Origin of the sequence: Microbacterium sp. NC79, from assembly GCF_019061125.1 — a bacterium.
Lineage (GTDB): Bacteria > Actinomycetota > Actinomycetes > Actinomycetales > Microbacteriaceae > Microbacterium.
The window spans coordinates 1,439,241-1,496,488 of sequence record NZ_JAHQYI010000001.1; the positions used below are offsets into that span (position 1 = coordinate 1,439,241).

General features: G+C 62.0%; 52 protein-coding genes and 8 tRNA genes (2 of these 60 cut by a window edge). 15 read left to right on the forward strand and 45 right to left on the reverse strand.

Going from position 1 to position 57,248, the window contains the following annotated elements:
- The 25 genes from KTJ77_RS06465 to KTJ77_RS06585 all read right to left on the reverse strand — a co-directional run.
- Window positions 1-971, reverse strand: partial view of a primosomal protein N' gene (locus KTJ77_RS06465; RefSeq protein ID WP_217337623.1) — the beginning only. 1,015 nt of this gene lie to the left of the window's left edge; the window shows 971 of its 1,986 coding nt (coding positions 1-971); it begins with the start codon at window positions 969-971; its stop codon lies beyond the left edge, outside the window.
- Between the two features lies 1 nt (window position 972).
- Entirely contained in the window at window positions 973-2,163 is a 1,191-nt protein-coding gene (gene metK / locus KTJ77_RS06470; protein WP_217337624.1) for a methionine adenosyltransferase, read from the reverse strand.
- An 83-nt stretch (window positions 2,164-2,246) separates the two neighbouring features.
- Window positions 2,247-2,501, reverse strand: a complete 255-nt coding sequence (rpoZ, locus tag KTJ77_RS06475; RefSeq protein WP_147824348.1) for a DNA-directed RNA polymerase subunit omega — start codon at window positions 2,499-2,501, stop codon at window positions 2,247-2,249.
- A 131-nt stretch (window positions 2,502-2,632) separates the two neighbouring features.
- Entirely contained in the window at window positions 2,633-3,535 is a 903-nt protein-coding gene (gene gmk / locus KTJ77_RS06480) for a guanylate kinase (RefSeq protein ID WP_217337625.1), read from the reverse strand.
- A complete protein-coding gene (gene pyrF, locus KTJ77_RS06485) occupies window positions 3,528-4,382 on the reverse strand; it encodes an orotidine-5'-phosphate decarboxylase (RefSeq protein WP_217337626.1) in 855 nt (284 codons plus the stop codon). Before pyrF ends, gmk begins: the two co-directional genes overlap by 8 nt.
- Complete coding sequence (gene carB / locus KTJ77_RS06490; RefSeq protein ID WP_217337627.1) at window positions 4,379-7,669, reverse strand: carbamoyl-phosphate synthase large subunit; 3,291 nt, start codon at window positions 7,667-7,669, stop codon at window positions 4,379-4,381. Before carB ends, pyrF begins: the two co-directional genes overlap by 4 nt.
- Entirely contained in the window at window positions 7,669-8,823 is a 1,155-nt protein-coding gene (gene carA / locus KTJ77_RS06495) for a glutamine-hydrolyzing carbamoyl-phosphate synthase small subunit (protein WP_217337628.1), read from the reverse strand. The genes carB and carA overlap by 1 nt, the downstream gene beginning before the upstream one ends.
- A 4-nt stretch (window positions 8,824-8,827) precedes the next feature.
- Window positions 8,828-9,328 carry a hypothetical protein gene (locus tag KTJ77_RS06500; protein ID WP_217337629.1) on the reverse strand — a complete coding sequence of 167 codons (501 nt, stop codon included), beginning with the start codon at window positions 9,326-9,328 and terminating at the stop codon, window positions 8,828-8,830.
- Window positions 9,325-10,626, reverse strand: a complete 1,302-nt coding sequence (locus KTJ77_RS06505) for a dihydroorotase (protein ID WP_217337630.1) — start codon at window positions 10,624-10,626, stop codon at window positions 9,325-9,327. Before KTJ77_RS06505 ends, KTJ77_RS06500 begins: the two co-directional genes overlap by 4 nt.
- Entirely contained in the window at window positions 10,623-11,591 is a 969-nt protein-coding gene (locus tag KTJ77_RS06510) for an aspartate carbamoyltransferase catalytic subunit (protein WP_217337631.1), read from the reverse strand. The genes KTJ77_RS06505 and KTJ77_RS06510 overlap by 4 nt, the downstream gene beginning before the upstream one ends.
- Window positions 11,588-12,118: a bifunctional pyr operon transcriptional regulator/uracil phosphoribosyltransferase PyrR gene (gene pyrR / locus KTJ77_RS06515; RefSeq protein WP_217337632.1), complete on the reverse strand. Its 531-nt coding sequence runs from the start codon at window positions 12,116-12,118 to the stop codon at window positions 11,588-11,590. The genes KTJ77_RS06510 and pyrR overlap by 4 nt, the downstream gene beginning before the upstream one ends.
- A 117-nt stretch (window positions 12,119-12,235) precedes the next feature.
- A complete protein-coding gene (locus KTJ77_RS06520; protein WP_217337633.1) occupies window positions 12,236-13,822 on the reverse strand; it encodes a Rieske 2Fe-2S domain-containing protein in 1,587 nt (528 codons plus the stop codon).
- Between the two features lie 123 nt (window positions 13,823-13,945).
- Window positions 13,946-14,356, reverse strand: coding sequence for a transcription antitermination factor NusB (nusB, locus tag KTJ77_RS06525; RefSeq protein WP_217337634.1), 411 nt, complete (start codon window positions 14,354-14,356; stop codon window positions 13,946-13,948).
- Between the two features lies 1 nt (window position 14,357).
- Entirely contained in the window at window positions 14,358-14,918 is a 561-nt protein-coding gene (efp, locus tag KTJ77_RS06530; RefSeq protein WP_217337635.1) for an elongation factor P, read from the reverse strand.
- Between the two features lie 89 nt (window positions 14,919-15,007).
- A complete protein-coding gene (gene aroQ, locus KTJ77_RS06535; protein WP_217337636.1) occupies window positions 15,008-15,454 on the reverse strand; it encodes a type II 3-dehydroquinate dehydratase in 447 nt (148 codons plus the stop codon).
- Between the two features lie 19 nt (window positions 15,455-15,473).
- Complete coding sequence (gene aroB / locus KTJ77_RS06540) at window positions 15,474-16,550, reverse strand: 3-dehydroquinate synthase (RefSeq protein ID WP_217337637.1); 1,077 nt, start codon at window positions 16,548-16,550, stop codon at window positions 15,474-15,476.
- Window positions 16,547-17,059 carry a shikimate kinase gene (locus KTJ77_RS06545; RefSeq protein WP_217337638.1) on the reverse strand — a complete coding sequence of 171 codons (513 nt, stop codon included), beginning with the start codon at window positions 17,057-17,059 and terminating at the stop codon, window positions 16,547-16,549. The genes aroB and KTJ77_RS06545 overlap by 4 nt, the downstream gene beginning before the upstream one ends.
- The gene (gene aroC / locus KTJ77_RS06550) at window positions 17,056-18,267 is read right to left on the reverse strand and encodes a chorismate synthase (protein WP_217337639.1); all 1,212 of its coding nucleotides are present in this window, start codon (window positions 18,265-18,267) and stop codon (window positions 17,056-17,058) included. The genes KTJ77_RS06545 and aroC overlap by 4 nt, the downstream gene beginning before the upstream one ends.
- A gap of 4 nt (window positions 18,268-18,271) precedes the next feature.
- Window positions 18,272-19,102, reverse strand: a complete 831-nt coding sequence (locus KTJ77_RS06555; RefSeq protein WP_254367384.1) for a shikimate dehydrogenase — start codon at window positions 19,100-19,102, stop codon at window positions 18,272-18,274.
- Complete coding sequence (gene mltG, locus KTJ77_RS06560; protein WP_217337641.1) at window positions 19,102-20,559, reverse strand: endolytic transglycosylase MltG; 1,458 nt, start codon at window positions 20,557-20,559, stop codon at window positions 19,102-19,104. The genes KTJ77_RS06555 and mltG overlap by 1 nt, the downstream gene beginning before the upstream one ends.
- Window positions 20,556-21,032, reverse strand: coding sequence for a Holliday junction resolvase RuvX (gene ruvX, locus KTJ77_RS06565; protein ID WP_217337642.1), 477 nt, complete (start codon window positions 21,030-21,032; stop codon window positions 20,556-20,558). Before ruvX ends, mltG begins: the two co-directional genes overlap by 4 nt.
- Window positions 21,029-23,689 (reverse strand): alanine--tRNA ligase, encoded by a 2,661-nt coding sequence (gene alaS, locus KTJ77_RS06570; RefSeq protein ID WP_217337643.1) that lies wholly within the window; start codon window positions 23,687-23,689, stop codon window positions 21,029-21,031. Before alaS ends, ruvX begins: the two co-directional genes overlap by 4 nt.
- A gap of 43 nt (window positions 23,690-23,732) precedes the next feature.
- Window positions 23,733-23,969: an ATPase gene (locus KTJ77_RS06575; RefSeq protein WP_217337644.1), complete on the reverse strand. Its 237-nt coding sequence runs from the start codon at window positions 23,967-23,969 to the stop codon at window positions 23,733-23,735.
- 99 nt (window positions 23,970-24,068) lie between these two features.
- Window positions 24,069-24,698, reverse strand: coding sequence for a 30S ribosomal protein S4 (rpsD, locus tag KTJ77_RS06580; protein ID WP_217337645.1), 630 nt, complete (start codon window positions 24,696-24,698; stop codon window positions 24,069-24,071).
- Window positions 24,699-24,928: 230 nt separating this feature from the next.
- Window positions 24,929-26,245 (reverse strand): replication-associated recombination protein A, encoded by a 1,317-nt coding sequence (locus KTJ77_RS06585; RefSeq protein WP_217337646.1) that lies wholly within the window; start codon window positions 26,243-26,245, stop codon window positions 24,929-24,931.
- 418 nt (window positions 26,246-26,663) lie between these two features.
- On the opposite strand from KTJ77_RS06585, the gene KTJ77_RS06590 reads away from it, so the two are divergent.
- Both KTJ77_RS06590 and KTJ77_RS06595 read left to right on the forward strand, forming a co-directional pair.
- Window positions 26,664-27,938: a DUF349 domain-containing protein gene (locus KTJ77_RS06590; protein WP_217338371.1), complete on the forward strand. Its 1,275-nt coding sequence runs from the start codon at window positions 26,664-26,666 to the stop codon at window positions 27,936-27,938.
- 139 nt (window positions 27,939-28,077) lie between these two features.
- Window positions 28,078-28,626, forward strand: coding sequence for a hypothetical protein (locus KTJ77_RS06595; RefSeq protein WP_217337647.1), 549 nt, complete (start codon window positions 28,078-28,080; stop codon window positions 28,624-28,626).
- Here the strand turns inward: KTJ77_RS06595 and KTJ77_RS06600 are convergent.
- The 10 genes from KTJ77_RS06600 to pdxS all read right to left on the reverse strand — a co-directional run bounded on the left by KTJ77_RS06600 (window position 28,613) and on the right by pdxS (window position 38,741).
- Window positions 28,613-30,868: a bifunctional (p)ppGpp synthetase/guanosine-3',5'-bis(diphosphate) 3'-pyrophosphohydrolase gene (locus KTJ77_RS06600; RefSeq protein ID WP_217337648.1), complete on the reverse strand. Its 2,256-nt coding sequence runs from the start codon at window positions 30,866-30,868 to the stop codon at window positions 28,613-28,615. The two genes, KTJ77_RS06595 and KTJ77_RS06600, sit on opposite strands and share 14 nt — an antisense overlap.
- Window positions 30,869-30,932: 64 nt before the next feature.
- Complete coding sequence (gene secF / locus KTJ77_RS06605; protein WP_217337649.1) at window positions 30,933-31,928, reverse strand: protein translocase subunit SecF; 996 nt, start codon at window positions 31,926-31,928, stop codon at window positions 30,933-30,935.
- Window positions 31,928-33,655: a protein translocase subunit SecD gene (secD, locus tag KTJ77_RS06610; RefSeq protein WP_217337650.1), complete on the reverse strand. Its 1,728-nt coding sequence runs from the start codon at window positions 33,653-33,655 to the stop codon at window positions 31,928-31,930. Before secD ends, secF begins: the two co-directional genes overlap by 1 nt.
- A 56-nt stretch (window positions 33,656-33,711) precedes the next feature.
- Window positions 33,712-34,095: a preprotein translocase subunit YajC gene (yajC, locus tag KTJ77_RS06615; RefSeq protein WP_217337651.1), complete on the reverse strand. Its 384-nt coding sequence runs from the start codon at window positions 34,093-34,095 to the stop codon at window positions 33,712-33,714.
- Between the two features lie 49 nt (window positions 34,096-34,144).
- A complete protein-coding gene (gene ruvB, locus KTJ77_RS06620; RefSeq protein WP_217337652.1) occupies window positions 34,145-35,173 on the reverse strand; it encodes a Holliday junction branch migration DNA helicase RuvB in 1,029 nt (342 codons plus the stop codon).
- Window positions 35,170-35,778 (reverse strand): Holliday junction branch migration protein RuvA, encoded by a 609-nt coding sequence (gene ruvA / locus KTJ77_RS06625; RefSeq protein WP_217337653.1) that lies wholly within the window; start codon window positions 35,776-35,778, stop codon window positions 35,170-35,172. Before ruvA ends, ruvB begins: the two co-directional genes overlap by 4 nt.
- Window positions 35,779-35,842: 64 nt before the next feature.
- Window positions 35,843-36,406, reverse strand: a complete 564-nt coding sequence (ruvC, locus tag KTJ77_RS06630; RefSeq protein ID WP_217337654.1) for a crossover junction endodeoxyribonuclease RuvC — start codon at window positions 36,404-36,406, stop codon at window positions 35,843-35,845.
- A 50-nt stretch (window positions 36,407-36,456) separates the two neighbouring features.
- Window positions 36,457-37,218 carry a YebC/PmpR family DNA-binding transcriptional regulator gene (locus KTJ77_RS06635; RefSeq protein ID WP_217337655.1) on the reverse strand — a complete coding sequence of 254 codons (762 nt, stop codon included), beginning with the start codon at window positions 37,216-37,218 and terminating at the stop codon, window positions 36,457-36,459.
- 45 nt (window positions 37,219-37,263) lie between these two features.
- Entirely contained in the window at window positions 37,264-37,857 is a 594-nt protein-coding gene (gene pdxT / locus KTJ77_RS06640) for a pyridoxal 5'-phosphate synthase glutaminase subunit PdxT (RefSeq protein WP_217337656.1), read from the reverse strand.
- Window positions 37,851-38,741, reverse strand: coding sequence for a pyridoxal 5'-phosphate synthase lyase subunit PdxS (gene pdxS, locus KTJ77_RS06645; RefSeq protein ID WP_217337657.1), 891 nt, complete (start codon window positions 38,739-38,741; stop codon window positions 37,851-37,853). The genes pdxT and pdxS overlap by 7 nt, the downstream gene beginning before the upstream one ends.
- Before the next feature lie 93 nt (window positions 38,742-38,834).
- Between pdxS and KTJ77_RS06650 the strand changes: the two genes are divergently transcribed.
- On the forward strand, window positions 38,835-40,148 hold the full coding sequence (locus KTJ77_RS06650) for an aminotransferase class I/II-fold pyridoxal phosphate-dependent enzyme (protein WP_217337658.1): 1,314 nt from the start codon (window positions 38,835-38,837) through the stop codon (window positions 40,146-40,148).
- On the opposite strand, the gene KTJ77_RS06655 is transcribed toward KTJ77_RS06650, so the two are convergent.
- From KTJ77_RS06655 to thrS, 3 genes are read right to left on the reverse strand one after another with little or no spacing between them, the layout of a single operon-like run.
- The gene (locus KTJ77_RS06655) at window positions 40,142-41,182 is read right to left on the reverse strand and encodes a hypothetical protein (RefSeq protein WP_217337659.1); all 1,041 of its coding nucleotides are present in this window, start codon (window positions 41,180-41,182) and stop codon (window positions 40,142-40,144) included. The genes KTJ77_RS06650 and KTJ77_RS06655 overlap by 7 nt on opposite strands.
- Window positions 41,183-41,191: 9 nt before the next feature.
- Window positions 41,192-41,740 (reverse strand): HIT domain-containing protein, encoded by a 549-nt coding sequence (locus KTJ77_RS06660; protein WP_217337660.1) that lies wholly within the window; start codon window positions 41,738-41,740, stop codon window positions 41,192-41,194.
- On the reverse strand, window positions 41,737-43,665 hold the full coding sequence (gene thrS / locus KTJ77_RS06665; RefSeq protein WP_254367648.1) for a threonine--tRNA ligase: 1,929 nt from the start codon (window positions 43,663-43,665) through the stop codon (window positions 41,737-41,739). The genes KTJ77_RS06660 and thrS overlap by 4 nt, the downstream gene beginning before the upstream one ends.
- 230 nt (window positions 43,666-43,895) lie before the next feature.
- Between thrS and KTJ77_RS06670 the strand changes: the two genes are divergently transcribed.
- The 7 genes from KTJ77_RS06670 to KTJ77_RS06700 are packed head-to-tail and all read left to right on the forward strand — an operon-like array spanning window position 43,896 to window position 50,182.
- Window positions 43,896-44,903, forward strand: coding sequence for a MoxR family ATPase (locus tag KTJ77_RS06670; RefSeq protein WP_217337662.1), 1,008 nt, complete (start codon window positions 43,896-43,898; stop codon window positions 44,901-44,903).
- A 5-nt stretch (window positions 44,904-44,908) separates the two neighbouring features.
- Window positions 44,909-45,796, forward strand: coding sequence for a DUF58 domain-containing protein (locus KTJ77_RS06675; RefSeq protein ID WP_217337663.1), 888 nt, complete (start codon window positions 44,909-44,911; stop codon window positions 45,794-45,796).
- The gene (locus tag KTJ77_RS06680) at window positions 45,783-46,268 is read left to right on the forward strand and encodes a hypothetical protein (protein WP_217337664.1); all 486 of its coding nucleotides are present in this window, start codon (window positions 45,783-45,785) and stop codon (window positions 46,266-46,268) included. Before KTJ77_RS06675 ends, KTJ77_RS06680 begins: the two co-directional genes overlap by 14 nt.
- The gene (locus KTJ77_RS06685) at window positions 46,259-47,245 is read left to right on the forward strand and encodes a VWA domain-containing protein (RefSeq protein WP_367948849.1); all 987 of its coding nucleotides are present in this window, start codon (window positions 46,259-46,261) and stop codon (window positions 47,243-47,245) included. Before KTJ77_RS06680 ends, KTJ77_RS06685 begins: the two co-directional genes overlap by 10 nt.
- Window positions 47,242-48,270, forward strand: a complete 1,029-nt coding sequence (locus KTJ77_RS06690) for a VWA domain-containing protein (RefSeq protein WP_217337665.1) — start codon at window positions 47,242-47,244, stop codon at window positions 48,268-48,270. Before KTJ77_RS06685 ends, KTJ77_RS06690 begins: the two co-directional genes overlap by 4 nt.
- Window positions 48,267-49,094 (forward strand): hypothetical protein, encoded by an 828-nt coding sequence (locus tag KTJ77_RS06695; RefSeq protein ID WP_217337666.1) that lies wholly within the window; start codon window positions 48,267-48,269, stop codon window positions 49,092-49,094. Before KTJ77_RS06690 ends, KTJ77_RS06695 begins: the two co-directional genes overlap by 4 nt.
- A complete protein-coding gene (locus KTJ77_RS06700) occupies window positions 49,088-50,182 on the forward strand; it encodes a hypothetical protein (RefSeq protein WP_217337667.1) in 1,095 nt (364 codons plus the stop codon). Before KTJ77_RS06695 ends, KTJ77_RS06700 begins: the two co-directional genes overlap by 7 nt.
- Before the next feature lie 37 nt (window positions 50,183-50,219).
- On the opposite strand, the gene KTJ77_RS06705 is transcribed toward KTJ77_RS06700, so the two are convergent.
- The 4 genes from KTJ77_RS06705 to KTJ77_RS06720 all read right to left on the reverse strand — a co-directional run bounded on the left by KTJ77_RS06705 (window position 50,220) and on the right by KTJ77_RS06720 (window position 50,575).
- Window positions 50,220-50,295, reverse strand: a tRNA-Gly gene (locus KTJ77_RS06705).
- A 1-nt stretch (window position 50,296) separates the two neighbouring features.
- Window positions 50,297-50,368: transfer RNA gene (locus tag KTJ77_RS06710), tRNA-Val, on the reverse strand.
- A gap of 14 nt (window positions 50,369-50,382) precedes the next feature.
- Window positions 50,383-50,456, reverse strand: a tRNA-Cys gene (locus KTJ77_RS06715).
- Window positions 50,457-50,502: 46 nt separating this feature from the next.
- A tRNA-Gly gene (locus tag KTJ77_RS06720) sits at window positions 50,503-50,575 on the reverse strand.
- A 138-nt stretch (window positions 50,576-50,713) separates the two neighbouring features.
- Here KTJ77_RS06720 and KTJ77_RS06725 point away from each other — a divergent pair.
- The 3 genes from KTJ77_RS06725 (at window position 50,714) to KTJ77_RS06735 (ending at window position 54,728) form a co-directional block, all read left to right on the forward strand.
- Window positions 50,714-52,186, forward strand: coding sequence for a peptide MFS transporter (locus KTJ77_RS06725; RefSeq protein ID WP_217337668.1), 1,473 nt, complete (start codon window positions 50,714-50,716; stop codon window positions 52,184-52,186).
- A 93-nt stretch (window positions 52,187-52,279) separates the two neighbouring features.
- Window positions 52,280-53,509, forward strand: coding sequence for an MFS transporter (locus tag KTJ77_RS06730; protein WP_367948850.1), 1,230 nt, complete (start codon window positions 52,280-52,282; stop codon window positions 53,507-53,509).
- 352 nt (window positions 53,510-53,861) lie between these two features.
- The gene (locus KTJ77_RS06735) at window positions 53,862-54,728 is read left to right on the forward strand and encodes an LppP/LprE family lipoprotein (protein WP_217337669.1); all 867 of its coding nucleotides are present in this window, start codon (window positions 53,862-53,864) and stop codon (window positions 54,726-54,728) included.
- A gap of 571 nt (window positions 54,729-55,299) precedes the next feature.
- Here KTJ77_RS06735 and KTJ77_RS06740 read toward each other — a convergent pair.
- The 3 genes from KTJ77_RS06740 to KTJ77_RS06750 all read right to left on the reverse strand — a co-directional run bounded on the left by KTJ77_RS06740 (window position 55,300) and on the right by KTJ77_RS06750 (window position 55,591).
- Window positions 55,300-55,371 (reverse strand) — tRNA-Val (locus KTJ77_RS06740).
- 25 nt (window positions 55,372-55,396) lie between these two features.
- A tRNA-Cys gene (locus KTJ77_RS06745) sits at window positions 55,397-55,467 on the reverse strand.
- Window positions 55,468-55,518: 51 nt separating this feature from the next.
- Window positions 55,519-55,591: transfer RNA gene (locus KTJ77_RS06750), tRNA-Gly, on the reverse strand.
- Window positions 55,592-55,737: 146 nt separating this feature from the next.
- Here KTJ77_RS06750 and KTJ77_RS06755 point away from each other — a divergent pair.
- Window positions 55,738-55,813 (forward strand) — tRNA-Val (locus KTJ77_RS06755).
- Window positions 55,814-55,992: 179 nt separating this feature from the next.
- Window positions 55,993-57,248 carry the 5' portion of a non-hydrolyzing UDP-N-acetylglucosamine 2-epimerase gene (wecB, locus tag KTJ77_RS06760; RefSeq protein ID WP_217337670.1) on the forward strand. The gene runs 67 nt beyond the window's last position, so 1,256 of the gene's 1,323 nt are visible here — the first part of the coding sequence; it begins with the start codon at window positions 55,993-55,995; the stop codon falls past the right edge of the window.

A 57,248-nucleotide genomic window follows, 5' to 3' on the forward strand; every position in this document is an offset into this window, starting at 1 on the left:
GCGGAAATCTCCCGAACGTAGCCAATGCCAATCAACCGCTCCACATCAGATGTGCGAGTGTGGCCAGCAAAAACGAGGCCACAGCCGGTGAGCTCTTGCCTGACGAGCGCCGCATCTCGTGAGTGCACGTAAGGTGCGAGTGGTTCTTCGAGCAGGCTATCGCCGTCGTCCCACATCACGATGAGGCTAGCGTCGACGGGCGAATACACGGCCGAGCGATTGCCCACCACGATGACGGGGGCGGCAGCGAGCGTACGTAAATAGTTGCGGTATCGGTCAGGGCCTGTCTGTCGCGCATCGACGCGCGCGACAGCAGCCTCGTTCACGAAATCGTCGAGCGCGGCCAGCACGGCGTCTTGGTCGCGGTAGTCAGGCACGACGACGATCGTGCTCTCCCCCTGTGCGAGCCGGGCCGCGGCCATGGCCGCCACCAGCATCGCCCAAGCCCCGACGGTATCGCCGCTCTGTGTCGACACCGGGTGCGCGATGGCGCTCCACGCGATGCGTTCGCGTGCACTCACCGCATCGGCAAGTCCCGGAAAATCATCCAGCAGGGTGTTCGCATAAGACACGGCGTCGTCTGCGACCGTTTCAGCGACCGGTTCAGGCGCAGTAAGCCACTGCTTCTCCACGCGGACCTGGCGTTTGGGAACGGCAAGACGCAGGATGTCATTGGCCGCGCCACCCGCACGATCGGCGACTTTACGAGCCAGCGTGTAGAGGAATGGCGGAACCACCTGTGCCGATGACACGACGCTGTCGATTTCGCTGAGCGGACGATCCACATCCGTGTTGTCGGCAACCTCAATCGCGTAGGCGTCGACAATGCGCCCGACGGTGCGCAACGGAACCCTGAGTCGGACGCCCGGCTGCACTGTGCCTTCGAGTGCGTCCGGAACGGTGTAATCGAACAGTCTGTCCAGCTGTGGCAGGGGCGAATCGATCAGTACGCGAACGATTCGCTGCGGCATGTCAGAGCCCGGCGGCAGCGCGCAGCTCGGCAACGCGGGTCGTCTTCTCCCACGTAAAGTCGGGCAGTTCACGACCGAAGTGACCGTACGCCGCGGTCGCAGCGTAAATCGGGCGCAGCAGATCGAGCTCTTCGATGATGGCGCTCGGGCGCAGGTCGAAGACATTCGTGATCGCCTTCGCGATCGCGTCGTCATCAATCTTTCCTGTGCCGAATGACTCCACGTAGAGCCCAACGGGTGCGGCCTTGCCAATCGCGTATGCGACCTGCACTTCGAGGCGGTCTGCGAGACCCGCAGCTACCGCGTTTTTCGCGACCCAGCGCATGGCGTACGCCGCTGAACGGTCAACCTTCGACGGGTCTTTACCGCTAAACGCACCACCACCGTGACGCGCAGCGCCACCGTAAGTGTCAATGATGATCTTGCGTCCGGTGAGACCGGCGTCGCCCTTCGGCCCGCCGATTTCAAACGGACCGGCGGGGTTAAAGTAAAGCTTGTAGTCGGGTGCGTCAAGGCCAGACTCAGCGAGCACCGGCTCGATCACGTGAGTGCGAACCGCCTCACGTAGTGCATCCTGCGTGATGTTGGGGTTGTGCTGCGTCGACACCACGACAGCTTCAATCGACTTCGGCGTGAAGCCGTCGTAGCCGAGGGTCACCTGGGTCTTGCCGTCAGGGCGCAACTCGGGAATGGTTCCGTCGTGACGCACCGCGGCGAGCCGCTCGGCGAGCCGGTGTGCGAGCCACGCCGATGCAGGCATCAGCTGCGGAGTCTCATTCGTGGCGAAGCCAAACATGATGCCCTGGTCGCCTGCACCCTGAAGGTCGTGGCGGTCAGCGGAACCTTCACGCGCTTCCAGCGCCTGGGACACGCCTGCGTGGATGTCGCCAGACTGTTCACCAACCGACACGGTCACGCCGCAAGAGTCGCCGTCAAAGCCGGTCTCGCTTGAGGTGTAGCCAATCGTATTCACGACGCGACGGGCAATGCCTGAGATGTCGGCGTATGCGTCAGTGCGCAACTCACCGGCAACGTGAATGAGGCCCGTCGTTACGAGCGTCTCGATGGCGGCGTGCGTGTTGCGGTCTTTGCTCAGCAGGTCATCGAGGATGCTGTCCGAGATCTGGTCACAGATCTTGTCGGGGTGTCCTTCGGTGACGGACTCAGAGGTGAATAGGCGCAGGCTAGTCATTACAGGCTCCAGTCGTGGGTGTCACACACAAATATGCCCGCCGCCACGGACATTCCATGACGGCGGGTCATACAGCGAGATATTTACTCGGCAGCGCGCAGGCGCAGCTTGTCCTCGTTGATCTCGTGAAGAGCGATCGTCAGCGGCTTGTCTTCAACAGACGAGTCGACGAGCGGGCCCACGTTGTCGAAGAGGTTGCCCTCCTGCAGGTCCGAGTAGTAGTCGTTGATCTGGCGTGCACGCTTGGACGCGTAAATCACCAGTTCGTACTTGGACTCAACCTTGCTGAGCAGGTTGTCGATGGGCGGGTCAATAATGCCCTGGTTGGTGCCGGCCATGGCAGACCTCCTGTGTCGGAGTGGAAAAGACGTGGCGTGGCGGAATTCCGCGCGTACGCAAGAACCCATTCTACGCCCTTTTGGTCAGACTGTTGGCGGCCCGCAGCGTTTTGCCGCGGGCCGCGTCACAATTAGTCCGCGGTTGCGAGCGAAACGACCTCGTCGGCGGCGCGCTCGACGGTATCGTTCACGACGCGGTGGTCGAACTCGTTTTGGGCAGCAAGCTCCACCTTTGCAGTGCGGAGGCGACGGGCGCGCTCTTCTTCACCCTCGGTTCCGCGGCCAACCAGACGGTCAACCAGCTCATCCCATGACGGCGGAAGCAGGAAGATGAGCGAGGCGCTTGGCTCCGCCTTGCGTACCTGACGAGCGCCCTGCAGGTCGATCTCGAGCAACACCGTCTTGCCTGCAGCAATCGCATCGAAAATCGGGGTGCGCGGGGTGCCGTAACGGTGCGAGTTGTGCACGGTCGCGTACTCAAGCAGTTCGCCAGCGGCAATCATGCGATCAAACTCTGCGTCATCGACGAAGAAGTAGTGCTCCCCCTCGACCTCTCCAGGACGCGGGGTGCGGGTGGTCGCTGAAACCGACAGGTGAATCTCGGGGTGCGCAGAACGAATGTGTGCGGCGACTGTACCCTTGCCGACGGCCGTCGGGCCAGCAAGCACGAGGAGTCGGCTGCGGTGCGGGCGTGCACTGGGCTCGGGGAGGCGAGCATCCAACCACTCGGCGATGTCGCGACGCTGACGCGCACCGAGTCCGCCGAGGCGCTTTACCGGAGAGATCGCCAGGTCGGCGAGAATACGATCGCGCTTGCCCTCGCCAATGGCAGGGATTGCTGTCAGAAACTCTGTGACACGTAGCGTGCCTGGGGCCGACGTCGGGTCTGCATACGCGCGACGGGTAACTTCCTGTGGCGTGACAACGCGGTTAGCGATGTCTCGTTTCAGAGAAGCGCGCGCGCGGCGAGCCGCGACAGCCTTCTGTGAAGCAGCGATTCGATCCACCTCGGGGGGACGCTGAGCGTCAGCCACGGGTAACCTCCAGTTCGTGTTTGCGCGAGCGAATAGCATCCTCGAGACCGGCGGGTCCGGCGCGGAGAATGCCTCGGCTTTCGCTCGCAATGACAGACGGTGCGTTTGCACCGAACAATCCCCCTAGATCGGCCAATGCTGCGCCCTGAGCACCGAAGCCCGGGGCGAGAATTGGCGCGCGCGGCGTCAGCAGCTCAGGCAGGCCTAGAGATGACTGCTCAACCGTCGCGCCGATCACGAACCCCATGGATCCCCATCCGTGACCGTCCGCGGTATCTGCGTTAAACGTAGACACCGATGAAATGACAGATGCGGCGACAGTGGTGTCGCCCGCTTCCGTCGTTACCTTCGCCCGTTGCAGCTCCCCCGCTTCGGGGTTGCTGGTGGCGGCGAGCACGAAGAGTCCCTTTCCGTGCTCATGTGCGAAGGCCATTGTCTCGTACAGCGACGTCGGCCCGAGGTACGGGCTGACCGTCAGTGCGTCAGACTCCAGCGGCGACCCCGGTGCCAGCCACGCCTGCGCGTAACCAGCCATCGTGGTTCCGATGTCTCCTCGTTTCGCGTCGGCAATGACCAGGATCCCCGCGGCGCGCGCTGCGTGAATGACGTCTTCGAGAGCTGCGATTCCGGCGGAACCGAAACGCTCGAAAAACGACACTTGCGGCTTCACGAACCCCACTTCGCCAGCAGACGCCTCGACGACTCGGAAGCCGAATTCGCGCACACCAGCTGCCGATACCGGCAGGTGCCAGTCGTTCAGAAGTGATTCGTGCGGGTCGATGCCGACGCACAGCGCACCGTGCGTCAGCATCGCCTCACGAGTCTTCGTGCCAAACGCGATCGTCATGACAGCGAGGCCACCCGGTCTGCCTGGTACTCCTGCAGGCTACGCACGTCGAACGGCGAGCCCAGGGCGTCCATCGCTGAGACAGCAGCACCGAGCACGGCCATCGTCGTGAACAGTGCCTTGTCTGCGGCAACAGCTGCAGCACGAATTTCGTAGCCATCAGCACGTGCCGCGACGCCGCTCGGCGTGTTCACCACGATGTCGATTTCGCCCGCGTTAATCAGGTCAACAATGTTGGTTGCCCCTGACTCCACGGTTTCGCTGAACTTGTGCACCACATCAACGGCGATGCCGTTGCGCGCCAGCACCTCAGCGGTACCTTCCGTGGCAACAAGCTTGTATCCGAGCTGCTGCAGACGGTGTGCGGGCAAGATGACGGCACGCTTGTCGGAGTCTGCGACCGAGATGAAGACGGTACCCTCGCGCGGGATTCCGCCGTAGGCACCCGCCTGGCTCTTCGCGAAGGCGATCGGGAAGTTGCGGTCGATACCCATGACCTCACCCGTCGAGCGCATCTCCGGGCCGAGCACCGAGTCAACGGTCTGGCCATCCTTCGTGCGGAAGCGCTTGAACGGCAACACGGCTTCCTTCACGGCGACGGGAGCGTCAAGCGGCACCCGCGACCCATCCTGCTGCGGCAACAGGCCTTCTGCCTTCAGCTCCGCGATGGTGGAGCCGGTCATGATGCGGCTGGCCGCCTTCGCCAGCGGAATACCGAGGGCCTTGGAAACGAACGGAACCGTGCGGCTCGCGCGCGGGTTCGCTTCGATGACGTAGAGAACGTCTGCCGAGATCGCGAACTGCACGTTCAGCAGACCACGCACGCCGACGCCTTCTGCGATGCCAAGCGTTGCCATACGGATGCGGTCAATGTCACTGCGTCCGAGCGACATCGGCGGAAGGGTACATGAGGAGTCACCTGAGTGAATACCGGCCTCCTCCAGGTGCTCCATAACGCCGCCAATGTAAAGTTCGTGGCCGTCGTAGAGTGCGTCGACATCGAGCTCAATGGCGTCATCGAGGAAGCGGTCGACGAGCAGGGGGTGGCTCTCACCGATGATGACTTCACCCTCCATGCGGACGAAGTAATCACGCAGCGATGCGGTGTCGTAGATGATCTCCATGCCGCGCCCGCCGAGCACGAAACTGGGGCGAACGAGAACCGGGAAGCCGATCTCTTCAGCGATCGTGACGGCGCCCTGAGCGTCGGTTGCGGTGCCGTGGCGGGGTGCGACAAGATTCGCATTTTCGAGAATCTTGCTGAACAGCGCACGCTCCTCGGCGGCGTCAATCGCTTCCGGGCTGGTTCCGAGGATCGGGTATCCAGCATCCTGAATGCCGTGCGCCAGGCCCAAGGGTGTCTGGCCGCCGAGCTGGCACACCACACCGAGAATTTCACCTGACTGCGACTCTGCGTGCAGAATCTCCAGCACATCTTCCAGCGTCAGAGGCTCGAAGTAGAGGCGGTCTGACGTGTCATAGTCGGTCGACACGGTCTCCGGGTTGCAGTTGACCATGATGGTCTCGTATCCGGCGTCAGACAGCGCGAACGATGCGTGCACGCAAGAGTAGTCGAACTCGATGCCCTGACCGATGCGGTTGGGGCCGGAACCAATGATGACGACCTTCTGACGGTCGCTGGCAGCAACTTCGGTCTCCGTGTCGTACGACGAGTAGTGGTACGGCGTGAGCGCCGGAAACTCGCCAGCACAGGTGTCGACGGTCTTGTACACAGGACGAACGCCGAATCCGTGACGAATGTCGCGAATCTCCGCCTCCGTTGTTCCGCGCAGCTCAGCAATTTGAGCGTCGCTGAAGCCGTGGTCCTTGGCCACCCGGAAGACCCGCTCGGTGAGCTCAGCCTCTGCGGCAATCCCCTCGGCAACCTCGTTGATCAGGGCAATCTGATCAAGGAACCAGGGGTCGATGGCCGTGGCGTCGAATGCCTGCGCAATCGTGGCGCCCTTGCGCATTGCCTGCTGCAGCGTCACGATGCGGCCATCTGTCGGCGTCTTAGCGATAGTGAGGAGCTCATCGACGGAACGCTCTTCGGTGCCCCAGTGGAACGATGAGCCGCGCTTTTCCAGCGAACGCAGCGACTTCTGCAGCGCCGTCGTGAAGTTGCGGCCGATAGCCATGGCTTCACCCACCGACTTCATCGTTGTCGACAACGTCGGGTCGGCAGCCGGGAACTTCTCGAATGCGAAGCGCGGGGCCTTCACGACGACGTAGTCCAGCGTCGGCTCAAAGCTTGCAGGCGTGACTTCGGTGATGTCGTTCGGGATCTCATCGAGGCGGTAGCCGATGGCGAGCTTCGCCGCGATCTTCGCGATCGGGAAGCCGGTCGCCTTCGATGCGAGGGCAGACGAGCGCGATACACGCGGGTTCATCTCGATCACGATGACGCGACCGTTGGTTGGGTCAATTGCGAACTGAATGTTGCAACCACCGGTGTCGACGCCGACGGCGCGAATGATTTCGATACCGATATTGCGGAGGTTCTGGTACTCACGGTCAGTGAGTGTCAGTGCCGGCGCCACCGTGATGGAGTCGCCGGTGTGCACACCGACCGGGTCAACGTTCTCGATGGAGCAGACGACGACGGTGTTGTCCGTCGTGTCACGCATGAGCTCGAGCTCGTATTCCTTCCAGCCGAGGATGGACTCCTCAAGGAGCACCTCGTTCGTGGGCGAGTCGTGCAGGCCGGCGCCACCGATGAGGCGGAGGTCGTCTTCGTTGTAGGCGAAGCCTGAACCGAGCCCACCCATCGTGAACGACGGTCGCACAACGAGGGGGTACCCGAGTTCTTCTGCACCGGCGATCAGTTCGTCCATCGTGTGGCAGATGACCGACTTCGCGACATCAGCGCCACATTCCAGCACCAGCTCCTTGAAGATCTGGCGGTCTTCACCCTTTTTGATCGCCTCAACCTTGGCGCCGATGAGCTCAACGCCGTACTTTTCCAGGATGCCAAGCTCATCGAGCTGCATCGCAGCGTTCAGCGCCGTCTGACCGCCAAGCGTCGGCAGGATGGCGTCGGGCTTTTCCTTCGCGATGATCGTTTCGATGACCTCGGGGGTGATCGGCTCGATGTAGGTGGCGTCAGCGAAGTCGGGGTCGGTCATGATCGTGGCCGGGTTCGAGTTGACCAGGATGACGCGCACGCCCTCCTCACGCAGCACACGGCATGCCTGGGTGCCTGAGTAGTCAAACTCAGCGGCCTGACCGATGACGATCGGGCCGGAGCCGATCACCAGAACACTGTTGATATCGTCGCGCTTCGGCATTACTTCGAGTCCTTCTTGTCGTTGTGCGCGATGACCATGTCGCGGAAGCGGTCAAACAGGTAATTGGCGTCGTGCGGGCCGGCAGCGGCTTCCGGGTGGTATTGCACGCTGAACGCCGGAATGTCCAGGGCACGGAGGCCTTCGACGACCTGGTCGTTGAGGCCGACGTGGCTGACTTCAACCTTGCCGTAGCCATTCGGGCTGTCGAACGCGCCCTCGATGGGGGCGTCGACGGCGAAGCCGTGGTTGTGCGCGGTGATTTCAACACGACCTGTGGTCTTATCAAGCACCGGCTGGTTGATTCCGCGGTGACCGAACGGCAACTTGTAGGTGCCGAGACCGAGCGCGCGGCCCAGAAGCTGGTTGCCGAAGCAAATACCGAAGAACGGGTATCCGGCGTCCAGAACGCCGCGAAGCAACGCGACGTGACCGTCGGATGCGGCCGGGTCACCCGGGCCGTTCGAGTAGAACACGGCAACCGGCTCGATCGCGGTGATTTCTTCGATCGTCGTGGTCTGCGGTAGCACGTGCACATCGAAACCACGCTGTGCGAGGTTATTGATGGTGGCTTGCTTGACACCCAGGTCGATCACCGCGAGGTTGCCGATGCGCTCACCGATGGCAGGCGTCACCTCAGCAACCGAGACAGACACCTCGGCCGACAGGTTCCGACCGGCCATTGCCGGCGCTTCCCGCACGATGCGCAGTTGTTCGTCGTCCGAAATTTCCGCAGCGTCTCCGGAGAAGATCGCTCCGCGCATGCTACCTGCGTCACGAATGACTCGCGTTACGGCGCGGGTGTCAATACCGCTGATCCCGACGATGCCGTCGCGCTCAAGTGAATCATCGAGCGATTCGTCAGCACGCCAGTTAGACACCACGCGTGAGGGGTCACGCACGATGTAACCGGCAACCCAAATACGTCGCGATTCGGGATCCTCATCGTTCATTCCGGTGTTGCCGATGTGCGGTGCCGTCTGCAGCACGATTTGGCCGGCGTAGCTGGGGTCGGTGAGGGTCTCTTGGTATCCGGTCATGCCGGTTGCGAAGACGACCTCACCGATCGTGGTGCCGCGGGCGCCATATGCAGCGCCGGCGTAGCGGCTGCCGTCTTCGAGAACGAGTACGGCGGGTTCATGTGAAAACAAAGACATTGCGTCAGATTCCTGTTGCAGTCGAAGTCGGAAGCACGCGCTCCAGCGCGGCCAAGAATGCTGTGGGGTTGGAGTCCTGCATGCGCAGGTAGGAGTCGGCGATGGTGGTCTCGTTGATGTGCCATGACACGAAGACCAGGCCATCCTTTTCGACAACGCGATCGATCGTCCAGGTGGCACTGCCGGTGCCGACCAGCTGTGCAGCGGCGATTCCGATCGTGGGCGCGCCTGGCATGATCAGGTTGAGACCAGCGGACGTGACGGTGGCGGTAACCTTCGAGCGGAAAGCGAGATGCTTCACGGCCAGCCGGTTCAACGGCTCATCGTGCTGGGTGGTTGCGACATACAGACCATGAAATGATCCGTAAATCTCGCCACCGACGTCGCCTACCGGGGCTTGCAGACCGGCGTCGCGCTGGGATCGTCGTCGCCATCCCCAGGCCATGCCGAGCAGGATGAGAACGCCGACACCGATCGTGATGGCGATGGCAAGCTCACGGGTCACGGGTGAACCTCGACGAGGTCGCCGTCGGCAACCGTGAGGTACCCGTGGTGAATCGTGAAGCGTACCTGCCCTGGCAGTTCCGTTCCCAGGTAGGGCGAGTTCACACTCCGACCACGAAGGTCGCCGACCTGGAACGTGCCACGAACCGAGGGGTCGTACAGCGTGATCTCGGCGGGTTGACCTGCCGCGATCGGCGTGCCGTGTGCGGCAAGACCGCCGATACGAGCAGGAGTCGAAGACATCACGCGTGCGACATCATCCCACCCGAGCATGCCGGTTTCCACCATTGAGGCGTGCACAACGCGCAGGGCGCTCTCCAAGCCGACCATGCCGTTAGCTGCGGCCGACCATTCGCACGTCTTGTTCTCGGACGGGTGCGGCGCGTGATCCGTAGCCACAATGTCGATGGTTCCGTCTGCCAGGCCCTCGCGCACAGCCATGACGTCTTCGTGACGTCGCAACGGTGGGTTCACCTTGTAGCGGGCGTCATATCCACGAACCAGTTCGTCGGTGAGGAGCAGGTGGTGAGGCGTGACCTCGGCGGTGACATTGATGCCACGCTTCTTCGCCCACCTGATGATGTCGACGGAACCAGCAGTCGACAGGTGGCACACGTGCAGGCGTGAGCCAACGTGCTCAGCAAGCAGCACATCGCGAGCGATGATCGACTCTTCGGCGACCGCTGGCCAGCCAGCGAGTCCGAGTTCTGCCGATACGGCTCCCTCGTTCATCTGGGCGCCTTCGGTGAGACGTGGGTCTTGCGCGTGCTGCGCGATGACACCGTTAAAGCTCTTCACGTACTCAAGTGCGCGGCGCATGATCAGCGGGTCGAACACGCAGAAGCCGTCGTCGCTAAAAACGCGCACGTTGGCCCGCGAGGTCGCCATCGCGCCGAGTTCGGCGAGGCGCTCGCCCTTCTGCCCCACAGTGACAGCGCCAATCGGCTGTACCGTGGCGTAGCCAGCGGCCTCACCGAGTGCGAGCTCCTGCTCCACGACACCGGCAGTGTCCGCAACGGGCGATGTGTTCGGCATCGCGAACACGGCGGTGAACCCGCCGGCCGCAGCGGCACGGGTTCCGGAGAGGATCGTTTCAGAGGCCTCGTAGCCGGGCTCACGCAAGTGCGTGTGCAGGTCGACGAGACCGCGGAGAGCAACCAGGCCATCCGCGTCAATGCGACGCGCATCTTTATCGGTCAGCCCGGTTCCCACCTCAACGATGGTTCCGTCTGCAATCAGGATGTCAGCGGTGGTTCCGCCTTCAATCTGTGCTCCCGAGATGAGAATCCGTTCGCTCATCGGTCTTCCTCTCGTTCTTCGTTCGTACGCTCCCCAGCAAGAAGGAGATACAGCACAGCCATGCGCACGGCAACGCCGTTCGCGACCTGTTCGAGCACCGTCGAGCGCTCAGAATCAGCAGCGGCGGATGAAATTTCCAAACCGCGGTTCATAGGGCCGGGGTGCAAAACCATCGTACCCTCTGGCAGAGCGTTCAAACGCTCAGGATCCAGGCCCCACAGGCGGGAATATTCCCGCTCAGTCGGGAAATACGCGGCATTCATGCGCTCCAACTGGATTCGGAGCATCATGAGGGCGTCGGGCGCGGCGGCAATCGCGGCGTCCAACGAATACTCGACAGTGACCGGCCACGAGCGCACGTCCTGCGGAACCAGGGTCGGCGGAGCGACAAGCGTCACTTCGGCGCCCAGGGTTTTCAGTAGCCACACGTTTGACCTGGCTACGCGCGAATGCAGGATGTCACCGACGATAGTGACCTTGGCTCCGGAAAGATCCTTGCCGCGGCTCGCGCTTGCGTGCAGGCGCTTGCGAATCGTGAAGGCATCAAGCAGCGCCTGGGTAGGGTGCTCGTGTGTGCCATCTCCGGCGTTCACGACACCGGCAGAGATCCATCCGCTCGTCGCGAGGGTGCGCGGCGCGCCTGAGGACCCGTGCCTGATCACGACGGCATCCGCTCCCATGGCCTGCAGCGTCTGCGCAGTGTCTTGCAGGCTTTCGCCCTTGGAAACGCTTGACCCCTTCGCCGCAAAGTTGATGACGTCTGCTGAGAGGCGCTTCGCTGCGGCTTCGAAGGAAATGCGTGTGCGCGTTGAATCCTCAAAGAAAAGGTTGACAACGGTCTTGCCGCGCAGCGTCGGCAGCTTCCTGATTTCGCGCGTCTGCGTGTCGACCATGTCTTCGGCGACATCGAGGATGCGCAGAGCGTCATCCTTCGAGAGGAACTGCGTATCGAGGAGGTGCCTCATGATTCGATCGTCACCTCGTCAACGCCATCTGTCTCCGTCAGGCGCACGTGCACGCGCTCATCGCGGGCGCTTGGCAGGTTCTTACCAACGAAGTCGGGCCGAATCGGTAGCTCGCGGTGGCCACGGTCAATGAGCGCGGCGAGGCGAACCACCTGCGGGCGGCCCACATTGCCGAGCGCGTCAAGCGCCGCACGAATGGAGCGCCCGGAGAACAGCACGTCATCGACGAGAACGACGGTCTTACCGTCGATGCCGCCGTCCGGGATGTGCGTGGGGCCGGGGCTGCGCACCGGCTGGCGAGCGAGGTCATCACGAAACATCGTGACATCGAGGGATCCGGTGGGGATCGCCTCGCCTGAGATGGCAGAAATCAGAGTTCCGATGCGCTCGGCGAGATTGACGCCGCGTGTGGGGATTCCCAACAGAACGAGGGAATCAGTGCCCTTATTGGACTCAATGATTTCGTGTGCGATACGGGTGAGAGCCCGTGTGATATCGGCTTCCTGAAGCACTGTGCGCGTGCTCATTCCGCTCCCTTCTCCGCCTCTCTGGACGGTGTTAAAGGTTGCTGATTTCCCCTAGTCTACCGCGCCGACACAGCACGAAAGGACCCACCCGTGGGTGAGTCCTTTCGTCAAAGTTGGTTAGACGTTCGCCGGTGCGAGTGCGGCGTGAGTGACGTCGTCACCGATCTTGCTCGCGCGAATCGGGTGACCCTGGGTCGTCAGGCACTTACCGGTGTTCAGATCCCACTTCCAGTCGTGCAGTGAGCAGGTCAGCACGCCGTCTTCATCGATCTTGCCCGTCTTGGTGAGGTCGGCACGCAGGTGCGGGCAACGACGCTGCACGACCCAGTCGCCCACTTCAGCGTCTTCGGTCTGGTCGGTCTGCTCGGAGTACCAGTTTTCGGTGTACTCGATGCGATCACGCGACAGGCACTTCATGAACGTGTAGATGAACTCATTGAACTTACCCTGACGCGTGGTCTGGAATTGCATCGACAGGAAGATCGAGTTGGACCAGTCGATTTCATGATCACGGATGTTTGTGGAGACCAGGTCGGCGGGAATGCGGAACCAGAACTCGCAGTCCTCCCCCGCATACTCGCGAATCTTCGCCTTCGGGAAGTCCACGACCATGTCGAGCTCGCCAATCGTGTAGCGAACCGGACCACCAACGCCGTTGCGCATGATGCGCGCACGACGCATGAGTGGTTCCCACCACTCCTTCAACGCCGCCATCATCTCGGCGGGCACCAGCACCTCAGCGCGGGAAGCGATTTCGTCGGCGATCTCCTGCTGACGAGAAGCGCGCTGCTCTTCGAGGTATGCCCACTTGTCGGCGAAGATCCGATCAATCTCCTCTTGCGAGAAGAACGTCTGCTCGACCGTAATGTCTGAGCCGTTCAGCTCGATAACGGTACCGGGGAAGAAGACGTGGCCGTCGTACTGTGGCGCTTCTTCCTTCATCCGTGAGATGAACTCCACCTGGTCGGTGAAAATGCCGACGGACCCATTGCGGCCGAGGCCGTTGTTATCGATGAGGTCATCACGCAGGAACATCGGCGGACCTGCCATCGGGAAGACGTGCGGAGCGTCAACCTTTTCGATGTAGAACATGGCGCGCTTGTGCTGGGCTTCGCGCTTGAGGTGCGCGAAGTTTTCCTTCGCTTCGTTGGGCAGGTCGTAGACCATCGGCCACCAAATGGCGCCGGAGAACTGGGTGAAGTAGGCGTCGACCTTACCGAAAGACATCAGCGCATCGAGGTCGAGCGGGTGCGAGTCGTTCTGGTTCAGAATCGATGCGGTGCCATCGTCGACAGACAGCGACGAGTCACCAATCGGGCCGTCCGAGGGAGCGCGCAGTGGCGTGACCATGAGGCGCAGTGGGCCCCGTTCGATGATCTCGCCTGCCTGGGTGTAGGTGATGTTGTTGAACCCGAGCGCTCGAATGTCTTGCTCGAGGTCGTCTGTCGGGTAATCCGGGAGGAGAACCTCGATGTCTTTGGAGACATACGTCTCGAGCAGCCACGGGTCGAAGTGATCACGGTGGCGGTGACTGATGTAGAGGAAGTCAGCTTCGCGCCCGTACTTCTCCCAATCGAGGCCACGGTTGTCAGGGAATGGGAACCAAGACCCAAAGAACGCGGGCTTTACCCACGGGTCAGCAAGGATGTTACCGCCCGCGGTTTCGATGAACATGCCAGCGTGGCCGAGACCAGTGATCCGCATTTCTACCTCCTGTGTGGAACAAATTGAGTCTACGCGTGCCGCCCCGTAAGACATCGGAGGGCGACCGTGACAAAACACCGCGGCCCCGACCTAAGCCGGGGCCGCGATAAAAAAGCGTCGTGCTTACGAAGAGCGAGCGATGCGTGCAAGGACTCCGTGCACAAAAGGCCCGGCCTCGTCAGACGAGTACTCCTTGGCGAGTTCGACGGCTTCGTCAATCGCAACGGCGGTGGGGATGCTCTCGTTGAAAAGGATTTCCCACACACCAATACGCAGCAGTGCACGATCGACAACCGGCATGCGCTCGATCTTCCAGTCGCGGCTATGCGTCGCGATCTGTTCGTCGATTTCGCTCTGGTGATCGATGACGCCATCAACGATTTCGCGAGCGTAGAGCCACGATGCCGCACGAGCGGGTTCGGCGGCAGCACGAGTGGCTTCAGCGGCCAACGTGACGTCGATGCCTTCGCCGCGAACGTCAGCCGAGTACAGAATATCGAGCGCGCGTTTGCGCGCCTTCGTACGAGCGCTCAATTTACTTTTCGCGACCCAGGTATTCGCCGGTACGCGTATCGACCTTGATCTTGGTGCCCGTCTCGAGGAACAGCGGAACCTGAATCTCGTAACCGGTCTCCAGCTTTGCGGGCTTAGTGCCAGCCGACGAGCGGTCGCCCTGCAGGCCAGGCTCGGTGTAGGTGACTTCGAGGATGACCGATGCAGGAAGATCGAGGTACAGCGGCGTGCCGTTGTTCAACGCGATCGTCACCATCTGGTTCTCGAGCATGAAGTTCGCGGCGTCGCCAACAGTCGCTGCCGGAACCGTGATCTGGTCATAGTCAGCAACGTCCATGAAGACGAAGCCTTCACCGTCGTTGTACAGATACTGGAAGTCACGACGATCGACGTTCTCGATGTCAATCTTCGCGCCCGCGTTGTAGGTGCGGTCAACGGTCTTGCCTGAAACGACGTTCTTCAGCTTCGTACGAACAAACGCGCCACCCTTACCGGGCTTCACGTGCTGGAACTCAACAACGCTCCAGAGCTGTCCGTCGATCGAAAGGACGACACCGTTTTTGATGTCTGCGGTCGATGCCATAAGGAATGTATGTCCGTTCGTGAGGTTGGTGGACGAGTGCGTCCAGCCAAACAGTCTACGTTATTGCGCCTGGGCGCAGTCCGACACCGCTAGCGCGGCGTGATCTTCGCGATCAACTCGCGCGTGGCGCGCGCGTAACCCGCCACGCCCTCCCCCACGACGTGCACGGCGGCGACGTCAGTGAGAAAAGAGTGATGCCGAAACGCCTCGCGCTGATACACATCGGAAATGTGCACTTCTGCGAAGGGAAGGGCGACGCCTGTCAACGCGTCACGCAGCACAACCGAGGTGTGCGTGAGTCCGCCTGGGTTGATGACGATGCCTTGGCAACTCGTGCGGGCATCGTGAATCGCGTCGATCAGCACGCCCTCGTGGTTGCTTTGCACCGCACGCACCTCGAAACCAGCTTCAGCAGCCACCTCGCGAACCAGCGTTTCAACGTCAGCCAGTGTTGTGGTTCCGTAAACCTCCGGCTCCCGCACTCCGAGCAGGTTTAGGTTCGGACCGTTGACGAGGAGAATGGTTCCGGCACTCATGATGGCAGGTTAGCGCCGATTACTCGGCGATCTCCTGGTACGCGGCAAACAGTAGCGACTCGTCAGGTGCCTGCATGACAGCGGGCCGGCCAATTTCATCAAGCACGATGAATCGCAGCATGCCGCCGCGGGACTTCTTATCGCGCTGCATCGTGGAAAGCAGAGCATTCCATGCGCCACCACGGTAGGTGGTGGGAAGGCCGAGCGAGTCGAAAATCGAACGGTGACGGTCGACCGCCTCATCGCTCAAGCGGCCGGCAAGACGCGAGAGCTCGGCGGCATACATCATGCCGATCGAGATCGCGGCACCGTGACGCCACTTGTAGCGTTCAGAGTGCTCGATGGCGTGGCCGAGGGTGTGCCCGTAGTTCAAGAACTCACGCTTACCAGCCTCGCGGAAGTCTTCGCCGACAATTTCGGCCTTCATCTGAATCGCGAGTTCGATCGTGCGGCGGAAGGGCGCTGAGGTGACATCGGTCGCGACCTGAGGGTCGGCCTCGATGATGTCGAGGATCTCGGGGTAGGCAATAAAGCCGGCCTTGATGACCTCGGCGTACCCGGCCGTCACTTCGTTCTGCGACAGCGTGGCGAGGTAGTTGAGGTCGCAAATGACGGCGGTGGGCTCCCAGAACGCACCGACAAGGTTCTTACCCTCGTTCGTGTTTAGCCCCGTCTTGCCGCCAACGGCTGCATCGACCATGCCGAGCACAGTGGTCGGAACCTGGACGACGGCGATACCGCGCAACCACGTCGCCGCGACAAATCCAGCAACGTCTGTCGTCGCGCCGCCACCGAATCCGATGATCGCATCGGAACGCGTGAAGTCGCTCTGGCCGAGAATCTGCCAGCAGAATGCCGCGACCTCAATGCGCTTGCCTGTTTCAGCGTCGGGAATTTCGGCAAGCAGTACTTCGCGGTCTGCGGACAGCTGCACGCGTAGCTTTTCTGCCTCAGCACCGACCGTCGCGGTGTGGACGATGAGGACCTTCTTGGCGCCGGCAGGCAGCGCGTCGCTCAGCTGGGAAATGACGCCGTTGCCAACCGTAATGTCATACCCGGGGGTACCCGCTACCGAGATCGTGGTGATCTCACTCATCGTTCTTCCTCCTGAACCCATTCGGCAATCGCCGAAACAATATGTGCAATGTGGCCGCGTGACGTGTCAAACGTCACATCGGCCAAAGACTCGTACACCGGCCAGCGCTCAGCGCGCAGGCGCTTCCACTTCTCCACCGGATCGCTGTCGGCAAGCAACGGGCGTCCCTCACCCTGGCCAATACGCCCGGCGATCACGGTCTCGGACACGTCGAGCAGAATGACGGAGTGCTCGCGCAAGAGGCGCTGGGTCTGCCGGTTCAGCGGTGCACCGCCGCCCAGGGCGACAACACCGCCTTCTGCGACAGCTCGTGCCACGACATCGCGCTCACGCTCGCGAAAATAGGTCTCGCCGTGTTCGGCAAAGATCGTCGGAATCGGCCCGTTTTCACGCGCAATCACGCTGTCGGTATCGGTGAACGTGCGTGAAAGCGCCTTGGCGAGTTTGCGGCCAATGCTGGACTTTCCGACGCCCATGGGGCCGATCAGAACGATTGCTCTGGCGGTCATACCAATGACGCGTCGCTCGCGTCTGCCGTCTTGAGCGTCTCTGGAATGTGCGCAAGGTAGCTCTGGATATTGCGCTGGGTCTCCCCCAGCGAATCGCCACCGAACTTCTCCAGGATGACGTCGACGAGCGTGATCGCGACCATCGCTTCGGCAACGACACCGGCAGCAGGAACCGCGCTGATGTCGGAACGCTGGTGATGCGCCGTGGCTTCTTCACCCGTCGCCACGTCAATGGTGCGTAGCGCGTGCGGCACTGTCGCAATCGGCTTCATGCCAGCACGAACGCGCAGCAGCGTGCCTGTCGACATGCCACCTTCGATACCGCCTGCGCGGTCAGAAGAGCGCGTGATGGTTCCGTCAGACAGGTGCAGTTCGTCGTGTGCTGCGGAACCACGGCGGCGGGTGGTTTCGAAGCCGTCACCAACCTCGACCGCCTTGATGGCCTGGATGCTCATGAGCGCTTGCGCAAGCTTCGCGTCGAGACGGCGATCCCACTGTACGTGTGAGCCGAGCCCAGGCGGCAACCCGTAGGCGAGCACCTCGACGATACCGCCGACCGTGTCGCCTGACTTACGGGCGTCATCAACCTCGGCGACCATCGCCTCGCTCGTGGCGGGGTCAAAGCAACGCAACAGGTCAGCGTCCAGCGCGTCGACGTCGTCTGCGGTCGGCAACGGCATGGTGTCTGGCACGCGCACCGGGCCCATCGACAGCGTGTGGCTGACGAGGCGAATGCCGAGTTCGCTCAGGAAGGAGCGTGCGATGGCACCGAGAGCGACGCGGGCGGCCGTTTCGCGGGCGCTGGCACGCTCAAGGATGGGACGCGCCTCATCAAAGTCATACTTCTGCATGCCGACGAGGTCTGCGTGCCCCGGACGCGGACGCGTAAGGGCCGCGCCACGTCCTCGCGACAGCTCAGTCGTTTCGACAGGTTCAGCGCTCATCACTTCGCGCCACTTGGGCCATTCGGTGTTACCGATGCGAATCGCAATCGGGCTGCCAAGGCTGGAACCGTGACGCACGCCACTGGAGATCGTGAGTTCGTCCTCTTCAAACTTCATCCGCGAGCCGCGGCCATAGCCAAGCTTGCGACGGGCGAGGTCTGCCCTGATCGTGTCCATCGCAATAGGAACGCCAGACGGGAGGCCCTCCATGATGGCAATGAGCTCGGGGCCGTGAGATTCACCTGCGGTCAGAACACGAAGCATTGTTCTAGTCTCCCATGAGCGCGGCACGCATTGCCGCCAAGATGACGTCCTCGTTCATCAAGGGCGCGTGGACGTCTTCATTCACAAATACACGCACCTGCAGGAGCGCCTGATGCAGCAGCATCAGTTCTCCAGATGCGGAGGGTTTGCCCACGGAACCAAAGGCATCGGCGAGCTGGGTCGGCCACGGCGCGTAGACCGCGTCGAGCAGCACTCCCCCCGTTTCTGCAAGGCGCTCGGCGCTGGCAGCCGAAATCATGGTTCCGCCAGGCAATGTGGCAATCGTCGCATCAACCTCGCCGAAGCGGGAAACATCGTCCATCGCAATTGCCGTAGCGGTAATGCCGAGTGCGCCTGCGGCATGAAGAATGGGCATCGCCTTCGCGGGCGTTCTGGCAATCACCTCAACCGTTTCAGCTCCGGCCTCGGCCAACGCCACCATGGCGCTGGATGCGGTCGCCCCAGCCCCGATAATGCGAGCGCGGGTGATCTCGGTCACACCATTTTCACGCAGGGCGCCAAGAAAGCCGCCGATGTCGGTGTTGAAGCCGCGCGGTGCGCCTGCGCCGAGCAAAAGCGTATTGACGGCGCCGGTGCGCTCGGCCCTTTCGTCGCGCCATCCGGCCACGGCAAACGCTGCTTCTTTGAGCGGCATCGTGAGCGACAGCCCGCGATACGAGTCGTCGAGCCCAGCGAGTTCAGCGTCAAACTGTTCGGCGGTCACCTGGCGGCGAGAGTACTGCCAATCCAGTCCGAGCGCCGCGTACGCGGCAGTATGAAGCAACGGAGAGCGACTGTGCGCGATCGGGTCGCCCCACACCTGCAACGACCTCATTAGTCGTAGCATCCCGAGTCAGGGTTTTCTTCGCACCAGTCGTGCCAGAGCGCTTCAGCCTCAAGCTGCTGCGCATAGGTTTCTGAGAACACCGTTTCTCCGGTGTTCAGGTTGACCGTTACGAAGTAGAACCACGGGCCGGGCTCGGGGTGCATCGCGGCGTCAATCGCTTCATCACCCGAGTTTGCGATCGGGCCCGCGGGCAGGCCCGGGTGCAGATAGGTGTTGTACGGGTTGTCGTTGGCGCGGTCGGCGTCCGTCGTTGCCACGACGCCGTCATGCAGCTTGCCGACGCCGTACGCGACCGTCGAGTCCATCTGCAACAGGCCAAAGGTTTCCGTGTTTTCCGGGCCGAGGCGGTTGTAGATGACCTGCGCAACCTTGCCCATGTCGCCTGCGCCCGCTTCACGCTGAATAATGGCCGCCACGGTCAGAATGCGCTGACGTTCCTCGACTGGCACGCCAGCGGAATCAAGCGACTGCAAGGTGCGGTTCACCATCGTGGTGATGACGTCGTTCGCCGTCACGCCCTCGTTGAACTCATAGGTAGCCGGAAACAGCCAGCCTTCAAGCGTCGCAGCCGAGACGCCATAGACGGAAGGATCCGCCGTCGCCGCCTGCAGATCTTCAATGGGAATCTGCAGCGAATCCGCGATCGTCGGAAGAATAGTCTGAAGTGTCTCGCCCTCACGGAGCAGCACAGCGTTTGCGAGCTTGTTATCGACATTGCCGAGGACCTCGACCGCTGCCGCCGCCGTCATCTTCTGTTGAAGCTTGTAGGTGCCAGGGTAGAAAGTCGGCGTCGGCGGGTTCTCGCGCAGCCAGTCGTAAAAGATCTCATCGGTTTTCGTGACGCCTGCCTCATGCAGTGCGTACGAAATCTGCAGGCCACCGTCACCCGGCTGAATCGTGAACATGACCTCGCCTTCGGCGATGCCTGCTTCGTAGTCTTTCGACTCCCCCATGCCAAGGAAGTCTTGAATCTTATCGCCGTACGTGTTCCACACCCAGAAACCACCGGCAGTGGCACCACCGAGCAGTGCGAGCAGGACGACAAGCGCCACAATGCAGCCAGCACGCTTCTTCTTCTTAGGTGCGGCCACGGCGTGATCGCCAAAAATGTCAGTCAAGGGATTCTCCGGCGTCACGTCGTTGTTGGCGTCAGTACGAATCGCGTCAGTGCGCATGGCCATCGCCGACACATCCGAGCGGCTGGGAAAGAGTTCTGCCGCTTGCCGTGCGAGATCGGCATCTGCGGCAGGCGACGAAGCCGGAACCTCTGCAGCGGCAGGCGCGGATGGTTCCGCTACGGACGACGTCGGAACCTCGTCTGCCGCGGGCATGACAGGTGCCGTGGGCGGAACGGGCGTGGGTGCCTTGCCCCGGTGGGCGGCGGCTTCACGCATCTCACGGCGCGACATCGGGCGCGGCTGATCGTCGTTGGTGGGAGTCGTCATGACCGAGGCTCCGATTCGGGTGAAATCAAGAACCCGGGGGCGGTTCCTGAACGCTTTTCCGTGTCGATAGCGTGCTGCAAAATGACCACTGCTGCGACCTGATCGACAATGCTACGTGAGTTCTTCTGATTGCGACCTGAGGCACGCAATGCCGAATGCGCCGTCACGGTGCTGAGTCGCTCGTCCACCATGCGCACGGGAATCGTCGCTCCCAGAGCCAACTCCTCGGCGAACGCGCGAGCATCGGCAGTTGACGGCGTGTCCTCGCCGCGGAGGTTCATGGGCAGCCCAATGACGTACTCCAGCGTGCTGTAATCATCGGCAATCTCACGCACACGGGCAATTGCGCGCTCATCGCGCGGAACTGTTTCTACCGGCGTCGCAAGCATGCCGTCGGGGTCGCATTTCGCGACCCCGACGCGCGCTTTACCCACATCGATACCGATGCGGGTTCCGCGACGAAATTCGCTCACGCGGCCCCTACCGCGCGAGCAACAGCGTCCAGGGCTGCCGGAATCGCCTGCGCGTCCGTGCCACCACCCTGCGCCATGTCAGGCTTGCCGCCACCGCCGCCGCCGAGAATGCCAGAAGCAATCTTGACGAGGGCACCTGCTTGGGCGCCAGCACCGCGAGCTGCCTCAGTCGTGGCCACGACAATGACCGGGCGGTCTCCTGCGATTCCGGCAAGAGCAACGACGGCCTGCTGTGACATCAAGCGCTCACGCACCTGCGTCACGAGTGCACGCACATCGTCAGCTGAGCCCACGGTTCCGAGGTTCTCCGCGACGATCGTCCAGCCGTCTCGCGTCGAGGCCCCAGCGACGAGGTTCGGAACCTTGTCAGCGAGGGCGCGCGATTCAAACGCGGCAATCTTCTTTTCTGCGCTCTTCAGGTTTGCGCTGAGTTCGGCGATGCGAGTCGCCAACTGGTCGCGCGGGGTCTTCAGCGCGGCAGTCAGTTCGTTGACAAGGGCGCGCTCGGCAGCCAGCTCGCGGAAGGCGTCCTGTCCGACGAGAGCTTCGATGCGGCGGTTGGATGCGCCGACCGATGCTTCACCAATGACGCTAACGAGGCCGATTTCAGCAGACGTCGACACGTGTGTGCCTGCGCAGAGCTCACGCGACCACGGGCCACCGATGTCAACCATGCGCACGGTCGAGCCGTACTTCTCACCGAACAGCGCCATGGCTCCAGCGGCCTTGGCATCGTCAAGCGACATGATGCGGGTCGTGACTTCCAGGTTCGCCTGCACAGCGTTGTTCGCGATCTCTTCGATCTCGGTCTTGGTTTCAGCGCTCAGCGCCTGGTTCCAGGCAAAGTCAAAACGCATGTAGCCGGCACGGTTCAGCGAGCCAGCCTGCGTCGCTGTCTTGCCCAGCGTGTCGCGGAGCGCTGCGTGCACGAGGTGCGTTGCCGAGTGCGCCTGCTGTGCGGCGCGACGATTAGTGGCGTCGACAACGGTGGTCGCTGCCGCATCGAGCGTGACCTCTCCGGCGATAACCTCAACGGTGTGGCTGATCAGGCCAGCAACGGGCTTTTGCACGTCGATAACCTCGAGCTCAAATCCGTCACCGACGATCGTGCCCTTGTCTGCCACCTGGCCACCAGACTCGGCGTACAGTGCGGTCTCGGCGAGGATAACCTCGGCGATGTCGCCAACGCGGGCGACGGAGACGGGCAGCCCGTCAACGAGAATGCCGAGCACGCGCGACGACGTTTCCAGGTCGCTGTAGCCCGTGAACACCGTCTCGCCGAGCGAACGGAACTCGGAGTACACGGTGAGGTCAGCGATCTGACGCTTGCGCGATTTCGCATCAGCCTTGGCACGCGTACGCTGCGCGAGCATGAGCTCATCAAACGCGCCGCGGTCAACCGTGATGCCTGCCTCTTCAGCGATCTCCAGCGTCAGGTCGATCGGGAAACCGTAGGTGTCGTGCAGGAGGAAAGCTTCTGGGCCAGCCAGCGTGGTTCCGCCGGACTTCTTGGTCTCGTCAATAGCCTCATCGAGAATGGCGGAACCAGCGGTCAGCGTGCGCAGGAAGGTCTCTTCTTCGCCGAGTGCGTAGCGCTCGATACGAGCCCAATCGGTCTCCAGAACCGGGTAGCTCTCCTTCATCGCGTCACGCGATGCGGCGAACAGGTGCGCAAACGTCGGGCCTTCAACGCCGAGCAGGCGCATCGAACGGATCGTGCGGCGCATCAGGCGACGCAGGATGTAGCCGCGGCCCTCGTTTGACGGCGTGACGCCATCGCTCAGCAGCATCATGGCGCTACGAACGTGGTCGGCGATCACGCGGAAGCGCACGTCGTCCTGAGCGTCTGCACCGTACTCGCGCCCGGACAGTTCGACAGCCTTGTCCAGGACCGGGCGAACCTGGTCAATCTCGTACATGTTCTCGACGTTCTGCTTGATGAAAGCGACGCGCTCGAGACCCATGCCGGTGTCGATGTTCTTGTGCGGCAGTTCGCCGACGATGTCGAAGTCAACCTTCGAGCGTACGTTCGTGATGAGATCCTGCATGAACACGAGGTTCCAGATCTCCAGGAATCGGTTGTCGTCGACGGCCGGGCCGCCATCCTTGCCATAGGCAGGACCGCGGTCGTAGTAAATCTCAGAACAGGGGCCCGCCGGGCCGGGCTGGCCAGTGTGCCAGTAGTTGTCTTCTGCGCCCAGCCGCTGAATGCGTTCCAGCGGAAGACCGGCAACCTTTTGCCACAGGTCGGATGCCTCGTCATCGGTCTCGAAAACCGTGACCCAGAGAGAGTCAGGGTCAAAGCCCAGGCCGCCGTCAGCTTCTGGCGTCGTCAAAAGACCCCAAGCCATCCGGATGGCTTCTTCTTTGAAGTAGTCGCCAAACGACCAGTTGCCGAGCATTTGGAAGAACGTGCCGTGACGGGCCGTCTTACCGACCTCTTCGATGTCGTTGGTGCGGATGCACTTCTGCACGTCTGCAATGCGCGGGTGCGGGGCCGGAACCACGCCAGAGAGGTAGGGAATGAACGGAACCATGCCAGCGATCGTGAACAGAATCGACGGGTCATCGCTGACCAGCGATGCCGACGGCACGATGGTGTGGTCGTTCTTCTCGAAGTAGTCCAGGTAACGCTGGGCGATATCCGCGGTCTTCATAACGTGAGGAGTCGTTCCTTAGTGAGCGGTGAGCTCGGGTGAATCAGTTGGTCTGCTGTGCGCTCTCAGCGGCGCTCACAACGGAGGCTGTGGCATCTTCTACGATCGCATGAAGCGTGTTTTGCTGATCGCGATAGGCGTCTGACATGCGATCGGTGAACTCGGTAATGCGCGCATCCACCTGTTCAAAAAGTTCGTGGCCACGCGGATCCTTGTTGATCAGGTGGGCAGCAACGAAACCACCGATGATGCCAAGCACGAACCAGCGTAGGTTCTTCATGTCATGTTCCTCGTCGTCGGGGCGCTGGAAACCAGCACGTCTCCATCGTAGACGCGAAGAGGCGCCGGGAATCCCGACGCCTCTCCAAAAGCGCTGTGATTAGCGAGCTGCGTAGTACTCGACGACGAGCTGAACTTCACAGGTCACGGGGACCTCTGCGCGCTTCGGAGCGCGCACAAGGCGTGCCTGAAGCTTGTCGAGCTGAACCTCGAGGTAACCCGGAACCGGGGGCAGAACGTCGGCGTGACCGCCGGCTGCTGCAACCTGGAACGGTTCGAGAGCTTCGCTCTTCTCCTTGACGTGGATGAGCTGACCCGGCTTCACGCGGAAGGAGGGGCGGTCAACCAGCTGGCCGTCAACGAGGATGTGGCGGTGCACGACGAGCTGACGTGCCTGCGCCGTGGTGCGAGCAAAACCTGCACGCAGCACGAGAGCGTCAAGACGCACCTCGAGGATCTCGACCAGGTTTTCACCGGTCAGACCATCAACGCGGCGAGCCTCGTTGAATGCGATGCGGAGCTGCTTCTCGCGGATGCCGTACTGGGCGCGAAGACGCTGCTTCTCACGAAGACGAACAGCGTAGTCGCTGTCTGCCTTGCGCTTGGTGCGGCCGTGCTCACCCGGGCCGTATGCGCGCTTTTCAAGAATGCGTGCAGCCTTGGGGGTAAGCGGGATTCCGAGCGAGCGCGACAGGCGCGCCTTGCTACGGGTACGAGACTTCGTCGACACGAAGGCCCTTCCTTTCTGACGTGGTCACGTCGTTCATGACTCACGGGCGTATCCCCGCTTCCTCGCCCACTATGTGCGCACGCCGGGGCACTCACAGTGGTGGTGGAGAGGAAGGAGATGCTCGAAAACTTGGTTCGAGCCGCGTCAATGCTACCAGACACCAGGAAGCGCGCCTGGGAAACGCCCGTCGTACGAGGAGGTCGCGTCACGCGCACCTGCTGTCGAAATGATCAGCTCTCGAGAATGCGCCGGATGCGCTCGAGGCGCGCCGCAACATCGCGCTCCGCCCCGAGGTTCTTGGGTTCGTAATAACGCCGGCCCACGAGTTCGTCTGGCAAATACTGTTGCGACACCACACCGACCTCATGGTCGTGCGGGTACTTGTAGCCCTTACCGTGCCCGAGTCGTTTCGCCCCCGCATAGTGGGCGTCGCGGATGGGCTTGGGTACACGGCCAAAGCCGCCGGCGCGCACGTCGGCAATGGCAGCGTCGATTGCCACATATGCGGCGTTCGACTTCGCCGTGGTGGCGAGGTAGACGGTCGCTTCCGCAAGCGGAATACGCCCCTCGGGCATACCGATAAAAGCGACCGCATCAGCCGCGGCAACGGCAATCACGAGCGCATGCGGGTCGGCAAGGCCAATATCTTCAGCGGCAGAAATGACGAGACGACGCGCGATAAAGCGGGGGTCTTCGCCTGCCTCGATCATGCGCGCAAGGTAGTGGATTGCAGCGTCGACATCGGAACCACGTATTGACTTAATGAACGCACTGATGACGTCATAGTGTTCGTCACCCTGCCGGTCATAGCGCAGCAGGGCACGATCGACCGCTTGCGAAACGTGCTCGGCTGTGATGGTCGCCTCACCGTTGTCATCGCCGGCAACGACAGCCGCAGCTTCTAGCGCCGTCAAAGCGCGACGCGCATCGCCTGAGGCCAGATGCACGAGTGCGTTCAACGCTTCGGGTTCGAGCGACACCTTGCCGTTGAGTCCGCGCACATCGCTCACTGCCCGCTGCACAAGCACCGTGAGGTCTTCATCTGTCAGCGGAGCAAGCGTCAACAGGAGCGAACGGGACAACAGCGGCGAAATGACGGAGAATGACGGGTTCTCTGTCGTCGCGGCGATCAAAATGACCCAGCCATTCTCCACACCTGGCAGCAGAGCGTCTTGTTGTGCCTTCGTGAAGCGGTGAATCTCGTCAAGGAAGAGGATCGTGGTGGCGCCGTAAAGATCGCGCTGGGTCATGGCGTCTTGCATGACCTCACGAACGTCTTTCACGCCGGCGGTGATGGCACTGAGCTCAACGAAGCGTCGACCGCTGGAACGGGCGATAGCCTGCGCGAGCGTGGTCTTGCCCGTGCCTGGAGGACCCCACAGGATCACCGAAACGGCGCCGGGGGCCGCATCACGATCAGCCAGTTTCACCAGGGGTGACCCCGGACGCAGCAGGTGTTGTTGGCCAGCGACCTCGTCGAGCGACGTGGGGCGCATTCTCACAGCAAGCGGAGTTTGGCCCTGATGAAGCGCAGCGGACGAGGTCATACCCCCATGCTATCGACGGCCTCGGACGCTCGCCGATTCCGGCACCGGAGGCGTCACCGATGACGGCACCGCACCAGTGGTTCCGTCTCTTCGAATGAAACACGCGGTGCGACGTTTCGCCCAGGGTTGAACTGAACTCTGCCCTGCGTACTAGGCTGTTGCTGTCCTTTCCACTCCACCACGGCGGCCGCCGCGTCAGGAGAATCACGTGTCCAGCACAGAGCCCACCAACGAAGAAGCAACGACCCCCGAGGTCGCAGCTGAAACTGTCGAATCCCCCGAACAGGAGGTGACGACGAACGAGGCTGTTACCGAAGAGCAGACGCCCGCTGTTGAGACGGCGGTTGCGGATTCTTCCGCGCCTGCTGCTCCTGCTGCAACCGCCGAGACGGCAACTCCCGCGCCTAAGCCTGCGCCGATGCCGCGCCCGGTACCGAAGGCTCCTGCCAAGCCCGCTGCGCCCGCCGCTCCTGCGGAACCATGGGGTCGCGTTGACGAGGCTGGCGTCGTGTCGGTCCGTGAAGGTAGCGAGTGGCGCGTCGTTGGTGAGTACCCTGACGGCACTCCCGATGAAGCACTCGCGTACTTCGTGCGTAAGTTTGATGAGCTTGAGTTCAAGGTGCGCATCCTGGAGCAGCGTCGCGGTAGCGGCGCCTCGGCCGCTGACCTGGCTCAGCAGGCCGCACACGTCAGCAAGGAGTTGGATGGCGCAGCTGCCGTCGGCGACCTCGCTGGCCTTGTGGCACGCATCGCGGCACTGACCGAAACGCTGAGCGCCGCGACCGAAGAAGAACAGCGCGCCCAGCGCGAGGCTGTCGACGCCGCCATCGCAGAGCGTACGGTGCTCGTCGAAAAGGCCGAGGCTCTCGCCGCCCGCGACCCGAAGACGGTGCAGTGGAAGGTGGCTTCTGCCGAGCTTTCCGCACTGTTCGACGAGTGGCAGGCACACCAGCAGACCGGCCCGCGTCTGCCCAAGAACACCGCAAATGACCTGTGGAAGCGTTTCCGCAACGCACGTAGCACGGTCGAGCGCCACCGCCGCGAGTTCTTCGCTCAGCTCGACGAGACTCACAAGGGTGCCCGTCAGACGAAGACGAAGCTCGTCGAGCGCGCCGAAGCTCTGGCATCGCGTGGCGAAGAAGGTATCGCCGCTTACCGCTCGCTTCTTGACGAGTGGAAGACGTCAGGCCGCGCAGGTCGCAAGGTTGACGACGCCCTGTGGGCTCGTTTCAAGGCAGCAGGTGACGCCCTGTACGCCGCACGCGCCGAGCGTGATGCGGCTGAGCAGGCCGAGTCCCTCCCCCTCATCGAAGCACGCAAGGCGCTTCTCGTTGAGGCGGCCGCTGTCGCTGATGAGGCTGACCTTCGTAAGGCTCGTCAGCTGCTCACCGGCATCCAGCGTCGCTGGGACGAGGTTGGTCGCATCTTCCCGCGTGACAAGGAACGCCAGCTCGACGACGAAATGCGCAAGATCGAGCAGGCACTGCGCTCGCGCGAAGACGTTGATTGGAAGAAGAACAACCCGGAGACGCAGGCTCGCGCCGACGGCATGAGCCGTCAGTTGCTCGACGCTATCGAGAAGCTGGAATCGGAGCTGGCTGCCGCTGAGAAGGCCGGCGACGCGAAGGCCGTCAAGGACGCAAAGGAAGCGCTGGACGCTCGCCGCGCGTGGCTGAAGGCGCTCGGCGCCTAAGTCGTCATTCGTTTCGAAGGGGTGTCACGCGCAGGCGTGGCACCCCTTGTTCTTTCCACTGAAGGGCTCCTCCCCCGGTTTGTCCACAGAATAGGTCGGAACCACGGTGCGGCGCCGCATGCTGGCTCAGACTGGGCGCATGAGTAGCGCAGTGAAGTTTCCTGGCCATCCGCTGTCTTTGGCTGAGCTATCCGCCGCGGCACTCGACGGCGACGTGGTTCCGCTCGGCGAGGGCTACGTGCCGACAGACGCACCCGAGACGCCCTGGCTGCGTGCGCGTTCGCTCGCACCGATGCTGGCGCCTGCGATGGCTGCCACGCACGCCGTCGCTGCCTGGGTATGGGGCGCACTGGCAGAATGCCCGGCGGCCATTACCGCGCAGCGTGCCACAGCTCACCGCGTGAATGTCGGGCCCCGTGCGCGAGTCGTCTACCGCGATGGTTTCGTCGGTGAAGATGACCTGGTGTGGTTCGGCGATGTTGCCGTCACGAGTGTTGAGCGCACGATCGCTGATTTGGCGCGCGAGAGAGACATGACGGTCACCAGGTTGATGATCTTCAACCATCCGCGCGGCGTTGCCGGCGCCGTGTCGTGGTGTTTGCAGCACACGAAACTACCCGGTGTACCAAAGGCGCTGTTGTTGCTCCAGGCGCTCGCTACCGACGGTGAATCCGCTACGACTGGGTGACGCGATAGACGTCGTACACCGCGTCAATACGGCGCACCGCGTTCAGAACCCGATCCAGGTGGACGGTGTCGCCCATTTCGAATACGAAACGGCTCAGGGCAAGGCGATCGTTCGTGGTCTGAACGGTCGCAGACAAAATGTTGACGTGGTGTTCCGAGAGCACTCGTGTCACGTCTGAGAGCAAGCCGGAGCGATCCAGGGCTTCTACCTGGATCTGCACCATGAAGACGCTCTTCGTGGTCGGTGCCCAATCGACCTCAATGAGGCGATCCTTATCCTGCTTCAGTGCAGCCACGTTATTGCAGTCGGCGCGGTGTACGCTGACGCCGCTGCCGCGGGTGACGAAGCCGACAATCGCATCGCCAGGTACCGGGGTGCAACACTTCGCGAGCTTCACCAGAATATCGGGTGCTCCGCGCACGAGGATTCCGGAGTCACCGTTGCGGGGCGCGCGCGACTTGCCAACGGTTGGAATCTCGATGGGACCGGTAGCGGTGTCGTTCGCGTTGACAATCGCCGCAACCTTTTCCAGCACCGACTGGGTGGAGATATGCCCTTCGCCGACAGCCGCGTACAGCGCTGAGACATCTTCGTAGCGCATTTGCAGTGCGACTTCCAGGAACGAGTCCTGGTTCATCAGGCGTTGCAGTGGCAGGTTCTGGCGGCGCATCGCACGTGCGATCGCGTCCTTACCCTGCTCGATGGCTTCTTCACGACGTTCCTTCGTGAACCAGCCACGAATCTTATTGCGCGCGCGTGTCGACGCGACAAAGTTCAGCCAGTCTTGGCTGGGGCCAGCGTCGGGGTTTTTCGAGGTGAAGACCTCGACGATCTCGCCCGAGTTGAGTTTCGTCTCCAACGGCACCAGGCGTCCGTTGACCTTGGCACCCATGGTGCGATGGCCAATCTCCGTGTGCACGGCATACGCGAAGTCGACGGGTGTGGCACCGGTCGGGAGCCCAATCACTCGTCCCTTCGGGGTGAAGACGTAGACCTCTTTCGCACCGATTTCAAAACGGAGCGAGTCAAGGAACTCACCGGGGTCAGCCGTCTCTGCACCCCAGTCGGAGATGCGCGCGACCCAGGCCAGATCAGCGTCTGTCGCCTTGGTGTCTGCACCGTTGCCTGCCATGCGCTCTTTGTATGCCCAGTGCGCAGCGACACCGTACTCGGCCTGCTGGTGCATTTCGTATGTACGAATCTGCAATTCGACCGTGCGTCCGCCCGGGCCAATAACGGTCGTGTGCAATGACTGATACAGGTTGAACTTGGGGGTGGCGATGTAGTCCTTGAAACGACCGGGCAGGGGCGTCCAGCGTGCGTGCAACGCACCGAGAACGGCGTAGCAATCACGCACGGTAGGAACCAGGACGCGAATACCGATGAGATCGTAAATGTCGTCGAAGGAACGACCACGCACAATCATCTTTTGGTAGACCGAATACAACTGCTTCGGCCTACCCGCCACCTTGCCCTTGATGCGTTGCGCCCGAAGATCTTCCTCGACGGCCGAGATGACGCTCTTCACATACTGCTCGCGCTGCGGCGTGCGCTGTTTAACGAGCGACTCAATCTCGGCGTACATCTTCGGGTGCAAGACCGCAAAGGACAGGTCTTCCAGCTCGCTCTTTACCGTCTGGATACCCAGGCGGTGCGCGAGCGGCGCGTAAATCTCAAGTGTCTCGGTCGCCTTCTTGGCGGCCTTTTCCGTGGGAACGAAGCCCCACGTGCGCGCATTGTGTAGACGGTCAGCGAGCTTAATCATGAGCACGCGAATGTCTTTCGACATCGCGATGATCATTTTGCGGACGGTCTCGGCCTGAGCACTCTCGCCGTACTTGACCTTGTCAAGCTTGGTGACGCCGTCAACGAGAAGCGCAACCTCGTCACCGAACTCGGCCTGCAACTCCTCGAGCGCGTACCCGGTGTCTTCCACCGTGTCGTGCAGCAAAGCCGCCGCGATGGCACGCGGCCCAAGACCCAGCTCAGCAAGAATCTGCGCCACCGCTACGGGGTGGGTGATGTAGGGCTCACCGCTCTGGCGCTTTTGGCCATCGTGCTTCTGAGAAGCCACTTCATATGCCCGCTCGATGATCGTCAGATCACCGCGCGGGTGGTGCGAACGCACGGTACGCAGCAAATGCTCCATATCGTCGCGTCGCACCGACCGGGAGAAGATGCGCGGAACCATCCAGCGCAGGCTGGAGTGATTACCGGGGGCAGGAGGAACTGTCTCTGTCATACGTTCCACCTCCCCCGGTACATCTCAGCTCATCATAGTGCGCGGGCACGCCCGCACCTGCGCATCAAGCAGCTTCGCGCGCAGCGAGCACCTTCGCGTCGTGACGCTGGATGTCCGGCTCCGACTCACGCAGGAACGAGTACAGCGGCGCCGCAACAAACAGCGTCGAGTATGCCGCCACGATGATACCCACGGTGATGGACAGCGAAATGTCGCTCAACGTCTGAGCACCCATCCACATCGCACCGATGATGAGGATGGCTCCCACGGGAAGCACGGCCACGATCGAGGTGTTAATGGAGCGGATGAGCGTCTGGTTAACGCCGAGGTTGACCGACTCACCAAACGTGCGCGTTGAGGCCGAACCCTGTTCCCACGTTGTCTCTCGAATCTTGTCGAACACGACGGTGGTGTCGTAGAGCGAGTAGCCGAGGATCGTGAGGAAGCCGATGACGGCGGCAGGAGAAATCTCAAAGCCGAACGCTGCGTAGATGCCGAGCGTGATGATGAGAACGTCGAGAAGGCCGATGATCGCAGCCAGCGACATCTTCCAGGTGCGGAAGTAGATCGCCAGAATCAGGAACGCGAGAGCGAGGAAGACGCCAAGGCCCCACAGCGATTGCTTGGTGACGTCTGCACCCCATGACGGGCCAACGAAGCTCGCGGTGACGGCCGTGCTCTCTTCAACGCCGAACTTGTCAGCCAGCGAAGCCGAGACCAGTCGTGTCTCTTCCTGCGACATCTGCGACGTCTGCACGCGGATATCGGTGCCACCGACGGTGGTCACCTTGGTGGTGGCATCCGGAACGACGCTAACCACGGCGTCGCGGGCATCTGCCTGCGCTGCAATGGATTCGTCGGCGGTCGTCGCCCCCGACACGGTGAACTGGGATCCGCCCGTGAACTCAATTGAGAACTGCGGAACACGGATGAACAGCACAGCGATCGAGGCGAGAACGAGCGCTGCCGCGATGATGAACCACAACTTGCGCTTCTGCACGAAGGGAACGGAGCGTTCACCGGTGTACAGGTCATTACCGAGTTGACTCATAGCACCCATTAGTCTTCGTTCCTTTCCTTCGTCGTGGTGGCATTTCGGGCGGCGGAAGCCTCCGCAGCCTTGCGCTCAGCGATCGTCTGACGGCGCTGCGCTTCGCCACGGCTCTTGGCATCCTTCGCGGCCTTACCGCGGCTGGCAGCCGTCGTCGGAACCGCCTTGAACTGGGCACGCTCACGGTAAACAGCGCCGAGTGCTTCCGCGTTCATACCGGAGAACGGGTGTCCTCCACCGAAGAAGCGGGTGCGCGCAAGCAGCTGCATGACGGGGTGCGTGAACAGGATGAAGATCAATACGTCGATGACGGTGGTCAGACCCAGCGTGAAAGCGAAGCCCTTCACCGACGAGTCAGCGAGCACGTAGAGAACCACTGCTGCCAACACGTTGATCGACTTGGAGATGTAGATCGTGCGCTTGGCGCGGTCCCAACCGTCTTCCACAGCCGCGGTTACCGACTTGCCATCGCGGAGCTCATCACGAATACGTTCGAAGTACACGATGAACGAGTCCGCGGTGAAACCGATCGTGACGATCAAACCAGCCACACCGGCGAGCGAAAGGCGGAAGCCCATGCGCCACGCCAGGATGCACAGCGTGATGTATGTGATGACAGCCATCACCGCGAGTGACGCGATGATCACGACACCCAGTGCACGGTAAGAGATCAGGGAGTACAGCGCGACGAGTGCGAGACCAATCAACGCGGCGATCAGACCGATCTGCAGCTGCTGGGTGCCAAGCGTCGCCGAGATCTGCGAGTTGGACTGCGTCTCAAAGCTCAACGGCAATGCACCGAACTTCAGCTGCTCAGCAAGAGCCTTCGTGCCTTCGGCATCCAACGTCGGGCCAGAGATCGACGGGCGACCGTCAAGAATCTGTGCCTGCATTTCAGGTGCGGAGATCACGAGACCGTCTAGCACGAACGCGAATTGACGCTGCGAACCGGTCATGGTCACCAGCCGCTTGCTGATCTCGCCGAAGATCTTGGTGCCCTCGTCGTCGAAGTCGAGCTGCACAAGCCACTGCGCGCGCTGCTGGTCGTAGCCATTGGTCGCGTCATCAATGTGTGAACCGTCAAGTTCAACCGGGCCGAGGATGTACTTCGTGAAGCCGTCAGCGTCACACGCGATCATCGCCGCGTCCGTATCTGCCTTCGACGGGTCGTTCTGCGGTGCAGCACAGTCGAATGCGTTGAACTGTGCGGCGAGTTCTTCCGTCACCCAGTTCAAGTCGGAAGCGTTGGTCGGCTCTGTCGCCGGCGTTGCTGCCAGTGACTGCGTCGGCCACGGGTACGGCGTTTCGGTTCCGTCTTCGCCGATAAAGGTGTTCGCGCCCTGCGAGGCCGCAAGCACGGGGCGCAACGTCATCTGTGCGCTGGCTTCGAGGCGGTCGCTGGTTTCTTGGTCGATGGTTCCGGGAACCTGAACGACGATGTTGCGGCCACCCTCGGTGAGAATCTCCGATTCGGAGACGCCGGAAGCGTCGACACGCTGACGGATAATGCCGACAGCCTGTTGCAGCTGTTCTGGCGAGGGGTCCGCCCCATCTTCCGTCTGCGCGGAGAGCGTGATCTGCGTCCCGCCCTGCAGGTCGAGCGCGAGCTCAGGGGTCCATGAGCTCTTTTCGAAGACGAAAACGCCGAGGGCGTTGACGCCGAAGAGCACCGCAATAACAGCGACGAGTCCGATGAGCGCACGCCACGCGTGCCGGACAGGAGTTGATGTGGCCACGAATGGTCAGCTTTCTACACAAGCGCTCATCGTGAGCGCGCGGTCACAGTGAGGTATTAGCCGTTGTTTTCGAGGCGACGACGTGTCTCTTCGGTTGACTCGATGGTGGCCTCGTCGTTAATGCTTTCGATGGCGGGAGCGTCGAAGCTCTCCTGCTCAACGGGCTCAATAACGCGGAGAATGGCCTGGCTGTGCGCCTTGATGACGACGCCAGGTGCGATCTCGACCTCTGCCGGAGCGTCAAGGTTCTCCGGGTCGTAGCTCACAATCGTGCCGAAGATGCCGCTCTGCAGCAGAACCTCAGCACCGGGAACCGTCTGGCTCTGCTTGGCTTCCTGCTCTTCCTTCATCTTCTTCATGCGCTTGCGCGAGTTGAACATCATGAAGACGAGGAGGGCGCCCGCGAGGACGAGCAGGATAATGCTGCTGGGATCTGACATCAGAAAAGGGGCCTTTCGGGCTTTGAGGGTATTGAGAAACCTTCAGCGATTATAAGTCATCGAAGCGAAGACCACCGTCGGAATGCGGGACTCCGAGGTGAGCGTAAGCTTCGGGCATCGCGATTCGTCCTCGAGGTGTGCGACCCATGAACCCGATTCTCACCAGATATGGCTCAACAACACTCTCCACCGTATCGGCTTCTTCGCCCACTGCAACAGAAAGCGTGGAGAGTCCGACAGGACCACCCCGGAATTTGCGCACCAGTGCCTCTAAAACGGCGCGGTCGAGACGGTCAAGACCAATCGCATCGACATCGTAAAGGTCAAGTGCCGCTGCGACCGCTTCGATGTCTGATGGCACCCGGTGAACGAGCATGTAGTCGCGTACGCGCCGCAGTAACCGGTTGGCGATACGCGGTGTTCCGCGGGAACGGCGGGCGATTTCGCCGCGTGCCTCGGGGCCGAGATCCACGCCAATCACCAGGGATGAGCGCTCAACGACCTGCTCGAGTTCGCTTGCATCGTAATACTCCAGGTGCGCCGTGAATCCGAAGCGGTCCCGCAGCGGATTTGGCAACATGCCGGAGCGTGTCGTCGCGCCGACAAGCGTGAACGGAGCAAGTTCGAGCGGAATACTCGTCGCACCTGCCCCCTTACCGACCATGATGTCGATGCGGAAGTCTTCCATCGCGAGATAGAGCATCTCTTCGGCTGAGCGCGCCATGCGGTGAATCTCGTCGATGAAGAGCACCTCGCCAGGCGTCAGACTCGACAACAGTGCAGCGAGATCGCCCGCGTGCTGAATCGCCGGCCCCGATGAGAGCCGCAATGGCCGGTTCGATTCGTGCGCGACGATCATCGCAAGCGTCGTCTTACCGAGGCCGGGAGGGCCAGAAAGCAAAATGTGGTCGGGAGTGCGGTGCTGGATGCGCGCGGCTTCGAGCAGGAGCTCGAGCTGGCCGCGCACCTTGTGCTGGCCGATGAAGTCATCGAGCGACGCGGGGCGCAACGCGCCTTCGATCGCAAGCTCGGTATCGTCGTGCGCCGCGGGCGAAACCGGGCTGATGTCGTCGGTCATCGGCTCGCCTGCGGGCCCAGCGCTGCCAGAGCGCGTCGAAGCAGGGCTTGCACGCTGCCACGCTCGCCATCGGTTGCTTCCTCAGCGACAGCGGCGACGGCATCCGACGCGAGGCGCTCGTTCCATCCGAGTCCGGTGAGCGCCGCGGTGACCTGGTCGGCGACGTTCGGCGCGATGCCAGTGGCGTGTGCGGCGCCCGCGGTGGGCGGTGCAATCTTGCCAGCGAGCTGAACCACGATAAGTTTCGCCGTCTTCGGCCCGATCCCCGAAACCTTGCGGAACGGCTTGTCGTCGTCATCGGCCACTGCCTGGGCGATTTGGTCGGCCGTGAGCGTCGACAGTACGCCGAGGGCAGACTTCGGCCCGACGCCTGTCACCGAAATGAGGATGATGAAGACGCTCAGCTCTTCGCGTTCCAAGAAGCCATAGAGACTCAACGCATCTTCACGAACCACCAAATGTGTGTGCAGAGCCAGGGTCTCGCCCACACGTGCTGTCCGTGCGACGTCCGGCGGCACGGCGACCGTAAAGCCCATCCCTCCCACGTCGATAATCACGCTGTCGAGCGCAGCGTGCAGCACGGGGCCTCGGAGAGAAGAGATCATGGTTCCACCCTACGCGCGCATCGTAGTTATGTTCGACAACACTCCGAACGTGTTCATCGATCAGTCATGCTCGACGCGAACGCCTGGCAGCTTCTGCCCAGGCGCGTTGCGCAGGGGTCATTCCCCCACTCGCGGCGGCGACCACCGGCCCACGGCGCCACGCGTGGCAGAGAGCCAGCGCCAGCGCGTCAGCCGCATCGGCTGGCTTCGGCAGCTCGTCCAATCGCAACACGCGTGCAACCATCGTCTGGACCTGGAGCTTTTCGGCGTTTCCGTATCCGGTGATGGCTGCTTTCACCTCGCTCGGGGTGTGCGTGGCAGTAGGAATACCGCGTTCCGCGGCCAGCATGAGCGCGACACCTGATGCTTGGGCTGTTGCCATGACTGTCGACTTATTGTGTTGCGCAAAAACGCGCTCGACTGCGACGGCTTCTGGCGAAAAGTCGTCGAGCACCCGACGAATGCCCTTCGCGATCAGGGCGAGGCGCACGCCGGGTTCGTCTTCGGGCGATGACCGAATCACGCCGACGTGCACAAGAGAAGCCGTGCGGTTGGGGTTGACGTCGACGATGCCGACGCCGCAACGGGTTAGTCCCGGGTCGATCCCCAAAACGCGCAGAGTGCTCACACACCAACGGTATGTGAGCACTCTGACATTAGTCGCGGGGCGCGCTGAGGCTACTCGTCATCGGCCTCAAGCTCGGCCAACACCTCGGGAGTCAGGTCAAAGTTCGAGTAGATGTTTTGCACGTCCTCGCTGTCTTCGAGCGCGTCGATGAGACGGAAAATCTTCCGAGCTGTCTCCGCGTCAACTTCGACCTTGAGGTTCGGTACGAACTGCGCTTCAGCGCTGTTGTACTCAATCCCAGCCTCCTGCAGTGCGGTGCGGGTTGCAACGAGATCTGCGGGGTCGGTGATGATTTCAAAGGCTTCGCCTTCGTTCGTGATCTCTTCCGCACCCGCCTCAAGAGCCGCCATCATGACGTCATCTTCCGTGGTGCCCTCAACAGGAACCTCGATGACGCCCTTGCGGGCGAAGTTGTAAGCGACGGAACCAGGGTCTGCCAGCGTGGCACCGTTGCGGCTGAGGGCCGTGCGGACCTCAGCGGCTGCGCGGTTCTTGTTGTCGGTCAGACACTCGACCATGAGGGCGACGCCGTTCGGACCGTACGCTTCGTACATGATCGAGGTGTACTCAACGACCTCGCCGCCGATGCCGGCGCCGCGCTTGATCGCGCGATCAATGTTGTCCTTCGGAACCGACGTCTTCTTCGCCTTGAGCACCGCGTCAAAGAGCGTGGGGTTGCCGCCGAGGTCGGCACCGCCGAGCTTTGCTGCAACCTCGATGTTCTTGATGAGCTTTGCCCACGACTTTGCACGGCGCGCGTCAATGACGGCTTTCTTGTGCTTCGTGGTTGCCCATTTGGAATGCCCTGACATGTTTCTCCGCTCGTTTCTTGCGCCGTCCAGTTTACGCGTAGATCATCAATTCCGCCCGTTCCCGATGATTGTCCGCACAAACGCCTCGTGCACGCGAGGGTCGCCGGCAACCTCGGGGTGAAAAGAGACCCCCATCAACGCGCCCGAGCGCACACCCACGACCCGCCCATCCGGGAGGGTGGCGATGACGTCGACGCCGTCTCCGACCGCGGTCACGATCGGTGCTCGAATGAATGATGCGTCAATATTTCCGACACCGACAACGCTCACCGTCGTGTCAAAAGAGTCGCGTTGTGAACCAAAGGCGTTGCGTTCCACCGTGATATCGAGACCGCCAAGTGTCTGCTGCCCTGGTGCGGCGTTCGCCACACGGTCGGCCAACATGATCAGCCCGGCACAGGTTCCGAGAACCGGGAGTCCGCCAGCGATAGCGAGGCGCAACGGTGCGGCCAGACCGAAGATTCGGGTCAGCCGATCGATGACACCCGATTCTCCGCCGGGAATCACCAGCCCATCGATACCGTCCAGGTCCTCAGCGCGGCGAACGCGCAGCGTTTGTACGCCGACCTGCTCGAGCATTGCGGTGTGCTCGCTCACTCCTCCCTGGAGCGCGAGCACACCGACAGTCGTTGTTACCATCCGCGCTCGGCGAGGCGGTGCGGTGCGGCAAGGTCAGAAACGTTGATGCCGACCATCGCCTCTCCCAGGCCGCGCGAAACGTCGGCGATGACGCTGGGGTCATCGAAGTACGTCGTGGCCTTCACGATCGCGGAAGCGCGCGCAGCCGGGTTGCCCGACTTGAAGATGCCTGAGCCAACAAACACGCCGTCAGCACCAAGTTGCATCATCATGGCAGCGTCAGCTGGCGTTGCGACGCCGCCTGCGACGAACAACACCACGGGGAGCTTTCCGGTGGCGGCAACCTCAGCGACGAGGTCGTACGGCGCCTGGAGCTCCTTCGCCGCAACGTACAGCTCGTCTTTCGTCTTAGCGCGAAGTGCGTTGATCTCCGCCTTGATCGTGCGGATGTGCTTCGTTGCCTCCGACACATCGCCTGTTCCGGCTTCACCCTTCGAGCGGATCATGGCCGCGCCCTCGGTAATGCGACGAAGCGCCTCGCCCAGGTTGGTTGCTCCGCAGACGAACGGAACCTCGTGCTGCCATTTGTCGATGTGGTTGATGTAGTCGGCAGGCGACAGCACTTCAGACTCGTCGATGTAGTCGACACCAAGCGCGCCAAGCACCTGCGCCTCCACAAAGTGACCGATGCGCGCCTTCGCCATCACCGGGATCGAAACCTCCGCCTTGATCGAGTCGATCAGGTCGGGGTCACTCATACGGGCAACGCCACCCTGCGCGCGGATATCGGCGGGCACGCGCTCCAAGGCCATCACGGCAACAGCACCGGCATCTTCAGCGATGCGCGCCTGCTCAGCCGTCACGACGTCCATGATGACGCCACCCTTCAGCATGTCAGCGAGACCGCGCTTAACGCGCGTCGTGGCGGTGGTGGTTTCAGTCATGGATGGCTCCTAGCGCGAAGTTCAGTCAATGATTTCTTTGACCTATGCCATAACATAGCACGCGCATGCACCCTAGACTCATCGTGAGTAAACATGACGCAACACATCACCGGAACCACGGCGGCAGAGATTGCCGAGAGCGTACGTACGTTGGTGGATCGTGGCACGCTGCTGCCAGGCACTGCCCTCCCCCCGGTACGCACGTTGGCCGAGCACCTCGGCGTCAACCGCAACACCGCTGTCGCCGCGTATCGACTCCTTTCGCAAGCCGGTGTGACGTCATCTCATGGCCGCGGCGGCACGCGCGTCACTGGTTCCGCTCTCTCGCCACAAGATGGCTACACCCACGGCACTGTGCTGCGTGACGTGGGTTCAGGAAACCCTGATCCGTCGTTCATTCCGCCCCTGACCCCCGCACTCACCGCGCTCGCCGATCGACCCGTGATGTATGGCGAGCCCACCATCGACGCCGATCTCGAGCGATGGGCACACGAGTGGTGCGCTCCTGACCTCGCGCCTGCACACATCGCGATCACGGTAACAAGCGGTGCTGTCGATGCCATCGAGCGCCTCCTCGCCGGAGCCTTGGTGCGCGACGACGCTGTCGGTCTTGAGGATCCGTGCTTCCTCGCCAGCATTCACACCGTCAAGCTCGGCGGCTACCGTGCTGTCGGCATGCCCGTTGACGCCGAGGGCATCACCCCCGATGGACTGCGTGACGCTCTCGCCCATGGCGTGCGAGCAATCGTCGCGACACCACGCGCCCAGAACCCCACAGGGGTCACCATGACGCCGGCGCGCGCCGCCGAGCTTCGTGCGATTCTCGCCGAGCACCCGTACGTCTTGATCATCGAAGACGATCATTTCTCCAAGCTCGCTCGCGAGGTTCCGCAGTCTTTGATTGGCCCGGATCACAAGCGCTTTGCGCTGGTACGTTCGGTGTCGAAATTTCTCGGGCCCGACATGGGACTCGCGATTGTTGCCACAGATGCGCACACGCAGTCACGCCTCGCGATGCGGTTGAGCCCAGGAACCACCTGGGTGAGCCACATTTTGCAGCGACTGACGTTGAGCCAGCTCACGTCTTCATCGGCACAGCAGATCGTTGCTGACGCGGCCGATCACTATGCAGCGCGCAACTCGTCCTTCGTCGCACTTCTCGTGGAGCGCGGCATCGCGGCACCTGCGCTCTCGGCGATCAGCCTGTGGGTAAACACCGGAGTGTCAGCAGACGCCGTCGTTCGCGAGCTCATGAAGCGGGGTTGGCTCGCACGCACCGAAGACGAATTCGCCCTGCACCGCTCCCCCGGCTCCGGCACACACGTACGCCTCACCGTGCATGATTTGACCGACGAAGAACAACGCCAGCTCGCGGATGACCTGGCGTCGTCGATCGCGCGTCAGTAGATCTTCGGGAACACGTCGTAGCGTTCCTCGTAAATCAGGCTCCACTCGTTGACGTCACCTGGACACACGTACGACATGCCAAACAGCATGACCTCTTCCAGGTTTCGGCTGGCCGCTTCTCGTTCTACCCCCACAAGCCCATCAAGAATCTCGTTGAACAGCGGAGACGTTGTCATGAAGCTGTCGTAGGTCGCGGCGTCAACACTGTGCGCGTTCAGAATCGCTGTTTCGCAGGCATCGCTCGTCATCGCGAGATAGATGGTTTCGATCTGCGGTGTCAACTCGGCACCATTCTCGGTGAAGAGCGCGCGCTGCCGTGCGATGAACGTGCGTTGTTCGATCGTGGTGGCCGTGAGGAGCGTGCCATCCATGGGGAGTTGCTGGTCGATAAAGAACTTGTCGCGCGCGGCGAATGCCTCAGGCGAACCCGGCTTCCACGTCACGGACGTGTCAGCGAAAGGCTCGCCAGGGTCACGCGGAGTCAGGTCAAGCTGTGAATCATCGATGACGGGCGCTTCGCTCGGATCTGCAGCCGAATCACCGGTCGGCTCTGGCGACGCTTCAATAGGCTCATCGCTTGGCTCTGCCTGCGCAGTCGGGGCCGACGTCGGCGTGTCATCGATGATCGGCGCCGCCTCATGGGATGAGAACACTCCGAGCGCCGCCATCACGGCTACCGCGATACCGGCGACCACCACGATGCCTGCGACGACGATTGTCACGACGAAGCCGGTGCGAGGCTTTTTCTGACCGGGAGGTTGCATCGCCGCATAGCCCTGCTGCGGATAGCCCTGCTGAGGGTAGCCCTGCTGAGGGTAGCCCTGCTGACCGGGAGCCTGCGATGCTCCCGGCTGAGCGTATCCATATGGCTGTTGCCCATACGGCTGTTGCCCATACCGCTGCTGCCCATATTGCGGCGGCGCCGAAGGGTGAGCCGGAACCGGCGGCTGCGCGGGAACAGGCGGCTGCGGCGGAACCGGCGGTGCGGGCGGAATCGGCACCCCGGGATGTTGTGGTTGATCGGGGTGCGTCATGAGTTCGTCCTACTCGGTCTTCGGCCACGCGTCAGCGACGGCCTGGCGGACCTCACCGAGAAGCTGCGGCAAAGCCTTGGTCTTGGCAATGATAGGGAAAAAGTTTGCGTCTGTTTCCCACCGCGGCACGATGTGCTGGTGTAGGTGCGCGGCAACGCCTGCGCCCGCCACTCGACCCTGGTTCATGCCCAGGTTGAAACCATCACAGTTCGAGACACCCCGAAGCACCCGCATCGCTGTCTGCGTGAGCGCGCCAATTTCCGCGACTTCCTCCGGCGTTGCCTCGTCGTACAGGCCGATGTGGCGGTACGGGCACACCAGCAGGTGTCCGGAGTTATACGGAAACAGATTCAGCAGCACGAAAGCGTGTGTACCGCGGTGCACGATGAGCCCGTGCTCATCACTCATATGCGGTGCGGCGCAGAACGGGCACTCGTCGACGAGGGGCTGTGGCCCCGCCTGGATGTACGCCATCCGGTGCGGGGTCCACAGCCGCTGAAACTCATCAGGAACACCAGCGAGGTGCGCGGCCGAGGTGAGTTCAGCGTCGTTTGTCATGCGAAATCTGCCTCGTTCAGCACGACGCGGTGATCCGCGATTGCACGCTTAATCAGCTCGACGGCCTCAGCGATCGGCACACCGTTGCGCGTGGAGCCATCACGGAAACGGAACGATACGGTTCCGGCTTCTTGATCCTGGGCGCCGGCGATGAGGATCAGCGGAACCTTGGACGTGGTGTGGTTGCGGATCTTCTTCTGCATGCGCTCATCGCTGCGGTCAAGCTCAGCACGAACGCCGGCTGCGCGCAGCTGCGTGATGATGTCGCCAAGGTAGGGCGCAAAGTCATCAGCGACAGGAACACCGACGACCTGCGACGGTGCCAGCCACAGCGGGAAGTCGCCAGCGTAGTGCTCAAGCAGAATTGCGAAGAAACGCTCAACCGAGCCAAGCAACGCGCGGTGAATCATCACTGGGCGGTGCTTGGCGCCGTCGGGGCCGGTGTATTCGAGTTCGAAACGCTCCGGCTGGTTGAAGTCCAGCTGGATCGTCGACATCTGCCACGTACGACCGATGGCGTCACGCGCCTGTACCGAAATCTTCGGGCCGTAGAATGCTGCTCCGCCGAGGTCGTCAACCAGCTCGAGACCGGATTCGACTGCGACCTCACGCAACGTCTCAATCGCCGTGGTCCACTGCTCAGGCTCGCCGAGGAACTTCGGGTTGCCGACTTCGTTCGTCGACAGCTCAAGGTAGAAGTCATTCAGGCCGTAGTCACGCAGCAACTCAAGCACGAGGTTGAGGTTCGTGGTGAGTTCTTCGCGCACCTGGTCTTGCGTCACGTAAATGTGCGCGTCGTCCTGGGTCAAGCCGCGCACGCGCGTCAGACCCGATAGCGTGCCGCTCTTTTCGTAGCGGTACACGGTTCCGAACTCCGCGAGACGCAACGGCAGTTCACGGTAGCTGCGTCCGCGTGAGCGGAAGATCAGGTTGTGGAACGGGCAGTTCATCGGCTTCAGGTAGTAGTCCTGGCCCTGACGCGTGATGTTGCCCTCATCGTCAACGACCTCATCGAGGTGCATCGGGGGGAACATGCCGTCTGCGTAGGTCTGCAGGTGACCGGAGGTCTGGAACAGATCCTTCTTCGTGATGTGCGGAGAGTTGACCACGTCGTAGCCGTTGCGCAGCAGGTGGCGGCGCAGGTTCTCTTCGATCTCGTAGCGGATGATGCCGCCCTTGGGGTGGAAGACCGCGAGGCCGGAACCAATTTCGTCTGGGAACGAGAACAGGTCCATCTCGACACCGAGCTTGCGGTGGTCGCGACGCTCGGCCTCAGCCAAGCGCTCCTGGTATGCACGCAATTCGTCCTTCGACGGCCACGCGGTTCCGTAGATGCGCTGCAGCTGCGGGTTCTTCTCCGAACCGCGCCAGTACGCAGCAGCGACGCGCGTCAGCGCCCAGCCGTTGCCAGCCATGCGGGTGCTCGGCACGTGCGGGCCGCGGCACAGGTCTTTCCACGCGGTCTCACCGTTGCGGGTGACGTTGTCGTAAATCGTGAGTTCGCCTTCGCCAACCTCAACGCTTGCACCTTCAGCGGCTTCTGCTCCCCCGCCCTTCAGGCCGATGAGTTCCAGCTTGAACGGCTCGTTCGCGAGTTCGGCGCGCGCCTCATCGTCGGTCACGACGCGGCGCACGAAACGCTGGCCGTCACGAACGATGGACTGCATTTCCTTCGTGATCGCCTTCAAGTCTTCAGGCGTGAAGGGGGTGTCGACCTGGAAGTCGTAGTAGAAGCCATCGATAATGGGCGGCCCAATGCCGAGGTTCGACTGCGGACGCAGGCGCTGCACGGCTTGCGCCATGATGTGCGCAGTGGAGTGACGGAGAATGGCGAGGCCGTCGGCGCTGTCGATCGTAATCGGCTCGACAGTGTCATCGGCAGTGACCTGCGTTGCAAGGTCTTTCTGCGCGCCGTTTACGCGCATGGCGATAACCGACTTGTCGGAAAAGAGTGCAAAACCGTCGCAAGGAAAGGACGGCTGGGTGTTCTCGGTCACAGAGTTCTCCAGATAGGCGATGAATCTAGGGTACCGCGCACGGGCACTCACCCTTTTCACTCTGCACATTCAGCGAATATCGAGCCGGAATTTGTGGTGTGCGCAGGTAGGGTAACTGCGGGGGCTCTTCAGACCTGCCCCCACCGAGGGGACACACAATGAATGTTGCGCACGCCGCACCCACCGAGCAGGAGATGGCAGCCGCCGCCAAGGTTCTGACGGTGATTTCGGATACCTACTCCGCGAAAATGGTGGGCCAAGAACGTCTGCGCACGAGCCTGCTTATCGCGCTCATCGCCGATGGTCACATTCTGCTTGAGTCTGTGCCTGGCCTGGCAAAGACGACAGCGGCAAGCACCCTGGCCGCGACAGTGCAAGCGCAATTCAAGCGCATTCAGTGCACGCCGGATCTCCTCCCCAGCGACATCACAGGCAACCAGATTTACGACAACAGCACCGGCTCGTTCCGCACCGTGCTGGGCCCCGTGCACGCAAACTTTGTTTTGCTCGACGAGATCAACCGTTCAAGCGCCAAGACGCAGAGCGCGATGCTCGAGGCCATGCAGGAGCACCAGACCACCATCGGTGGCGAGATCTACCCGCTTCCGGAACCATTCCTGGTGATTGCGACGCAAAACCCCATTGAGCAGGAGGGCACGTATGAGCTGCCAGAAGCGCAAATGGACCGCTTCCTGCTGAAGGAAATTGTGGAGTACCCGAGCCCGAATGAGGAACTTGAGGTGCTCAACCGCATCGACTCCGGCGTACTGGGGCGCGGTTCCGAAGGCCACGTTGCTCACGTGGTGTCCCTCGATGACGTGAAGATGCTGCAGGATGTCGCGAGCCGCATTTATGTGGACCCTGCGGTACGCAACTACATCGTGTCGCTTGTTTACGTGACGCGAAACCCGGCCCCCTACATTGGCGAAGAGAAGGCGCGCTTCTTGAAGTACGGTGCCAGCCCCCGCGCTTCGATTGCCTTCCTGCAGGCCGCCCGCGCATACGCGCTCCTCAGCGGTCGCTCCTACGTGGTTCCGGAAGACGTTCGTTCCCTCAGGCACGTCGTACTGCGCCACCGCGTGCTGCTCACGTTTGAAGCCCAAGCGGAGAACATCCGCAGCGAAGAGATCATCGACGCGATCTTTGCCGCTGTGCCGACCCCGTAACGGCCATGCCCAGCCTTATTACGCAGGTGAAGAGCAAGCTCTTCATCACGTCTGCGCGCCGTTCGATGCACCCGCTCGACGGCGCCTACGCTTCGCTGATGCGCGGCCGCGGATCTGACTTTGAAGATCTCCGCGAGTATCAGGTCGGCGACCAGGTACGCGACATTGATTGGCGCGCATCGGCACGTCACAACGAGATTCTCGTCAAGCGGATGCGCGCTGACCGCATGCACACCGTCCTGTTCGTTGTCGACACCGGGGCCACGATGGCCGCCCTCGCCGAAAACGAAGAACCCAAATACGAACTCGCGCTTCTCACAGCGGGGGTGCTCGGATACCTCACGGTGTCGCACGGTGACGACATCGGTCTGGTGTACGGCGACAGCGAGAAAGTAAAGCGCCGCGCGAGCGGCCGCACTGAATCGGCGCTGGAAAGCGCTCTGCGCACCATTCAAACTGCCACCAGCCAAGCATCCGCTGCAGGCAACATCAACAAGCTGCTGGAGTACGTGGCTGCCACCATCTCCCGCCGCATGATCCTCGTCATCATCACCGATGAAGCGCCGATCACCGATCGCACCGATCAGCTCATCCGTCGTCTTCGTGTGCAGCACGACATGCTGTGGGTGACCGTTACCGACGCCAACCCGGTTCTGGCAGAAAAAAGTCAGGCTGCCCGCAGTGACGTCGTGACCGGGTGGGGTGTTCCCGAGTTTGTGCACGGAGACGCGACCCTCCGCGAGGCGGTGATCGCGGAAGAAAGACGTGACGAAGAGGAACGTCGAGCAATGCTCGAAAAGTACGCCATCAGCCACGTGACGATTCGCGATAGCAGCGAAGCCGTTGGCGACATCCTGCGCATGCTGGATCGGAGGGATCGTGCAAGGTCCTGACGAGTTCTATCCGCCATATCAATATGGCTGGGGCTGGCTGGCCCTCGCCATCGGTCTCATTGCGCTCGTTCTGGTTGCCTGGGCACTCGTGCTGTGGTTTACCCGCATGCAGAAGCCGCCCAAAGAGACGACTCAGCCCCATGTTCCGGTGACCACAGACGTGCTGACGCAGCTGCGGTACGAGTATGCAGCGCGCATCGATCAGATCGAGCACGCCTACACCGAAGGTGCTCTTGCGCCCAAGGCCGCAAACCGTCAGCTGAGCGCCGCGGTGCGCGCGTTCGTCAACGAGTACTCCGGTTTGGAAGCGCCTGTCCTGTCGCTGACCGATCTCCAAGAGCTCGGCGTCCATCCGGCACTTATTGACGCGCTGCAGCGCCACTATTACCCCAGCATCTTCCGCAAAGACATGGTCATCGATCCGGTTGCCGGCGCCAACGCTGCTCGAGCGGTGGTGTCATCGTGGTACTAGATTTCGCTTTTGTGCCCTGGGTCATGCTCGGAGTCATCGTGCTGGTCGTCGGCGGTGGAATTGTGCTCGGAGTGGCGCGCGCGCGGCGACACCGCGCGGGTACAGGTGCACCACTCGCCCGTGCCGAGCGGCTCCGCGGCCTTCCGAGTTTCGCCCGCGCCATCAAACGGCGACGTATTGCGCTCGCGGCAGCGCTGACGCTCGGAATTGTCGCAATGGGTGTCGGCGGAATTGCCGCAGCGCGCCCGATGGCGGCGCAAACGATTCAGCCAGTGAACACAAGCCGTGACATCATGCTGTGCCTCGACGTCTCCGGTTCCATGGCTGAGGTCGACATGGAAATCCTGGACACTTTCCTCGAACTGGTCGACGACTTTGAGGGCGAACGCATCGGACTCACCATCTTCAACGCTTCACCCGTGCAGGTGTTTCCGCTCACCGATGACTACGAGTTCGTGAAAGCGCATCTCAAGTCTTTGCGTGACAGCTTCGACAGCTGGGATGTGATGCCGGAGTACTGGGTCGGCACCATGAATGGCGCTGGTTCTTCCCTCATTGGCGACGGCCTCACCGCGTGTGCGATGCGGTTCGACCATGAAGACGAAGAGCGAAGCCGGTCCATCATTTTTGCCAGCGACAATGAAGAACTCGGGGACAGCATCGTGACGCTTCCTGAAGCGGCAGCGTACGCCACGTCCAAGGGTGTGCGGATCTTCGCCATCAACCCGGTGGCCGGTGCCAGTACGCTCCTCACTGAAGAGATGCGGGAGGCCGCCGCATCGACGGGTGGCGAGATGTATGAGCTGCGCGGAACCACGACGGTCGGCGACATCGTTGAGAAGGTGCAGGAAGAAGATGCCTCCGCGCTCCAGGGTGATGTGCAGATCGTCTGGACCGATGATCCCAACCTCTGGATCACGCTCCTGGCTGGTCTTGCCGTCGCTTTCCTTCTCGTGCTGTGGCGGGTGAGGCTATGACTTTCCAACCCGTCATCACTCCCGTCCTTCTGGTGTTGCTGTTCGCGCCGCTCGTCTTTATCGTCGTTCGCGCCCTCATCACCGCGAAGTCGCATCGGCAGCGTGGCCTGTGGGGCACGCGTGCGCTCCTGGTCGCACTGTGCTTCGTGATGCTGTTGCGCCCCGGAATCACCGGCACCCCCACCCAGACAGTCACCACCAACACCGACATTTTCCTTGTTGTTGACACCACGGCGTCGATCGTGGCTGAGGACTGGGGTGATGCGGAACCACGCATCAATGGCATCAGGGAAGACATCGCAGAGCTGGTCACCCAATACGCTGGCGCCCGGTTCTCCCTCATCACATTCGCGAGCGCTGCAGAAATCCGGTTGCCGCTCACAACAGATTCCAGTGCGGTGATGTCATCGCTTGCGGTGATGCGACCCGAGACCACCAGCGTGAGCCGTGGTTCCGACATTGGCGCCGCCGCAGCCACTCTCGAGCGAGTCTTGACAACTGCGGCCGAATCGGCCGACGACCGCTCACGCATGGTGTTCTATTTCGGCGACGGGGAACAGACCTCAAGCCGTACCCCGAAGTCGTTCGCCGCGTCGCGCGAACTGACCGACGGCGGCGCGGTATTCGGATACGGAACCGCCCAGGGCGGCCCCATGAAGGTCACCAGCGGTTACGCAACCGACTCCCCCGATGATTCCTATATCGAGTACGACGGTGAAGTTGCCCTCTCCGTGATCGATGACGAGAATCTGCAGACGATCGCAGATGATCTCGGCCTCACCCTGCAGCTGCGCGTGGCAGGCACCGCAGCGGACTTCCCTCCTGCACCGACATCGTCCATGACGCTGACGAACTCAGAAACCGCAGGCGGTGTGTCCGACCTCTCCTGGATTCTCGCGATCGCCGTATCTGCTCTGATCGCTTGGGAACTGTTGCGGGCGACCATGCTGACTACTCAGCTGCGCGGGTTGAAAGCGACAGCCGATGCACAGCAGCGTGCAGATGACGAATGGAGCCGCGCATGACGCTTGTCGACGATGACGTGGCTGAGCCGTCCGTTCCTGAAGAGCAGCGTGCTGCCGCATCGATCTTGGAAGGCAATCGCCGGCGCCGCAGGATTCGCAAATGGATCGGGCTCGGCAGTATTCCCGTTCTGCTGGTCGTGGTGCTCCTGCTCGTGAAGATCTTTAGTATGTACGCCGCCGCCCATATGGCTATTGCATCGTTCATCACGGGCGATGGTTCCGGCACGTCACGAGCCGCGCAGTGGCAATACCCGGTAAACATCTTCGAGCCGTTCAAAGCGCCGTTTAACAACGCGGTTGGCCTCGCCGCAAATGCGCAATATGCTCCGGCGCGCGCAGAGTTTGAGAAGGCGCTTGATCTGGTGACGGGTCTGGAGGAATGCGCTGTTCGCATCAACCTCTCGATCACGATCGAAAGATTGGGAGATCTGAAAGACCAGGCGGGAGACGCGTACGCCGCGAAGAAGCTCTACGACGAAGCCCTGCTCAATCTGCTGAGCGGCCCGAAAGACTGTGACGACGAAGAGAAGTCGAAGCAGAACTCGAGCGATCCCCAGCGCGACATGAACGCACAGCGGGAACAAATGGAACAGCGCCTGCAAGACAAGCAGGAACAGCAAAAGCAGAAGCAAGAAGGCCCCGAGGGCGAGCAACCGCAGCAGCCCGACCCTGGCACAGGCGAACAGGAAACCGACCAAGGGCCAGGTCAAGAGCAGCTCGACGAAATTGAGCAGCGGCTTGGCCAGGGTGAGCGCGACCGCGATGACATGGGCCGCGACGAAGACGACCCGTGGAACGATTACGAAACGGACAAGCCATGGTGATTCCCGGCGAGGCGACCTCGAACCGGTATGTCGCCAACAGCGACGGCGCTCCCCCGGTGCCACCACCCGGTGGTTACCGCGGTGCCCAGCGCAACCGCACGCCACAACTGCCACCCGGTGCTCCCACGCCGCCTCGTGGTTCCGCTGATGCAAAGAAAAAGCGAGTGTGGATGGGACGCGCGGCGCTCATCGTCGCTATCGCTTTCGCCATCATGCTGCTCATTGTGTGGAACGTTGGCGGAAGCCACACCCTTTACGGCTTTAACATGCTTGCCGTGCAGATCGCCGTGCTGGCGTTTATCCTTGTCGCTCTCTTTACCCCTGGTGCCCGGAAGTGGGCCTCAGGTGCGCTCGCTCTCAGCCTCTTGATGAACGTCGCGACGGTCGGTGCGGCTGGGGCCGTCACGAGCGCGTACACCGGCAATTACGAGAACCTCAAGAGCGACGAGCAGAAGTTCTGGGAGAAGTACCCGGGCATCAAAGACCAGGAGCCTGTCTACCTGATCGGCGCATCCAGCGTTGAGGAGTACAAGGCGGACGCCGACGAGCTTCTTCTCAGCGTGCGAGAACGCCTCACAACGGACTTCGGGTTCACCTGGACAGACCCCACAGATGACATGCGCCGCCCCATCCGCAATGGTTATGGCGGGGAATCGTGGTTCTTCACGTACACGAGTGAAAAGTGGATGACGAATGAGGCTGTGCATGGTGTCTCCGATAAGACCGCTGTGGTGAACAGCATCAATAGCGTGGTGGACGAGTTCGGGTATGACGAGCTGTACTCGCTGACGCAACCCGGGTACCGCGATGACAAGGTGCTGGAACAGCTCTATGGTTCCGCCGAACCGACAGAACAGGTGATCTGGGAGTTCTATACGGGCGACTATGACGCCAACTTCACGCTGTATGTGCAGATCGTTGACTTGAGCATGGACAACGCAGACGGCACCTTCCGCAAGGATCGCGAAGACTGGAACAAGCGCAGCGGCGAACCGCTGGAGGGCGTCAACATCTATGTCGTCACCGGGCCCACCATCAGCGAGGCAGATGAAGCCGCATTCGACGAGCTTCTCGACGACTACAAATAGACGCGAAAAGGCCCCGATTTCTCGGGGCCTTTTCGCGTGGAGCGGATGACGAGACTCGAACTCGCGACCCTAACCTTGGCAAGGTTATGCGCTACCAACTGCGCTACATCCGCGTGGGCGATACTGGGATCGAACCAGTGACCTCTTCCGTGTCAGGGAAGCGCGCTACCGCTGCGCCAATCGCCCGGATTGACTGAGTGTGGAGGTGGCGACGGGATTCGAACCCGTGTAAACGGCTTTGCAGGCCGGTGCCTAGCCGCTCGGCCACGCCACCAAATAGAAAGAAAACCCCGGGTTCCCCGCAGGGATCCTCTAACTCGAGCGGATGACGAGACTCGAACTCGCGACCCTAACCTTGGCAAGGTTATGCGCTACCAACTGCGCTACATCCGCGTGCTCCCTTTCGGGAACGTGTTCGAGCTTACCGGAAAATTGCACGGTGACGCGAAACCCTCCGCGCCGCGCGTGTCGCCTACGTAACTGAATCTATGCAGGAGAATCTTTCCCAGCGAGTGGGGGTACCCTGGAATGATGCCTTCCTCGCATCATGACGCTGTTTCTCCCGCCACGCCAAAGAAAACGTTCTTTGGCCAGCCTCGCGCCCTTGCGAACGTTTTCGGCGTCGAGATGTGGGAGCGCTTCAGCTTCTACGGCATGCAGGGCATCCTTGCCATCTACCTGTACTACTCCGTTGTCGACGGCGGCCTCGGGATCGACCAATCCGTCGCGCTCGGCATCGTCGGCGCATATGGCGGCGCGGTTTACCTCTCCACGATTGTCGGAGCATGGGTCGCCGATCGACTGTTCGGCGCGGAACGCGTGCTGTTCGGCAGCGCCATTGTCATCGTTGCGGGCCACCTCGCCCTCGCACTCATCCCCGGCGTGCCCGGCGTCGCCGTCGGCCTCATTCTCGTTGCCCTTGGTTCCGGCGGCTTGAAGGCCACCGCGACCGCCGTGGTCGGCACGCTGTATGCATCCGACGACACGCGCCGCGACGCCGGCTTCTCGCTTTTCTACCTGGGCATCAACCTGGGTTCCTTCTTCGGCCCGCTCCTGACCGGACTCCTGCAGAGCCGCGTCGGGTTCCACTGGGGCTTCGCTTTGGCGGCACTCGGTATGGTGGCCGGGCTCGTGCAGTACTCCTTCGGCCGCAGTAAGCTCCCCGAGGCCGCGCGCGTTGTTTCCAACCCACTTCCCAAGAGTAAGTACCCGGTCGTTGGCGGCATCGTCGCCGTTGCCATTGCTGCGATCGCAGCTCTCGTGCTCGGCGGCATCATTCGCGCCGACAACCTCGACCTCGTCGTCATTGTCGTCGTCATCGCGGCAACGCTCGCCTACTTCACCCTGATTACGACCTCCGCCAAGGTGACGCGCGACGAGCGATCGCGCGTGTTCGGGTTCATCCCGCTGTTCATTGCCTCCGTCGCGTTCTGGTCGCTGTATCAGCAGCAGTTCACCGTGCTCGTGCTGTATTCAGACGTGCGCCTGAATCGCTCGCTGTTCGGCTGGGAGATGCCGGTGTCGTGGGTAAACTCCATCAACCCGGTGTTCATCATCCTGCTGGCCGGCGCCGCCGCGGCCCTGTGGACCAAGATGGGCGCGCGTCAGCCTTCCACGCCGGTGAAGTTCGCGCTCGGCACCGCCCTCGTCGGCGTCGCGTTCCTCCTGTTCTTGCCCGTGGCGAATGGCGCCGCGCACTCCACGCCACTGCTGTGGCTGGTGCTCATCCTGCTGGTGTTCACGATTGCCGAGCTGCTGCTCTCCCCCGTCGGATTGTCGGTGACGACGAAGCTTGCACCCGCTGCGTTCCACACGCAGATGATCGCGCTGTTTTACCTGTCCATCTCGCTCGGTACCGCCGTAGCTGGTGCGCTGGCGCGCTTCTACGATCCGACCAACGAGGTTCCGTACTTCCTCTTCCTCGGTTGCGTGGCTATCGGCATCGGCGTTCTCCTGCTGATCAGCGCACGCCCCGTTCTGCGGCTCATGAAGGGCGTCCGCTAACCGGACTAAAGTTGTTCGCGCGCTCCGCGCATTTGTGTGCATCTACCTGTCACTGACAAGGCGGCACGAAACCGTCATCAAAGGAATGCACACGTGACTCACTCCCCCGCTGAACCCACGAGCCTGATCGCTCAAACCGGGCGAGCGTATTTCCCGATCGCCCTCATCGCCCGATTGCCGTTCGCGATGAATGTGGTTGGCGTGCTGACGCTCGTGGTGGCAGCCCGCGGCTCGATCGCGACAGGTGGATTAACGGCAGCGGCTGTGGGGCTCGGAACCGCGGTGGCCGGCCCGCTGTTGGGTGCGGCTGCCGACCGCTTCGGACAGCGGCACGTCATGCTGCTTTCCGGCATCGCAAACGCCCTCGCTCTCGTGCTGATGTCGTGGATTGCGTTCGCGCCGGTCGCAGACTCATGGTTGCTTGCGGTGGCGGTGCTCGTCGGCGCAAGCGCACCGCAAGTGGGTCCGCTGTCGCGTACGCGCCTGGTGGCGTACATCACACGCATGCCCAAGGAGACTCGAGGCAAGACGATTCAAGGCGTTCTCGCGTATGAGTCGGCCGTCGATGAGATCGTGTTCATTTTCGGTCCGGTGCTCGTCGGCCTCCTCGCCACGACGATGAATCCTGCCGCGCCTCTCATCGGCGCCGCGGCCCTGACCCTCGTGTTCGTGTCGGCATTCGCGCTGCACCACTCGGCCAATGTCTCGATCACACGAACAGACGCCAGCGCCCGCGTGGAGCAAGCACCGGCACGCGAGCTGTACCGGTTCCGAATCCTCGTTGTCGTGCTGGGCATGCTCGCGACGGGCCTGTTCTTTGGTTCCGCTCTCACATCCCTCACCGCGTGGATGGAAGATCGTGGCGCGGCCGAGCAGACGGGCTTGCTCTATGGCCTGATGGGCGTCACGAGCGCCGTGCTTGCGCTGAGCTTTGCGTTCTTCCCCGCGCGATTCACATTCAGAGCGCGCTGGCTCACGTTTGCCGCGATTATGACGGCTGGGTCGGTGCTCATCGCAACCGCCGACACCGTTCCCACCATGATGATCGCACTCGCCGTTACCGGTATTGGTGTGGGGCCCGTCATCGTCAACGCGTATTCGCTCGCCACCGAACGCACCCCGCGAGGACGCTCGGCCACCGTCATGACAATGCTTGGTTCCGCCGTCGTGGTCGGACAGTCATCAGCCTCCGCCATTGTGGGTGCCGTCGCGGAGTCGTCGGGTACCGCCATCGCCCTGTGGGCAACAGTCGTAAGCGCGTTTCTTCTCCTGCTCCTGGGCGTCATGAACGCGCTACTGCGCACACCGCTTCCCACCCGCTGATCGACACGCGCCCCGCGTTCTGACGGCGGCCTCGCCGCTCCTCGAATTGGGGCTCGAGCGCGCCCCCGGAACGTTGAGGCGTGCACCCTGGTTGTGCAGGAACCGCCGCCTACCTGCCGGCCGTATTGCACGGTTCCGTCGGCGTGTTGCCCCTTCCGCGCCCGCATTGCGGGGCGGGTGAAACCAATCTGGCCCGTTTTGGCACGGTAGCGTGGGGCGTAGGCGGTTCGCACCGCTTCGACAGAGACGGGAGCAACCGCCCGCGCGCCTCGCCAGCGCCGGTGTCCTCAGCCCCCTAACGGCCCGACCTGTCGGCGATCACATCACGACGACAGCAGAAAGAGGCCTCGTCATGCGCGCCTTGACGAAAAAGTCCATCACAATGATCGCGGCAGCGGGAGTAACGCTCCTGGCCGCGCTCACCGGTTGCTCGGCCACGAGCGAGCCGGAACCGGCCGCGTCAACAGTGGCGGCAGCCCCGGCACCAGAAACCCCTGCCCCAGAAGAATGCTCAGGACTCACCGGCATCGAAGCTCTTGAAACCTGGGCGAACGAGGTTGAGACCACCCGCACGTGGGATGTGGCAGGCGAGTACAGCGATGTCAGCGGCTACGACGAGTGCGCAGAACTGTCGTACATCGTGCTGCGTCCTGCGGAGTGCTGCACCGTGTTCGAGATCACGCCCGTGATGTTCTTCAATCGCGGTCAATTCATCTCCGCAGCGACGGTGACTGACCGCGCACAGGCGCGAACCCCTGAGGCCGCTACGGAACGTATTGACGACAGCACGATCGCCCTGACCTTCGCCGTGCCGGGCGGCGCGAACGTGCCGCCGATCCTCACCACGACGACGTATACCTGGGATGAGGCTACGAGCGCTGTGGTCGCAGAAGACCTCGAGCCAGCAGCGGAACCTCGTGCCGACAGCACCGTCGACGGACGTTGGTGCCCCACCGCCGAAAGCAATGATCGCTACGGGTGCGTTACGGTCACCCTGCCCACCGCCACCTACGACAACGGCAATATCGTCGATCTCACCGGTGGAGGGGACCAGAACGCCGACGGCGGCACGCAATTCTCTGTGCCCGGCGCGCCTTTCGGCACGTTCTATCCGGCAGGAACCACGATCGATCTCCCCGATTACTACACCGGGGCGGATTTGCCAGACCAAGACCGCATCTGGAACGGCCAGACCGCCGTCATGCTGGTGCGCGACTAGCTCGCTCACCGACTACCCCGCGCGTCTTTCCGCGAGCCGGGCTCACGGGAAGACGCTGAATCCCCTCGCCCGCGTGCACTCCGTTCACGTGGGCGAGGTCAGAGACGACGACACTGCGCTCGAGGTCGGAGACGGCGTCACGTGGTCGGGGTCGGAGACGGCGTCACGTGGTCGGGGTCGGAGACGGCGCTGCCAACTGCCCGCACGACGGCCGACATGCACACGTCAATCCAGTTATGCATGAGTCAATCCAGTTATGCATGAGTCAGTTCAGTTACGCATGAGTCAAACGCCCAAACCGCGCGAAAGCACGGCGTGTCGAGGCCGAATCGCCTCTTCACTCATGCAGAACTGAGAACGCTCATGCATAACTCGGGCGCGCGGCGGTCCGGGGGTGTCGCGGAACATCGAGCATGCAGCTCCGACGACCTGCCGTTGACTGGTCCGCCTGCCACACGAGATACCAATCGATAGCGCTCCTTTTGGTCTAGAGCCCAGAGGACGACCAGCCTCGGCCACTCACCATCCGGACAACGCAAAAACCCCCTGATTTCTCAGGGGGTTTTGTCTGTGCGCGATACTGGGATCGAACCAGTGACCTCTTCCGTGTCAGGGAAGCGCGCTACCGCTGCGCCAATCGCGCCCAATGGGGCTATTTAGTTTTGTTGAGGTGACAACGGGATTTGAACCCGTGTAAACGGCTTTGCAGGCCGGTGCCTAGCCGCTCGGCCATATCACCGTGTGTGGCTCAAACCACGCGCGATGTTCTCCGAAGAGAATCTCACACTCGAGCGGATGACGAGACTCGAACTCGCGACCCTAACCTTGGCAAGGTTATGCGCTACCAACTGCGCTACATCCGCATTTTCGCCCCGGTGTCCCGGCGCTCTATCGAGAATAGCCGACATCATCCGTCATGCAAAACTGAGCGCGACCCGCGCGTGTCTCCGTGTTGATTCGCACAGCCGTTCCGGTGTGGGATATGCTCTTAAACCGAACCCAGTTTCTGGGGCGATTGGCGCAGTTGGTAGCGCGCTTCCTTCACACGGAAGAGGTCGTCGGTTCGAGTCCGGCATCGCCCACCACTAGCCCGGACAGGTCCTTCCTGCCGGGCATTTTTACGCCTGCAGAAACGTCGCGCTCTCCCCCCCTGTTGCCGCCGCGCGGTATAAAAATCACACACGTCAATTACTATTCCTGAGAAACATATTTGAGCGTCATAACATTCTGAAGAATGCATGATTTGCCCCGGTAGGGTTTGAATATGCGCCGCACCAAACGTTCCGTTCTCATTGTGGTTGGAACCCGCCCAGAAGCCATCAAAATGATGCCTGTCATCCTCGCGGTCAAGCAATCTGAGCACCTGACCCCGGTTGTCATCTCCACGGGGCAACATTCAGAGCTCGTCGCCGAGGTTCTCGGTTTCGTGGGTATCACCCCTGACGTCACACTCCAGATTCGCGACGATGAACGAACGCTTAACGGCCTTTTCAGCGCCGTCATGCGGGGCCTCAACTCCTACGTCACCGAGACCTACGGCGAGAACCCAGGCGCAGGCGCTGGTGCCTACAACGACCACTTCCCGGTGGCTACGCTCGTACATGGCGACACCTCCAGCGCCGCCGCCGCCGCGCTGGCATCGTTCCACCTCCACATCCCGGTTGGGCACGTTGAGGCGGGCCTGCGTACTTCAAACACGCTTTCCCCCTTCCCGGAAGAACTCAACCGCCAGCTCATATCGCGTATCGCCGTGGCGCATTTTGCTCCGACACCAAACAATGCAGAAAACCTCCTCCGCGAAGGTGTGGCGCTTGGTCGCGTTCTGATCACCGGAAATACCGCAATCGATGCGCTGCAACTCGTCGCGGAACGCAAGCTGCCCTACGGCATGCCTGAACTCGAAGCGCTCGAGGACGATGAGTCGCGCCGCGTCGTCGTAGTCACTGCACACCGCCGAGAGAACTGGAACGGCGGCATCGCACGCATCGCCTCCGCTGTGCGCATTCTGGCCGAGTCTCACGAAGACGATCTGTTCGTGGTTTCCCTGCACCCCAATCCCGCGGTCGCTGATGTCTTCCGTGCGGAGCTGACGGGGCTGCACAACGTGATCATGGTCAAGCCCATGCGATACGGCGCGTTTGCGCGACTGCTTGAGCGCGCCTACATCGCGATTACCGATTCCGGTGGCATCCAAGAAGAAGCACCTGCGTTGGGCACTCCGGTGGTCGTGGTGCGTGAAACCACTGAGCGCCAGGAGGGTGTGGACGCCGGAACCGTGAAGCTGGTGGGCACAAATACTGCAGATATCGTCGCGGTCGCAGGCGAGCTGCTCGACAACGCTGAGGCTCATGGCCGCCAGGCTGGCCGCAGGAACCCGTACGGCGACGGTTATGCCGCACAACGTATCCTCGCGGCATGCGAGCACATTGCCTACCGTGGTGACGCGCCACAGTCTCTCGTCACCGGTTTTGATCGCAACGTGATCCTGCGTGCGGCCGGCTACCTAGAGGATCCGGCCGA

Coding starts and splice junctions, on each gene's coding strand:
- metK (WP_217337624.1), bottom strand. CDS start 2,163: ATGACTAGCCTGCGCCTATTCACCTCTGAGTCCGTCACCGAAGGACAC.
- rpoZ (WP_147824348.1), bottom strand. CDS start 2,501: ATGGCCGGCACCAACCAGGGCATTATTGACCCGCCCATCGACAACCTG.
- pyrF (WP_217337626.1), bottom strand. CDS start 4,382: ATGACGATCGCGTTTGGCACGAAGACTCGTGAGGCGATGCTGACGCAC.
- carB (WP_217337627.1), bottom strand. CDS start 7,669: ATGCCGAAGCGCGACGATATCAACAGTGTTCTGGTGATCGGCTCCGGC.
- carA (WP_217337628.1), bottom strand. CDS start 8,823: ATGTCTTTGTTTTCACATGAACCCGCCGTACTCGTTCTCGAAGACGGC.
- KTJ77_RS06505 (WP_217337630.1), bottom strand. CDS start 10,626: ATGAGCGAACGGATTCTCATCTCGGGAGCACAGATTGAAGGCGGAACC.
- KTJ77_RS06510 (WP_217337631.1), bottom strand. CDS start 11,591: ATGAGGCACCTCCTCGATACGCAGTTCCTCTCGAAGGATGACGCTCTG.
- pyrR (WP_217337632.1), bottom strand. CDS start 12,118: ATGAGCACGCGCACAGTGCTTCAGGAAGCCGATATCACACGGGCTCTC.
- KTJ77_RS06520 (WP_217337633.1), bottom strand. CDS start 13,822: ATGCGGATCACTGGTCTCGGCCACGCTGGCATGTTCATCGAAACCGCG.
- efp (WP_217337635.1), bottom strand. CDS start 14,918: ATGGCATCGACCGCAGACATCAAAAACGGTGTCGTCCTTTCGATCGAC.
- aroQ (WP_217337636.1), bottom strand. CDS start 15,454: ATGAGTGCCGGAACCATTCTCCTCGTCAACGGTCCGAACCTAAACCTG.
- aroB (WP_217337637.1), bottom strand. CDS start 16,550: ATGAGTGAGATCACCACGATCTCGGTAGCGGGTACCCCCGGGTATGAC.
- KTJ77_RS06545 (WP_217337638.1), bottom strand. CDS start 17,059: ATGACCGCCAGAGCAATCGTTCTGATCGGCCCCATGGGCGTCGGAAAG.
- aroC (WP_217337639.1), bottom strand. CDS start 18,267: ATGCTTCGTGTTCTGACCGCAGGTGAATCTCACGGCCCCGAGCTCATT.
- KTJ77_RS06555 (WP_254367384.1), bottom strand. CDS start 19,102: ATGAGGTCGTTGCAGGTGTGGGGCGACCCGATCGCGCACAGTCGCTCT.
- mltG (WP_217337641.1), bottom strand. CDS start 20,559: ATGACGACTCCCACCAACGACGATCAGCCGCGCCCGATGTCGCGCCGT.
- alaS (WP_217337643.1), bottom strand. CDS start 23,689: ATGAAGACCGCGGATATCGCCCAGCGTTACCTGGACTACTTCGAGAAG.
- KTJ77_RS06575 (WP_217337644.1), bottom strand. CDS start 23,969: ATGAAGAACCTACGCTGGTTCGTGCTTGGCATCATCGGTGGTTTCGTT.
- KTJ77_RS06585 (WP_217337646.1), bottom strand. CDS start 26,245: ATGACCTCGTCCGCTGCGCTTCATCAGGGCCAAACTCCGCTTGCTGTG.
- KTJ77_RS06590 (WP_217338371.1), top strand. CDS start 26,664: ATGCCGCGCCCGGTACCGAAGGCTCCTGCCAAGCCCGCTGCGCCCGCC.
- KTJ77_RS06595 (WP_217337647.1), top strand. CDS start 28,078: ATGAGTAGCGCAGTGAAGTTTCCTGGCCATCCGCTGTCTTTGGCTGAG.
- KTJ77_RS06600 (WP_217337648.1), bottom strand. CDS start 30,868: ATGACAGAGACAGTTCCTCCTGCCCCCGGTAATCACTCCAGCCTGCGC.
- secF (WP_217337649.1), bottom strand. CDS start 31,928: ATGGGTGCTATGAGTCAACTCGGTAATGACCTGTACACCGGTGAACGC.
- yajC (WP_217337651.1), bottom strand. CDS start 34,095: ATGTCAGATCCCAGCAGCATTATCCTGCTCGTCCTCGCGGGCGCCCTC.
- ruvB (WP_217337652.1), bottom strand. CDS start 35,173: ATGACCGACGACATCAGCCCGGTTTCGCCCGCGGCGCACGACGATACC.
- ruvA (WP_217337653.1), bottom strand. CDS start 35,778: ATGATCTCTTCTCTCCGAGGCCCCGTGCTGCACGCTGCGCTCGACAGC.
- KTJ77_RS06635 (WP_217337655.1), bottom strand. CDS start 37,218: ATGTCAGGGCATTCCAAATGGGCAACCACGAAGCACAAGAAAGCCGTC.
- pdxT (WP_217337656.1), bottom strand. CDS start 37,857: ATGGTAACAACGACTGTCGGTGTGCTCGCGCTCCAGGGAGGAGTGAGC.
- pdxS (WP_217337657.1), bottom strand. CDS start 38,741: ATGACTGAAACCACCACCGCCACGACGCGCGTTAAGCGCGGTCTCGCT.
- KTJ77_RS06650 (WP_217337658.1), top strand. CDS start 38,835: ATGACGCAACACATCACCGGAACCACGGCGGCAGAGATTGCCGAGAGC.
- KTJ77_RS06655 (WP_217337659.1), bottom strand. CDS start 41,182: ATGACGCACCCCGATCAACCACAACATCCCGGGGTGCCGATTCCGCCC.
- KTJ77_RS06660 (WP_217337660.1), bottom strand. CDS start 41,740: ATGACAAACGACGCTGAACTCACCTCGGCCGCGCACCTCGCTGGTGTT.
- thrS (WP_254367648.1), bottom strand. CDS start 43,665: ATGCGCGTAAACGGCGCGCAGAAAGACCTTGCAACGCAGGTCACTGCC.
- KTJ77_RS06670 (WP_217337662.1), top strand. CDS start 43,896: ATGAATGTTGCGCACGCCGCACCCACCGAGCAGGAGATGGCAGCCGCC.
- KTJ77_RS06675 (WP_217337663.1), top strand. CDS start 44,909: ATGCCCAGCCTTATTACGCAGGTGAAGAGCAAGCTCTTCATCACGTCT.
- KTJ77_RS06690 (WP_217337665.1), top strand. CDS start 47,242: ATGACTTTCCAACCCGTCATCACTCCCGTCCTTCTGGTGTTGCTGTTC.
- KTJ77_RS06695 (WP_217337666.1), top strand. CDS start 48,267: ATGACGCTTGTCGACGATGACGTGGCTGAGCCGTCCGTTCCTGAAGAG.
- KTJ77_RS06700 (WP_217337667.1), top strand. CDS start 49,088: ATGGTGATTCCCGGCGAGGCGACCTCGAACCGGTATGTCGCCAACAGC.
- KTJ77_RS06725 (WP_217337668.1), top strand. CDS start 50,714: ATGCCTTCCTCGCATCATGACGCTGTTTCTCCCGCCACGCCAAAGAAA.
- KTJ77_RS06735 (WP_217337669.1), top strand. CDS start 53,862: ATGCGCGCCTTGACGAAAAAGTCCATCACAATGATCGCGGCAGCGGGA.